Genomic DNA, 55,827 nt, shown 5'->3' on the forward strand with positions numbered 1-55,827 from the left:
TGCACGGGCGCCCCGTCTCCGGCGGTGACCACCGTGCCGGCCAACCCGCTGTTCGCGGACAGCAGGAGGTCGTGGGACAGCGGCTCCTCACCCACCACCACGGTGGACGCCTGCGGCTGGTGGCCCTCCGCCGCCGCGATCAGAACGTACGATCCCGCGCTCGGTGCGTCCAGACGGTAACGCCCGCCGGAATGCGCCACGGCCCGGCCCAGTTGGCGCCCGCCCAGTGAGATCAGCGTCAGCGTGGCTCCCTCGACGGCCTCCCCACCCGTCTCAAGGGTCCGGCCGTACAGGGCGGGACCCTGTCCACCGTCAGGGACGAACGTGTCGCCACCGGTTGCGGAGCCGACCGCGCCCGGTCGCTGTCCGGGCTCCTCCTCCGACCGCCCCCGGGCATGGGCACCGACCAGCACCGGTTCCGGCTCGAACGCGGCGGAGGGCTCGGCAGCCTCGGATGCCACCTGATCCGCGGAACCGGCGACAGTCGTCATCGTGCGCTGCGGAGTCCGCAGCAGTACCGCGCCGACGAGTGCGGCGAACAGGGCCAGACACGCGGCCACGATCAGACACAGGTAGAGGCCGTCGAGGAAGGCCTCGCCCAACGCGCCCATGGCCCGGCCGGTGTCCTGGCCGAGGTTGACCCGGGCCGCCGCTCCCAGGCCGCCGGCGTCCACGGCGTCGGTGATCCGGTCGGCCACGGGTCCGGTGAGGCCGACGTCACGCAGGTGGCCGGGCAGGGTGTCGTCGCTCTTCGTCGTCAGCAGGGTGCCCAGCACGGCCGGGCCGAGCACGGCGCCGACCTGCCGGAAGGCGTTGTTGCCCGCCGCCGCCATACCGGCCAAGTGGTGCGGCACCGCCGCGACCGCCGTGGCGGTCATCGGGGTGATCACCAGACCGAGGCCGAGGCCGAGCAGGCCCAGCCGCCAGGCCAGCGGACCGAATCCGGTCCCGGCGTCGATCGCGGTCAAGGACAACAGCGATCCCACGGTGACCAGCAGGCCGGTGGTGATCATGACCCGAGGCTGGATCCGGTGCATGAGGCGCCCTGCCAGCGCGCCAACCACCAGGGACACCACACTGACGACCAGCAGTCGATAACCCGCGTGCAGGGTGTCGAGACGCTGCACCATGCCGAAGTAGAGGCTCAGGACGAAGAAGAAACCGATCAGCCCCAGAAATGTGACCATGGCGATGAGGGCCGTCGCGCTGAAGGCCGCGCTGCGGAACAGCGACAGGTCCAGCATCGGGCTCGTGCTGCGCCACTCGACCAGGACGAAGGCGACGGCGCCGACCGCCGCCAGCGCAAGGGCCGCGATCACCCGGCCCTCGGTGAACGAGGCGGCACCGCCCTCGATGACGCCGTAGACCAGCGCGCTGATCGTCACCGCTGCCGTGATCTGACCGGGCCAGTCCAGCCGACGCTCACCGGGAGCGCGGGAGTCGGTCACCAGCGGTGCCGCGACCGCCAGGGTGATGACCGCAACCGGTATGACCGGAAGGAAGATCCACCGCCAGATGGTGTGGTCGAGGATCACACCGGCGATCAGCGGGCCGACGGCCAGGGCGGCCATCAGGGACGCCGCCCAGAGGCCGACGAACTTACCGCGCTTGCGGGGGTCGGGCACGGCATGGCTGATCAGGGCCAACGTCGACGGCAGCAACGCGGCCGCGCCCAACCCGGCGCACGCCTGACCGACCCACAGAACCTCGATCGACTGTGCCGACAGTGCGATGACGGCTCCCGCACCGGCCAGCGCGAGGCCTGCCAGATACACCTTCTTGCGGCCGTGTACGTCGCCGAAGACCCCGGCGGTCAGGATGAAAGCGGCCATGGGGAGCTGGAACGCGGACGAGACCCAGGTCAGTTGGGAGGTCGACGCGTGCAACGCGCTCTGAATGGCGGGCAGGCTCACCGAGACGGTGGTCACTGGCAGATAGGCGACGAACATCCCGAGACAGGCCATGACCAGCGTGGCCACCTGCCGTTCTCGCGGCTTGTTCACCGTTGGCGCGACGTTCAAGAAACTCTCCTCTGTAGCGCGGCGAGGCCGCACTCGGCTTACACGCCGATACCTTTCGGCCACTCCCGCCTCCCGAGCCAGCCACAGCTTCCAGAACCAGGAAAACCGACATCCTGAGCGGCCTTGCGAGGGATTTCCGACGGGCCAACGGCTTCCGACCGCAGTGCGGGCGAGCCTTCGGCCTGACTCGGGCCCGCCCCAGGAAGTGGCCGCCGGTCCGGAGAGACCTGCTTTACGGAAGCTTCATATGCCGAGTGGCAGATGCCTCATGAGGCACCTGTTGCCTGGCGGGCATGCAGGTCTTTCTCGTACCGCCGTCGTCGTCGGCCGCCGTTGATCACGGTGCTCTGCGGCACCTGACGACGGCCGCGCACACCACTCTGTCCGGTTCCGTGGCGTTCGGCGTGCTCCTTCATCTGGGGTGGGCCGGGCAGGTGGACCCGGTGGAGCAGACGCTCAGCGAGTACGCGCTGCATAGGGCAACCGCCGGCCTGTTCAAGGCATGTGTGGGTGCCGCGGCGGCGGGGTCGGTGGCGTTGCTCGCGGGTCTGCTCCGCCGGGTCACCTTCCACGGCCTCGTCAGCGACCAGGAAGTTCTGGACGCCTACGCCCGCTGCGACATCTTCCGCATGCCCGGCACCGCGGAACTGCAGAGCCGGTCACCATGGAGGCCATGGCCGCGGGCAAGCCCGTCGTCGCGGCCGACGCGATGGCCCTGCCGCACCTCGTCCACCCCGGCCCCAACGGCTACCACTTCCCGCCCAGTGATGTGCGCGCCCTGGCCGACCGCCTCATGGAGCTGCTCGACGACCCGGCTTCCCGGCGCCGGATGGGCGAGGCCGACGGGAAGATCGTCGCCGGCCACGGCATCCACCGTACGCTGACCACATTCGAGGCCCTCTCCCTCCACGCCGCCGGTCACCCCGCGGCCACGACGGCCCTCCCCCTCCCCGCCTCGACGATGGAAAGCGAGCACGATGAGTACGCAGCGCGTTCTGGTCGTCGATGACGAACCCAAGATCCGCATGACCGTCCGCGGCTACCTGGAGGCGGACGGGATCCACGTCATCGAAGCCGCGGACGGACCGTCCGCCCTGCAGGCCGTCACCCGCGACCGGCCGGACCTCGTGGTGCTCGATGTGATGCTCCCCGGGCTCGACGGATTCCAGGTCCTGCGCCGCATCCGGGAAGCGAGTCAGATCCCGGTGATCATGCTCACCGCCCGGGACGAGGAGGTCGACCGGCTGATCGGCTTCACCACCGGCAGCGACGACTACGTCACCAAGCCGTTCAGCCCCCGCGAACTGGCACTACGGGTGCGCGCCATCCTGCGGCGCACCGACAGCCGCCCCGAGACGGCCCACAAGGACGACGTGCTGCGCTTCGACGGACTGACTGTCGATCCCGAGACACGGACCGTCCTCGTCGACGCCGACCGGACGGTGGAGCTGTCCGCCCTCGACTTCGATCTGCTGTTCGTCATGGCCCGGGTCCCCGGGCGGGTCTTCACCCGGCGCGGACTGCTGACCCAGGTATGGGGCGAGGACTTCTTCGGCGACGAGCGCGTTGTGGACGTGCACATCCGTACCCTGCGGCGCGCGTTGAGCGACGACGCGAGCGCACCCCGGTTCGTGGGCACCGTCCGCACCATCGGCTACCGGTTCGTCGGGCGCCCCGCCTAGCGGCCAGGAAGGACACCCAGCCATGTCGCCCTCCGGCTTCCCGGCCTACCACAGGAGTCGAGCGCGACTGCGCCGAATCCAGGAGCGTCTGTCGCTGCGCAACCGGCTGGTGCTCTCACATGTCATGGTGCTCCTCCTGGCACTGCTGGCCATGGCGGCGATCAGCGCGCTGATCGAGGTGTGGCTGGGGCTGGACGACGTCGAAGGCGACGTGGTCCTGCAGGTCGGCCTTCTGTTCGGACTGGCCGCGGCTTTCCCGGCATCCTTCGCCCTGTCCCGGTTTCTGCTGCGTCCGCTCGACAGGGTGCGCGCCGCCACGGCGCGGCTCGCCGAGGGACACTACGACGACATCCTCGAACTCCCCAGCGAGCCGGGCCTGGCAGCGTTGGTCGAAGACGTCAACACGCTGGCGGCAGCCCTCGCCGACACCGAACGCCGCCGCGCCCGGCTGATCTCCGAGGTCGCCCACGAGATGCGAACCCCCATCACCATCCTGCGCGGCCAGATCGAGGGCATGGCCGACGGCATCTTCATCCCCGATGAGGCGATGTTCGCCTCCCTCGCCGACGACCTGGACCGACTGCAGCGCCTGACGGGCGACCTCTCCAGCCTGTCCCGGTCGGAGGAGGGCGCCTTCACTCTTCACCGGGAGCCCACCGACGTGGCCACACTGGCACGGGCCACGGCCGAGCGACTGCGCCCCCAGTACGACGACCAGCTGGTGACCCTCGCCGTGGACGCAGGCACCCCCGTCGGCGCTTTCTGCGACCCGGACCGGATCGCCCAGGTCCTGGTGAACCTGCTCGGCAACGCACTGACGGCATGCGATCGGCACGGGCATGTGGCGCTGTCCGTGCACACCGAACCGTCTACCGTGCACCACGTGGTCGTCCGCGTCATGGACGACGGCATCGGCATCGCCGAACACAACCACGAGCGCATCTTCCACCGCTTCGAACGCCTTGAGCATCCCGGCCGGCCCGCCGCTGCCGCCGGCGGCAGCGGCATCGGCCTGACCATCGCCCGGGGCATCGCCCAAGCCCACGGCGGAGACATCACCGCGGAATCCGCTGGGTTGGGCAAGGGAGCAACGTTCACCTTGCGCCTACCGCAGGAACCCGCCACAGGGGGCGGCATGCCTCCGGTTTCCCGCTGACTCCATCGATCCCGGAGGATCTGAGGAGTCCGGCTTCGGGCGCCGTTGCAGAAGTGGGTGCCGGCGTGGCGAACCCGGCTTCATGGAAGCTTCATACGCCGAGTGGTACGTGCCTCACGAGGCGGCTGTTGCCTGGCGGTCATGCAGGCACCCCTCGTCCCGCCATCGACCGCCGTCGATCACCATGCTTTGCGGCACCTGACAACCGCGGCTCGCACCGCGCTGTCCGGTTCCGTCGTGCTCGGTGTGCTCCTCCGTCCGGAGTCGAGCGGACACGTGGATCCGGTTGGGCACACGCTCAGCGAGTCCGTGCTGCATGAAGGAACCGCCGGCCTGTTCACGGGCCTGCGTGGGCGCCGCGGCGGCGGGGTCGGCAGCGTTGAGCGTCCGGTGCGCCGGACTCGTGCTCAGTCGTAGACCTGCTCGCGAACCCGGCGCGCCGTCGTCCGACCCGGACACGGCGGGACGGATCTTCGAGGTGACGCTCACCCGCCACGGGACCAAGTGGTCGATCGTCGGGCCGTTCAGTTCCTGATCCATTCCTCGTAAGCCGCCTGGCCGAGGTCCGCTCGCCCACGGTCTCACCGGAGCGGGCGAGGCGGAGGCGCAGGCGCAGGCGCAGGCGCAGGCGGCGCCATGAAGCCCCCGATGAACCGCGTAACGATCTGAAGGAACGTGAGAGTGGAACAGACCATGATGGCGGTCCGCCTGTTCGAACATGGCGGGCCCGAGGTGCTCAAGTACATAGAGGCGCCTATTCCCGAGGTCGGCCCCGACGACATCTTGATGCGCGTGCACGCCACGGCCGTCAACAGCTGGGATCTCCGGTACCGCTCGGGCAACCTGCCGCAGCCTCTCCCGGGACGGCCGTCGTGGCCGCTGCCGTTCCAGCTCGGCCGGGACGCGGCCGGTGAAATCGTCGCCATCGGCGAGAACGTCACCGGGTGGCGCCCCGGCGACAGGGCGGTGCAGCTTCCGCACCCGCCGTGCCGCGACTGCGCCCTGTGCGTACGCGGGCTCGAGAACCTGTGCATCGACACCGCCTACCCCGGACACCAGGTCTTCGGCGGATACGCCCAGTACGTCGTGCGTCGCCAGGACGCGATCCTGCCCATCCCCGACGGCGTCGACTTCGAGACAGCCGCAGCCACCATGTGGACCTACACCACCCCGCTCAACTGTGCGCGGCAGGCACCTGTCGGTCCCGGCGACACGCTGGTCATCACCGGCGCCAGCGGCGGGATGGCGATCGCCTGCGCACAACTGGCGAAGTTGAGCGGAGCCACCGTCATCGGCACCACCACCAAGCCGGACCGCGACGAAGCGCTCAGGAAGCTCGGCTACGACCACATCCTGCACTCCACCGATCCCCGACTGCCGGCACAGGTCAGGGAACTCACGCGCGGTCTGGGCGCCGACGCCGTCTGGGACTGTGTCGGCGGCAACGACTTCTTCCAGCTCTCCCTTTCCTGCATACGGCTCGGCGGCGCGGTCATCGTCCTGGGCACACCGGCCAACCAGGGCTCCCGGCTTGAGCTGGACGCACTCGCGCTCATCGGCGGGCAGGTGAGGATCGCCAGTGTGCGCGGCGCGACCCTGCGGGACCAGCAGTTGTGCCTGGAACTGCTGGCGGCCGGAAAGATCAACCCGATCATCGACCGGGCCTTCCCCCTGGCAGAGGCGGCCGAGGCCCACGCATACCTGGAAAGCCAACGACAGACCGGCAAAGTCCTCCTCCTGCCCTGACACCCGGATCGATTACTGAAGGGGTGAAGGCGGGAGAGCCCCACTGACGATCCAGGCGGCTAGGTGTGGGCCAGGTGCGCTGTTCGGAGAGGTCGGCGTCGCGGCTGACGGGCCGACCGCTCACCGGAGCCCTTCTTCCTCCGGTGGGCGGCTTGGTCTTTCTACTCCTCCTGCTCGGGATCCATCCCGGTGTCCCGCCCGTTCTGCTCTTCGGGGCTGCCCCTCTACCGGCACTGGCCCACCCGGGCCGCCCTGCTCTTCGACCTCGTCCTCGAAGGCCCCGACCTCGGCACCTACCCCGAACCGGGCAGCGCCGTGGGCGCCGTGGCCACCGCCTGGCTGAAGAGCCTGCGCGCCGGCGTCAGCGTGCCGGCCGTGCGCACCGCGGCTCTGGCCGTCACCGCCCAGGCCGACCACGACCCCGACAGCGCCCGGGCACTCGTCCGCATCGGCGAAGACCGCTACGCCGGCTTCAACAGGCTGCTGGAGCCTTCGGGCGTCCAGATCAGCGACGACGAGTTCACCCTCCTGTACGGGCCCGTCCTCGCCCGGCTCTTCCTCGACCGCGGCCAGGTCACCGACGCCTTCATCGATGCCGTCGTGGCCCAGTCGAAGAGCCAGGAGACCGCTGCGGGAAGCGGGCGCCAGTGCGGCGATTGGCCTCATGGAAGCTTCATGTGCTGGGTGGCACGTGCTTTATGAGGCGGCTGTTGTCTGGCGGTCATGCACGTACTCCTCGTCCCGCCGGTGGAAAGCAATGATCACCCTGCTGTGCGGCACCTGACTCCGGCGGTTGACTCCGCACTGTCCGGGTCCGTTGTGATCGGCGCGTTCCTTCGTCCGGGGTCGGCCAGGCGCGTGGACCCGGTTGGGCAGGCGGTCGGCGATGACGCACCGCATGGATGAAGCGCTGCATGAAGGAACCGCCAGCCTGTTCACCTCTGTGGGGGCAGCGCCGGCGGGGTCGGCGGCGTTGCTCGCGGGTCGGCTCCACAGCTGACTGCCGGCCGACGCGGCTACGTCGACGCCATCGGGTTCCCACACATGAGCGCCGGATCGACCTGTTAGAGGGGACTGGCCCGGCCGAAAAGCGACTTACCCGCTTGCGCTCACCGATCGGCCTGCACCGCGCGCCCACCCGCGCGTGGAGGCAGCGGTTGCCATTACTGCGGGGACCATCGCCGTCCTGCGCAGGCCCTGCCCGGCCTGGTGACAGCGCCGTGTCACACGCGCATACGACCTGACTCGCACAGCTCGCACACAGAAAGAAGAGGAGAACTGGAAATGAACCTGCGACGGAACATCTCGCGTCGAAGGATGATCGAAGGGGCATCGGCCGCGGCGCTCGTCACGGCGGCGGCAGCCACAGTGCCGGCGGCCATGGCCAGTCCGGAGGCAGCATCGTCCGGCCCGGGCCTGCCGAAGGGCAACTGGCGTATCGATACCCACGCGCACTACTCCCCCGACGTGTACAACGACTACCTGAAGCGCTACGGCCTGCTCGGCGCCATCACCGGGGCGTACGGTCCGTGGTCGGTCGATCGGCACGTGGCCTTCATGGACCAGTACCGGATCCAGGCCAGCGTCCTGTCGTTCGGCGACCTCCAGGTCACCGTCGGCCCGGTCGACGACCGGCGCGCCACCGCCCGCGCGGTCAACAACTACGCCCGCGACCTCGTGGACACCCGTGGTGACCGGTTCGGGATCTTCGCGGTCACTCCGATGCCCGACATCGAGGGCTCGGTGGCCGAGGTGGACCGCGCGCTCGGCGAACTGGATCTCGACGGCATCTGCCTGCTCACCAACTACAAGGGCACCTACCTGGGGGACCCTTCCTTCAAGCCTCTGTACGAGATCCTCAATGACCGCGGCGCCTACGTCTACGTCCACCCGACGGGTCCGGAGAACAACCCGGCTCCCAAGCTCTGCTTCGGCCCCGACATCCCGGCCGGAAACAACGTCTTCGAGTACACGTTCGACGCGACCCGTGCGATGACGAGCCTGATCTACAACGGTGTCCTGCGGGACTACCCGAACATCCGCTGGCACTTCACGCACTGCGGCGGGGCCCTGCCGTTCCTGGCCTACCGGCTCGCGACACGGCACTCGGCCTTCCCGCCGTTCAACGAGGTGCTGCCGGAAGGCCCCCTCAAGTACATCAAGCAGATGTACTTCGACGACGCACAGGCGTTCACCGCCGCGCAGTTGCAGCCGCTGTCGTCCCTTGTGCCCGACAGCCACATCATGTTCGGCAGCGACTGGCCGGCGACCCGCCACCTCTACGCGGCCGACAACGTCGAGACGATGCCCTTCCTCAAGGGCAGCCTGCCGCTTCTCAAGGCAGGTGACCCCGAACCGACCGTCGACGAGATCTACAGCCGGCGCGAGCGGATCGCTCTTGAGCGGACCAACGCCCTCGACCAGTTCCCGAAGCTGCGGGCGCGTATACGCCGCGCCGGCTAGCGCGGAGCCGCGACCGCACGCCAAGCCCGCCGCCCGCGCCCCGCTGACGGGGCGCGGGCGGCGCTCTGTGGAAAGCTCAGCGCCGGCCGACGGATCCGCAGGTCACGACCATCTCGAGTCGACGGTCAACCTCGTTCGACCACAGTGAGCGGCGACGAGCGTCACCCCACGGTCGCTGCCGCCGACAGCGGCGTACCACGGTCGTGGTACAGGCAGTGACCGCCGTAGGGCAATGCAAAAGCCGACCCCCTTGCAAGAACCTTGAGGCCTAAAACAACCCGGAGGTGGCTGGTGATCGAGGTGAACAACCTCAGCAAGAGGTACGGCGACAAGCTCGCGGTCGACGCGCTGAGCTTCACCGTGCGTCCTGGCGTGGTGACGGGCTTTCTCGGGCCCAACGGGGCGGGCAAGTCGACGACGATGCGGATGGTCATGGGTCTTGACCGCCCGTCGTCCGGAACCGTCCGCGTCAACGGCCGTCCCTACGAGGAGCACAAGGCCCCGCTGGAGGAGATCGGGGCGTTGCTGGAGGCGAAGTCGATCCACCCTGGACGCTCGGCGTATCACCACCTGCTCGCGCTGGCGGCGAGCAGCGGCATCGGCAAGCGGCGGGTGCTGGAGGTGATCGACATGGTCGGCCTGGCGGAGGTGGCCCGCAAGCGGGCGGGCGGTTTCTCGCTGGGCATGGGGCAGCGGCTGGGCATCGCCTCGGCACTGCTCGGCGACCCGCGGATCGTCATGCTGGACGAGCCGGTCAACGGCCTCGACCCCGAAGGCGTGCTGTGGATCCGCAACCTCCTCAAGGACCTCGCGGACCAGGGGCGGACCGTCTTCGTCTCCTCCCACCTGATGACCGAGATGGCGTTGATCGCAGAGGATCTCATCGTGATCGGGCGCGGCCGGCTGCTGTCCGCGGGCCCGCTCGCCGACTTCATCGCCCAGTCCGCCGGCCGGAGCGTACGGGTACAGTCGCCGCAGGCCGCGTCCCTGCGTGACCTGCTGGTGGGTGACGGTGTCTCGGTCAGCAGCAGCCGGCCGGGCGTGCTGGACGTCCAGGGGCTGGAGGCCGCCGAGATCGGCGAACGCGCCGCGGCCGCCGGGCTGGTACTGCACGAGTTGTTCGTCCAGGAGGCGTCACTGGAGGAGGCGTTCATGGAGCTGACCCGCGACTCCGTCGAATACCACGCCACCACCACCGAGTTCGCCACCGCCGGAAGGACGAACCGATGAGCACCACCGCCCTCGACACACAGGACACGGGCGACACACAGAAAACGACCGGGACCGCCGGTCGGCATGCGGGCGGTCAGCAGGTCACCTTTCCGCGGGTCGTCCACATGGAATGGATCAAGCTGCGGTCGCTGCGCTCGACGCTCTACACGCTGGCGATCACCGTGGCACTGGTCATCGGCTTCGGACTGCTGTTCAGCAGTGTGGTCGGCTCCGGAGATGGTCCGGGAGAGGATGATTTCGGGGACCCGACCTCGATCAGCCTGGGCGGGGTGATGCTCGCCTCGCTGGCCGTCGCGGTGCTCGGGGTCCTGATGAGTGCCGGTGAATACGCCACCGGGTCCATCCGCGCCACGCTGGCCGCGGTCCCGTCACGGCTGCCGGTGCTGTGGGCCAAGGTGGTCGTCTTCGCCGTGGTGAGCTTCGTGCTCATGTTCATCGCGGTCCTGGGAGCCTTCCTGGCCGGTCAGTCGGTCCTGTCCTCCCGCGGTCTGGACACCACCGCGCTGTCCGATCCAGGGGTGTTCCGGGCACTTGCCGGCGCGGCGGTCTACCTGACCGGTGCCGGACTGATCGGCCTGGCGGTCGGCGTCCTGCTGCGCAACACCGCCGGAGCGATCACCCTCGTGGTGGGCGCGCTGTTCGTGGTGCCCGGCCTCATCCAGCTACTGCCCAGCAACTGGAACGACGCCATCGGCCCGTACCTGCCGTCGAACGCGGCGAACGCGGTCATGACCGTACAGACGGCCAGTGACTCGCTGTCACCCGGCTCCGGGCTCGCGGTGTTCGCCGGTTACATCGTCGTGCTCCTGGCCGGCGCGGCCGTCCTGCTCAAGCGACGCGACGCGTGACCCCGGTTACGGATCTGTACTGAGGAACGGTGAAGCCGTGATCGGACCGGCGCCGCTGCGACGGATGACCGGCGCTCACCCGCGCCTGCTGGATGCCGCCCTCGCCACCCTTGTGGGCGGTGTCGGCATGCTGCCCTTGTTGGTCGGGCGGTGGCCCGACGGCGTACGACCGTCGGGCGCCGACGCCATCGCCGCGGTGGCCGCGTTCCTGCTTCTGCTGGCCCGCCGCCGGGCACCGCTGCCCGTCCTGGCGCTGGCGGTGCTCGGGGAGGTGGCCTTCACCGTCCTCGCGTCGTATCCGTCGCGGGTGCTGAAGGTCGCCGCGTTGATCGCGGTCTACACCGTGGCCCGAACGGTCCGTCGGCGGATCGCGTTGATCGCCACCGCAAGCACGGCCCTCACCCTGTACGCCGTCATCACCTGGGCGATGGATTCGGCCTCCAGCCCGGAGGGTGGCGCCGCGTTCGCCTGGACCGGGATGTTCGCCGCCGTCGGCGTCACCGTACGCACCTGGCACGACTACGTCGCCGCGATGGAGGAGCGAGCGCTGCGGGCGGAGGCGAGCAAGGAAGAAGAGGCCCGCCGCCGGGTCGCCGAAGAGCGGCTGCGCATCGCCCGGGAACTCCACGACGTGATCGCCCACAACATCGCCCTGATCACGCTTCAGTCGGGCGTCGCGGGGCATCTCCTGCGCAGTCGGCCGGATCAGGCCGAGGTAGCGCTCGGCCACATCCGTGACGCCGGCCGCACCGTCCTGGACGAACTGGGATCGCTGCTGTACGTGCTGCGACAGTCCGGCGACGAGACGGACGATGTGCAGCCGACCGAACCCTTGCCCGGCCTGTCCCGCCTCGGAGGGCTCCTCGAATCGCTGACCGCCGCCGGACTGAGCGTCCGCCACCGGCAGGCCGGCCACCCGCGCCCCCTGCCGACCGCCATCGACCTGACCGCCTACCGTGTCATCCAGGAAGGGCTGACCAATGCCCACAAACACGGTGCCACCGCCGAGGCGGACCTGCGCGTCGACTACGAGAGCGACGAACTGCGCATCCGGATCGCCAACCGCATACACATCGGCCCGTCCCCCTCGCCGGCCGGGATCGGCACCGGACACGGGCTGACGGGCATGCGCGAGCGTGCCCACGCGGTCGGCGGCACCTACCAGGCCGGAGCAGACGCCGACGGTCGTTTTCACCTCGATGTGCGTCTGCCATTGCCCGAAGCCGGGCCACCGACCGACACCCGCACGTCGGATCGGTCCGGCACGGTCCTGCGCTCGACCGCCACTCAGGGGAGGCAGGGATGACCATCCACGTCCTGCTCGCCGACGACCAGGCCCTCGTCCGCACCAGCTTCCGCATGCTCATCGAGTCGGAGCCGGGCCTGGAGGTGGTCGGAGAGGCGGCGACGGGCGAAGAGGCGGTCAGACTGGCCCGCAGCACCCGTGCCGACGTCGTCCTGATGGACATCCGGATGCCCGACATGGACGGCCTCGCCGCCACACGTGCCATCTCGGCGGACGAAGACCTCGCGGGCGTACGGGTGCTGATCCTGACGACCTTCGAAGCCGACGAATACGTCTTCCAGGCGCTGCGTGCCGGGGCCAGTGGGTTCCTCGGAAAGGGCGTGGAGCTCTCCGACCTCCTCGACGCCATCCGGCTGGTCGCCCGCGGAGACACGCTGCTGTCACCCAAGGCGACCAAGGCGCTCATCGCCCAGTACCTTGCCACGCCCGACAGGACGAGCAGTCCGGCCCCGGAGCTGACGAGCCTGACCGAACGCGAGCGCCAGGTGCTCGTCCTCGTGGCCGCCGGTCTCTCCAACGACGCCATCGCCGAACAGCTCCACGTCTCGCCCTGGACCGCCAAGACCCACGTGAACCGCATCATGACCAAGCTCGGCGTCCGCGACCGCGCCCAACTGGTCGTGATCGCCTACCAGACCGGCCACGCCCACCCCGGCGCATGACCGACCGCACGGCATCTGTGCATGCGTTACGGCACCGTCGCCAGGCCGGACAGAGGTTGCGTGGGATGGTGGATGGGGCCGGTGCCCTGTGACAGGGACCGGCCCGTGCCGCGGCCGGCGTGGGCGATGATCTCCGCCGTGATGGAGATCGCTGTCTCCTCGGGCGTACGGGCGCCGATGTCCAGGCCGATCGGTGAGTGCAGACGGGCCAATTGGTCCTGGGAGACGCCGGCTTCCCGGAGGAGGTCGATGCGGTGCTCGTGGGTGCGGCGTGAGCCCATCGCGCCGACGTAGCCCACGGGGAGGGTCAGTGCCAGGCACAGCAGGGGGATGTCGAACTTGGCGTCGTGGGTGAGGACGCAGACGGCGGTGCGGGCGTCGGTCTCGGTGGCCGCGAGATAGCGGTGGGGCCAGTCGGTGACGACCTCGTCGGCGTACGGGAAGCGGGCGGCGGTGGTGAAGACGGGGCGGGCGTCGCAGACGGTGACGTGGTAGCCGAGGAAGCGTCCGGCCTGGCTGAGGGCGGCGGCGAAGTCGACGGCGCCGAAGATCAGCATGCGGGGGCGGGGTGCGCGGGTGTGGACGAGGACAGTCAGCTTCCGGGGACAGGTGCCGCCGTCGCCACCCACTTCGATGCGGGCTGTGCGGCCCACCCGCAGGAGCGCGCGGGCGTGCGCCACGACCTGCCGGTCCTCACTCCCGGAACCGAGCGTGCCGTCGTGGGACCCCTCGCCAGGGACGTGGAGCGTACGGCCGACGAGTTCGTCGGGGCCGTCGACGATGTGGGCGACGGCTGTGCGGCGCCCCGCGAGCACGGCTTCGAGGGCGGTGACGAGGTGGGGCTCGGCGACGGGTTCCACGCGCTGTACCAGGACCGAGATCTCGCCGCCGCAGGTCAGGCCGACGGCGAAGACGTCGTCGTCGGAGTAGCCGAAACCGGCGCGGGCGGGCGGCCCGCCGTGTGCAAGGACGTGTTGGCACAGCTCGTAGACCGCCGCTTCGACACAGCCGCCGGAGATGCTGCCGACCGCGGTGCCGTCCGTGTCGACGGCGAGGGCGGTGCCGACGGGCAGGGGTGCACTGCCCGTGACGTGGACGACGGTGGCGAGGGCGAAGGGGCGGGCCTCGCGGCACCACTGGTGCAACGTGTCCGCGATGTTCAGCATGGCGGGCTTTCCGTGAGGTGGGTGACTTGAGGGACCGCCGCCGCGCACTGGGGGAGAGGCCGCGGCGGCGGCCCCGGTGCCCGGCGGTGTGGCTTGGGCCGCCGGACGCTGGTGGGAGCGCCCGGGTGGCCGGTGGGCGGACCGGCCGGCCGGGCATTCGTTCAGAGCAGGGCTTCGGCGGTGATGGGCAGTTCGCGGATCCGGCGGCCGGTGGCGTTGAAGACCGCGTTGGCGATGGCGGGCGCCACTCCGACGATGACGATCTCGCCGAGTCCCTTGACGCCGATGGGGTCGGCTTCGTAGTCCTCGCCCTCGATGTAGATCGCCTTCATGTCAGGCATGTCGGCGTGGGTCGGCACGAGGTAGTCGGCGAGGTTGGCGTTGACGATCCGGCCGTCGCGGTGGTCGGTGACCGTGTGCTCCATCAGGGCATGACCGATACCGCCGACCATGGCCCCGATGGCCTGGCTGTCGGCGAGTCTCGGGTTGATGATGCGGGCGGCGTCGTACACGCCGACCATGCGCCGCACCCGTACCAGGCCGAGGCGGGCGTCGACGGCCACTTCGGCGAACGTCGCGGCGTAGGCGTAGAAGGAGAACTTCTCCGATTCCGACGCCCCGGCGTACGAGCCCATCGCTTCGAGGTGGGTGCGGTTGTTGCGGGCCAGCAGCCGCCGGTACGTCTCCCCGCGGGTGGGTTCGTCCTTCACATACAGCCGACCGCCTCGTACGACGATGTCTGCGGCGTCGGCTCCGTGCAGCGGTGAGCCCTCGTCGTTGACCGCGAGCGTGATCGCCTGCTTGCGCAGCTTGTCGCAGCCGTCCTGAACAGCGGATCCGACACTGGCCATGGTCTGTGAGCCGGCGTGGACGGGGGCCGGGGGCATGAGGGAGTCACCGAGCCGGAAAGTCACCTGGCGCATGGTCAGGCCGAGGGCGTCGGCGGCGACCTGGGTCATGGAGGTCGCCGTGCCGGGGCCCATGTCGCTGGTCGCGGACTGCACCAGGGCGGTGCCGTCGGCATCGAGCCGGACCGAGGCCTGGGCCTCGCTGCGCTGGGTGTCGTAGACACCGGCGGCCATACCCATACCGATGAGCCAGTCACCGTCACGCGTCGAGCGGGGCTTGGGGTTGCGCCGGTGCCAGCCGAACTCGCGGGCGCCCACGCGGTAGCAGTCGCGCATGCGGCGGGTGGAGAACGGCAGATTGGTGGACTCGTCGGCGGCAGGTTCGTTGCGCAGCCGCAACTCGATCGGGTCCAGGCCCAGTTCGTGGGCGAGTTCGTCCATCGCCGTCTCGACGGGGAAGGCACCGCTGGCGTAGCCGGGGCCGCGCATGAACCACGGGGTGCTCACGTCCAGCGGGACGTGACGGTACGCCTGACGCACGTTGGGCGTGCTGTAGAGCATCCGGCCGGGTTCCAGGACGTGTTCGCTGTGCCGTTCGTAGCGGGAGCTCTCGGTGCGGATGTCGTGCGCCGACGCGGTCAGGCGGCCCTGCCGGTTGCCGCCGAGGCTCAGTTCGTACTCGTATGCGGGCCGGAATCCCACGCCGAAGTACAACTGCCTGCGCGTGAGTACGAGTTTCACGGGGCGTTTCACTTCGCGGGCGGCCAGGGCCGCGATGACGGATTGCACCCAGGTACGGGCAGCGCTGCCGAAGGCCCCGCCGACGAACGGCGAGATGACACGGATGCTGTCCGGCGGGATCCCGAACTCGGCGGACAGGGTGAACACGGTGCCCTGCACATACTGGGTCTTCTCCCAGACGGTCAGCCGGTCACCGTCCCAGCGGGCGACGGTGCCGGCCGGTTCCATCGGGTTGTGGTGGTTGCGGGCCATCCGGTACGTCAGGTCCAGCCGGATCGGGGCGGAGTCCAGGGCCGCGTCGGCGTCGCCGCGTGCATAGGTCTCCGGATCGTCGGCGGGTTCGGCGACGCTGATGTCGGTCGAAGAAGGCTCGGCGTCGTAGGAGACCTCCACCAGGCTCGCGGCGTGCTGGGCGGTCTCCAGCGTGGTGGCCACCACGACCGCGACGGGCTGTCCGAAGAACCTGACCCGGTCGTCCTGGAGGGGTCGCAGCGGCTCACCCGGCGGGAATCGCCCTTCACGGGGCGGCAGCTTGGGCGCGTTGAGATGGCTGATCACCTTCAGGACGCCGGTCTGGGCTTCGGCGGCCCGGGTGTCGATGCCGGTGACACGACCACGGCCGACGCTGCTGTCGACGATGACCGCGTGCACGACCCCGTCGGGGCTGTTGTCGGCGGCGTACTTCGCTTGCCCGGTCACCCTCAGCCGTGCGTCGACCCGGGGCGCCGCCGCACCGACCGCTGCCTGCGGCTGGTTCATTTGGTGCCTCCTACGGTGCTCAGCTGGCGTTCGACGGTGCGTTTGAGGAGCTCGGTCTTGAAGCCGTTGTGGGTAAGGGGGCGGGTCCCGACGGCGGCTTGCTCCGCGGCGGCCGCCCACAACGACTTCGAGGGACGCTCACCGACGAGATGCAGCTCGACGGCGGGGAGCTTCCACGGCACCGTGCCCACTCCCCCGGCGGCCACCTTCGCCTCCTGGATCACTCCACCGCGCACGTGCAGTGCGACGGCGGCCGACGTGAGCGCGAACTCGTACGACTGCCGGTCGCGCACCTTCAGATAGCCGGACTTCAGCGGGCGCGGAAGCGCCGGGATCTCGACTGCTGTGATCAACTCGCCCTGCCTTAGGGCCTGTTCACGCTGAGGGGTGCTGCCCGGCCGCAGCAGGAAGTCGACGAAGGGGACTCGACGCTCCCCGTCCGGGCCCAACAGGTGGACAGTCGCCTCCAGGGCCGCGAAGGCCACGGCGACGTCGGAAGGGTGGGTGGCCACGCAGGAGTCGGACGTGCCGAGGATCGCGTGGGTGCGGTTGAAGCCTTCGAGCGCCGCGCAACCGGAGCCGGGCTTGCGCTTGTTGCAGGCGGCTGTCACATCGCGGAAGTACGTGCACCGGGTGCGCTGCATGATGTTGCCGCCGATGGTGGCCATGTTCCGCAGCTGGGCGGACGCGCTCAGCTCCAGCGCCTCGGAGATGACGGGATACAGGGCGCGCACCTTGGGGTGGGCGGCGGCCTCGGCCATCCGCACCAGGGCACCGATGCGCAGGCCGCCGCGCTCGGTGACGGTGACCTCGCGCAGCGGCAGGCGGCTGATGTCGACCAGCGAGCCGGGGCGCTCGACGGTCTCCCGCATCAGGTCGACGAGCGTGGTACCGCCGGCGATGTAACGACCGCCTGCGCGACCGGCGTTGAGGGCCTCACGCGTGTCCGCGGCCTTGGTGTAGGTGAAGGGATACATGGGGATCGGTCCTCACTTCCGGCCGGCGGCCTGCTCGACGGCGCGCTCGATCTTCACGTAACAGCCGCAGCGGCAGAGGTTGCCGCTCATCCACTCCCGGATCTCCTCCGTGGAGCCGGTGTGGCCCTCCTGGATGCACCCGACGCCGGACACGATCTGGCCCGGCGTGCAGAAGCCGCACTGGAAGGCGTCCTGGTCGATGAACGCCTGCTGGAGCGGGTGGAGCCGGTCGCCCTTTGCCAAACCCTCGATGGTGGTGACCTCGGCGCCCTCCAGCCGCACAGCCAGCGTCAGGCAGGAATTGACCCGGCGTCCGTCGACCAGGACCGTGCAGGCACCGCAGGCACCGGCGTTGCAGCCCTTCTTCGAACCGGTCAGGTCCAGGTGCTCGCGCAGCAGGTCAAGGAGCGAGGTGCGGTTGTCGACCGTTACGGTGCGCCGGACGCCGTTGACCGTCAGGGAAACGCGACTGCCGGGCGGTGCCTCGGCGGCGGCCGCTTCCTCGGCGGCGAGCGCGGGCGGCCCCTCGGCCAGGCCACCGACCACGGCGGCTCCTCCGACAGCGGTGGTCGTGGCGATGAAGGTACGTCGACTGGGTGGTGTCGGGGACTCGGCGGGAGAAGTCGCAGCTTGAAAGGGACGTTCGGTGGACATGTCCACTCTCCCTCATTGGTGGCACGGGTAGTTGTCAGGTGTGTGCCGATGACTTGCCGCTTCCGCGAAGGCGCGCCGCTCGCGTTGCCCGGGCAGGCATCTGCTCGCGCGGCGCACTGGTCCTTCGGCCCGGGAGAAACAACGACTCCACCGGCGCAGCCCGGCGAAACCGGCGTGAAGCCGCCGATTCCAACGCAACGTTCCAGCACCCGGACGTCACCGGAGGTCACCCGGTCCACCCACCGGGCCACCGGGACGAAGTCGTAGCCGGCGAACAGGGGCGAGGCACAGGCGGCACCGTTGGCCAAGCAGCCCTCGGGGATCGAGGCCGGGATTCGGAACACCTGCCAAGCATTAACCCCCTGATGACTATCAAGCAAGCGTTATTGCATCAAGCATCCTTATACTCACGCTTATTTAATTTCGACACCCCATCCGCCGGGAATCCGTCCAGGAGGACACCCCGTCGTTCGCCATGCCGCTGCCGCGTCACCGTTCAGGACGACGTCACGTTCAGCCACGCCGAGGCCGGCGACGCCAGCGCGTTCCCCACGGCCGCCCGCCTGGCCTGCCATGCGGGCGGCGGCGGGTGACGCGGACCGAACGGCCCGCCGGTTCTTCCGGCGGGCCGTCACGGTTTGCGGGTGATCGTGGGCACGATGCGGGGCCTCAAGGGACGTCCATCATGGTCGTCCCGGAGATCACAGGCCGCGTGCGGTAAGCCAGTTGAGAAACTCCTGGATGCCGTAAGCGGTGTGCGCGCCTGAGTTCGTACCGGCCGCAGCACCGTAATGTGCCGTCCCCACCCGCGAAGGAGCATGACTAACCTCGGGCGGTGAACGCGGTGGCCGCCTCCTCGAAGGACGCGGGTTCGCGGCCGAGCAGCATCCGCAGGACGTTGCTGTTGCCGCGCAGGCCGTGGCGGTCGTAGTCCTGCCACATGGCACGCATGTCGGGGCCCCTGGACGGATCGTCCGCCACTCCTGGCGGGAGCGGCGCTTTCGCCCAGTCGACCGTCCTCGCCTCGAGCTCCACGCCTCGTGCACGTCCCGCGATGCGCAGGGCCTCGGCCGGCGTAGTGGTGGGTCCCGCCAGCTCGTAGGTCGCCGAGTCGTGGCCCCGCTCGGACAGCACCTTGACGCCGACTTCCCCGAGCTCACGCAGGTCGATGAAGGAGAACCGGTGATTGACGTCGAACGGCACGTCGACCTGCCCGGCGGGAGCCCTCCCCCACGTCGACAGGACGATCTGGGCGAACATCGAGGGCTGGAGGATCGTCCAGTCCAGGTCCGAACCCCGCACGGCGGCCTCGGCGTTCGCCTTGCGCAGGTGATGGCGCAGGCCGGGGGTGTGCGGGTGGAGGACGGACAGGTAAACGAACCGGCGCGCGCCCGCATGTTCGGCCGCCTCCAGCGCCCTCATCGCGAAGACGTCCTCCTCCGGGTGGAACGCCGGCGGAATCATGAACACGAGGTCGGCGTTCTTCACCGCCTGGCGGACCGTGTCGGGCTCCGCGAGATCGGCTTCGACGATCTCGTCGGCGCCCAGGGCGGCTCCCCGTTCACGGCCCGCCGGCCCGTGCACCACCGCGCGGACCCTGAACGGAGCCCGCCGCGCCGCCTCCAATAGGTAGCTACCACAGAGCCCGCCCGCCCCGATCACCGCGAGCAAGGGCGGCTCTTCGCTGCGTACGGCTTCCGTTTCGGACACTTTCCGGCTTCCTCTCGCTGGATCCTCGATGGCTCGGCGGCTCCGCGGCTCCGCGGAGCACGATGACGGACTCGTGCCCGGGATCAGGGGTTGATCACGGGCATCCACATGGGTTCGTCGCGGCGTTGGACGGCCTCGACGGCCCCCATCGCGTCGCTGAGCGGGAACCGATGGGTGATGAGCTCGTCAGCAGCGAGGGCGCCGGTCTCCAGCAGGCGCAGGACTTCCAGCGCGTCATTGCGGGTACAGGCGCGGGTACCGACGAACCGCCACATGTTCAGCATCATTGCCATCGGTGACTGCTGCAGCGGCGTCATATTGCCTCCCATGTGCACCAGTGCGCCGCCGGCCGCGAGCCCGGCCATGGCCTGACCGGTGACCGGCCCGTCGGGAACGTAGTCGAGGACCGCATGTGCTCCGCCGGGTGCCAGTTCGCGCAGCCGGCCGGCGAGGGCGCCGGTGGCCGCCCAGTCGTCGGGGAGTTCGTCCAGGGCGACGACGCTGGTCGGGATGCCACCGGACAACGCGGCGACAGCCTTGAGCCTGTCTTCGTGGCGGCCGACGAGGACGAGGTCGGCGATACCGAAGTGCTTCGCCAGCTTGACCGTCGCGCTGCCCATGGCACCGGTCGCGGCAGTGACGACGACCGTGGATCCCATCGGCAGCTCGGCCCACTTGAGTGCGCGTACCGCGTTGGCCATGGTGAGAACCTTGGCGGCGACGTCGAAGCTGACGGATTCCGGCAGCGGGTCGACCAGCCAGTACGGCAGACGTACGTATTCCGCGAGCACGCCGTTGTGGTACTCGTCGTAGAGGGGCATCGCAACGTCGTTGAAGGCGGCGTAGCCCATCATGGACTGCTGCGGGCACATCATGTCGCGGTCGGTACGGCAGTAGATGCAGGTGCGGCAGTTCAGGAAGGTGTGCACCCTGACCCGGTCACCGATGCGGACGCCGGTGGCGTCGCTGCCGACGGCGGCGATGGTGCCGGCGGCCTCGAAGCCGAGGGTGGTGGGCAGATGCTTGAACGCGCCCATTTTGAGCAAACGCATGATCCCCGGGGCCAGGCCTGCGGAGGCGACCCGCACGACGACATCCATCGGACCGGGCTCGGGGACGGGGATGTCCTCCAGGACAAGGGTGCTGGCGTCACGACGGGCGCGCAGGGCAAGCATCGTGGTCATGAGTGGACCTCCACGTCGAGGGCCGCGAGCCGTTCGGGCGAGTAGTGGTCGGCGGTACGGGAGGTCTTGGCGACCTGCGGAACCTCGCTGCGCGAGAGCAGGCTGACATGGTCACCCGCCTCGGTCGCGACACTGGCGTACGAGATCCCGAGCGGGATGCGCACGAAATCGCCGGGCTCGAGGTCGACGAGGCCGTGCTGGGTGATCAGGGTGCGGTGGCCGTTGGCCTGGTACTGGATCTCGTCGGCGTCGAGGGTGCGGCGGTAGCGGCGTTCACCGCCGGGCACGGTGGTGACGAGGCCGATACGGACGCGGTCCGTGCCGTACAGCCAGGTGGTGTCCTGGGCACGGTCGGGGCGCAGTACCTGTATCCGGCGGTCGTCTCTGTGAACATGTTCGAGCAGCTGCTGTTCATCGACCCCGAAGAGGGTGATGTCGCGACCGGGGGTGCCCAGGTTCCAGCTGACGGCTTCGTTGGCCGGGGCGGACTGCCAGCCGGGAAACGGAGGGAACACCGCCTGGGACTCGCGCTGAGCCGGTACGAGCTCGGCGACCGGAGCGGGGATGTAGAACAGCAAGTGGCTTGCGGCGCGGCTGTAGTTGTCGTGGGCCACGCCCCGGGGGATGCGGGAGAACTCGCCCGCCCGGTGCTCGACCACACCGAGTTCGGTCATCAGGGTGCGCTCACCGGCGATCTGGTAGCAGAGCTCGTCCACGTCGCAGTTGCGGTGGTAGAACGGCTGCCGACCGTCGAGCTTCTGCCACTCGACGCGGATCTCGTCGTTCTCGTACACACCGCGCGGCGGGGCGTACGCCTCTTCCTGATACTCCTGCGGGTAGTGCACCACGGCCAGTGGCGGCTGCTCGTCCCACAGCTTCATGGGCACCTTGGACGGATGCGGCGGCGCCAGCAACAGGTGCTCGTCGCGGACGACGCTCTGCAGCGGCTGGTCCGATGCCATGACCATGAGGTCCTCGTTGACACTCACGGCAACCTCCTCATTCGGGGTGGCGTCGCGTAATGCGGCTCAGGTTGTCAGCCGATCCCGCTGCCCGGAACTCGGCAGGATCGGGGTCTTTTCAGAACGATTTCGGTGCTGCCGGCGCTGTTACTTCTTTCGTCCCCAGAACATCTCGATTCCGCGCCATTCCAGCAGCTGCGGGCTGTCGACGGTGTCCCCGAATGCTTCGCGGACCTCCTCGCCGGACCAGTAGGGAATGTCTTCCACGGAGACCTGCTGAAACAGCTTGTCGAACCATTGCCGGAGATGGACGTCGGAGTTGATGCGCGCGGTGAACGTCGGCCCCTTCAGGACCGACTCGGCCAGCACGATGCGGCGGCCCGGCTTCATCACGCGCAGCAGGTCCCTGGCCGTCTCTTCCCAGTCGTCGCAGTGCTGGGTCGCCTGGAGCACCGCGACGCAGTCGTACTGCTCGTCGGCCTTCGAGTCGGCGTAGTCCCAGCGCCAGCAGCCGGTCTGGCCGTTCCGTCCGGGGAGCCGGCCCAGGACCGCCTTCCGCCCCTCATGGATGATCTCCACCTCATCCACGGCGCCGTCCGGTCCCACGATCTCCCGCATGTCTTCCACCCACCCCGCGGGGGCGATGCCCTCGCCGATGAGCAGGACCTTGTCTCCGGCGCGGAGTTCGAGGAGACCATAGACGATTTCGGAGATCGGCCGGGCCAGCTCCCGCCAGATGTAGGGCAGCCCGCCGGCGATCGACACGGCGGTCCCCCACTTTTGCTGCAGGGTGCTGTCGTGGACTTCCTTCCCGAAAATCTCCTCGTCCCACGGCTGGACGTGGTCCCACGGGTTTCCGCCGCCGAAACTGCTCTTGGAGTCGCTGCTCACCTGATTGCCTCCTACGACTGGACCCTCGCATATGCGATGGCCGCCAGAATTGACTTTTCCCGACTTCCAGGACGCCACGGCTCCGGCATCCTCAGGATGGCCTCCGCGCGTCAGGCGCAGGTGTTCGCGAGGGTGCCGATGCCCTCGATCTCGATCCGGACCTCGTCCCCGGTCCGCAGGAACAGGCCTTGTTTGTGCCCCACCCCGGCCGGGGTGCCGGTGGCGATCACGTCGCCGGGTTCGAGGGTCGTCTGCCGCGACAGGTAGGAGACCAGCGCGGGAACCGGGTGGATGAGCTGGGAGGTGCGCGCGTCCTGGCGGAGCTCGCCTGCGACCCAGGTGCGCAGGTGCAGGTCATCAGGATCGGCGAACTCGTCGAGCGTGGCCAGGGCGGGGCCCATGGGGGTGAAGGTGTCGAAGCTCTTGGCCGCGGTGACGTTGGCGGCCCGGCCGGGAACGCGTCCCTTCTGGACATCGCGCGCGCTGACGTCGTTGCAGATCGTGAAGCCGGCGACGTACGAGTACGCGTCCGCCTCCGGCACGTCGGTGGCGCGCCTGCCGATGACGACCGCGAGTTCGCCTTCGTAGTCGACCTCGTCCGGAGCCGCCTTCGGGAAACGGATCTGCTCTCCCGTGCCGATCACCGAGGACGGAGCCTTCAGGAAGATGACGGGATCCTCCGCCGTGCCGGCATACCCCACCTCCGTGCGGTGACCGGCGTAGGCGTAACCCACCGCCCATACCTTGGAGGGCCTGGGGACGGGGGCCACGAGCTGGGCCTGAGCCATGGGTACGCGGTCGCGGACCGTGGCCGTGGCGATGGACGCGATGTCGAGGCCGGACTGCAGGGCGGCACCGAGGTCCGCCGCGCCGACGTCGAGAAGGGCGACGGTCTCGCCGTCGTCCGCCAGTCTGCCGATCCCCTTGACCGTGCTGACGAGCCTCGTCACAGGGCCACCGCCTGGTTGTCCAGGCGCAGCAGCTCGTCCTTGGGGTCACCGGCACGGTAGCGGGCGACGAAGCGCTCGGGGTTGAGCTCCAGGCCGGAGGGGTTCGCCGCGAAGACGGGCCCGGACATGAAGGCCACCTCCTCCTCGGTGGTGGCGAAGTTGGCGCAGGAGAACTCGACGATGTTCCCGTCCGGGTCGCGGAAGTAGAAGCTGGTGGCCTGGCCGTGGTTGGCGGCACGGTGCGGGCGCGCACCCACGGACGCCATGTGCTCGTACTGGGTGACCAGTTCACCCAGCGAGCCGACACCGAACTGGAAGTGATGCAGGCCCGGCCCTGAGGCGTCCGTCCCGATCAGGCTGTCGATGCCGAACAGCGCGAGGACCTGACTGCCCTGCGGGGCGTCATGCACACGGAAGAAGCCCAGCCGGACATCGACCGCCCGCTCGGGCATCCCCGCGGGACGCGGCGGGGCGTCGGGGTCCGGGGTCCGCTCGTAGAACGGGCCGTGTCCCAGTACGTGTGTGTAGAAGGCGGCCATGTCGTCGTAGCGGCCGGTCTTGAGCACGACTTCGGCTATCTGCAGCGCGACGGCTTGTGTCTCGGTGGCCGCGGGGGCGGCCGTGCTCTGGGGGGTGGTCGTCATCGTGAGGGACTCCTTGCCCGTCAGACGGTGGGGTGCAGCGGCCTCGAGGTGCGGTGCGTGATCCGCCACTCCCCGCCGGAGTGGCGGAACCGATGAACGGTGTTGAGGACGCGGTCCAAGACATAGGCGCCGTCGGGTTGCCGGACGTGCAGCAGAACCATGGCCTGCAACTCGACCCGCTTGTGGCCACTTCCGTCGCCCTCGTCGTCCTGACCGGTGACGACCTCGTTGGCGAGCACATGGACGGTCTGCCGTCCGGTATCGGCCTCTCGCGCCTTGAGAAAGCCGAGTATCTCGTCCCGGCCGCGGAAGACCCGGCCGTGCGCCTCGAACTCGGCGTCGTCGGCGAACGCGCCGATCCCGGCGGTGGCCCGGCCACGGTCGATGTCGTGGTGGTAGCTGACGACCAGGGCCCGGCAGCGGCCCACAGCATCGCTTCGATCGGCCGGAGACACCACAACGTTCCCCTATCTCTTGAACTCGGGTCAAGGGTAGCACCGCACCCATCTTGTCGATAGGTGCCAGATCTTCATGCTCTTCCACAGAACGGCCCGGGCATGCGAGTCTGACTCAGGTTCAAGAGTTTGGGTCGCGACTGATCCAACCCGTGTTCAGGAAGGCAGGTCCCCTGTGTCTGACCGCAACGAAAGAGCCGGATCTCGGCGTGTCCTGGTTGTCGGGGCGGGCCCCGTGGGCCTCTCGCTCGCGATCGAGCTGGGGTGGCGCGGTGTGCCGGTGACGGTGATCGACCAAGGTGATGGCCGCGTGCCCTTCCCGGCGGGCGAGGCGATCTTCTCCCGCACCATGGAACACCTTCGGCGCTGGGGCTGTGCGGAAGAGGCGCGCGCGGAGTCGGCACCGCCCACCGACTATCCGCACCGGACGGTGTTCGCCACGTCAGTGACGGGGCACGTACTCGCCGAATTCGACTACGGGGTCACGAACCGGTCTCCCGGCGCGTACGGCCCGCTGACGCCGGAGGGCCCCGCGTTCCTGTCCAAGTTCTCGTTCCTGCCGCTGCTCGAACGGACGGCGCGCGGCCTGCCCTCGGTCGAGATCAGGTTCGCCACGCGCCTGGAGACGTTCGAGCAGGACTCCGACGGTGTCCTCGCCGTGGTGCGTGACCTGGAGAGCGGCGCCTCCGAGACGCTGGCCGGCGACTACCTCGTGGCCTGTGACGGTGGCCGCAGCAGCGTCCGGCGCGCGCTGGGCGTCGAGTTCGAGGGCAGGTTCGCGCAGGGCCAGAACTTCGCGGTGCATTTCCGTGCGCCGCGGCTGCTGGACCTGCTCCGGGAGCGGTTGGGCGGCCCGGCGGTACAGATCCACACGCTGTCGTCGCCGCGCAGGCCGTACGTCACGGTGGTCAACGGCGTGGACGAGTGGCGGCTCTCGGTCTACCTGGAGCACGAGCCGGAGCCCGGGGACGCGGTCGCCTGGGTGCAGGAAGCCGTCGGTGCGCCCATCGACGTGGAGATACTCGCCGCCCAGCCCTGGAGCGGGCACTGCGTCGTGGCCCGCAGCTACCGCGCGGGGCGGGTGTTCCTCGCGGGTGACTCGTCGCATCTGCTGTGGCCCAAGGGGGGCTTCGGCGCCAACACCGGGATCGGCGACGCCGTCGACCTCGGCTGGAAGCTCGCCGCGGTCCTCCAGGGCTGGGCGGGCCCGGCATTGCTCGACAGCTACGAACTGGAGCGGCGGCCGATCGCCGTCCGCAATGTCACGGAGGCCTCGAGCAACTGGCGGTCCGACTCCCAGCTCGCACCCGACGCCGCACTCGGCCGCGCGGACGCGGAGGGCGAACGGGCCCGCGGTGAGATGGGCGAGATGATCCGCCGGTCGAGGGGCAAGGAGTTCCGCTGCACGGGCGTCCAGCTCGGCTACCGCTACAGCGGCTCCCCGATCTGCGTGCCGGACGGCACCCCCGAGCCGCCCGACGAGCCGGACGACTACGTCCCGTCCACCTGGCCCGGTTGCCGCGCGCCGCACATCTGGCTGCCCGATGGCAGCTCAGTGCTCGACCACTTCGGCCGCGGGTTCGTGCTCGTGGTCTCGGGGTCGGCAGACCCGTCCGCGCTGGTGAAGGCCGCGCACCGGCGTGGCGTGCCGTTGACGGTGCTGCGCCTCGCCGATCAGGCCGCGGCGAGGCTCTACGAGAGGCCGCTGGTGCTGGTTCGCCCCGACGGGCATGTCGGGTGGCGCGGCGAGCAGGCTCCGGCCGACCCCGTCGCGGTGCTCGACCGGCTGCGCGGGGCGGAGGCCGAGAATCCGGCCGCGGGTTCGGTCACGGTGACGCGGGCGGTGTCGGCGAGAGTCGCCACTCGCCAACTCTGACCGTCCCAACCCGACCCGCCGTGATCAGCGGTCACACCCTCTTGATCGGTGAACGCCCCGCCAGGACGGACTCCATCAGGAGACGGATCATCTCGTGTGCCGGTCTGTTCCGGTCGTTGGGCACGTTCGCGCCTTCGAACACGGCGACCACGGTATCGCGGAGGAGCGCGGCATCGATGTCGGGGTCGCCGTCGAGGCCGCGCTCGGCCATGACCTCGTCGACCAGTCCGACGATCCAGCCCAGGAAGGTGTTGTGGGCGGCCCGAACCGCCTCGGAATGCGGAAGCCGGTCGTGCATGGCCTGGTGCAGCGGCCGGGAATAGCGCATGTCGGACAGCCCCCGCACCAGCCGGTTCAGTGGGTCGGCGCCCGCCTGCTCCGCGCTGAGGGTACGGATCTCGCGGCTGAGCATCCGGTCCATCACCGCGGCGAAGATGTCGTCCTTCGAGTCGAAGTACCAGTAGACGTTGCCCCTGGCCACTCCGGCGGCGGCACTGATGTCCGCCATCGTGGTCTTGTCGTACCCCTTGGCGAGAAAAAGCTCGGTGGCCGCGGCCAGCAGATCACCTGTCCGCTCTTCACGGGGGATCTGTTGGCGGTTACGCGGCATCCCGGGCTCCTCTGATGTGTTCAGCTCGTCTCAACTGAGTGTAGACAGCGAGCTGAACCGGCCTGACGGCAAGGAAGGGTTCTTGCCGAGAGAACGGCGGCACGACGGTGCCGGGCATCCCGGAAGCCTGCGAGATGGCTGTATGGCGTAGACATGGCCGTGTCCCCCTGCCTGTGGCAGGGGGACACAGCCGCCTCGGTCTGCTGACCGGAGCTTCGGCGTCCGTGAGGTCGCCGGCCGAAAGCACGGTCGGGTCGGGTCAGGGCACCAGGACGATTTTCCCGCTGGTGCGACCGGTCATGACCTGGCGATGGGCGGCAGCGGCTTCGTGAAGAGGGTAGCTTCCGGCGATCAGGACGTTCAGCCGCCCTGCCTCCGCGGCCTCGGTGAGCCGCAGTCGGGCGGCGTCCCGGACGTCCGTGCCCGGATCCGCGCCGGGCCCGCCGCCGAGGAGCTTGATGCCGGCCTGGGCCCCGCGCGCGAACCCCGCGATGGTGGCGATGCGGGAACGGTCCGCCACGAGTTCCACGGATACATCCACCGCCTCGTCGGTGCCCACCAGGTCGGCCGCCGCGTGGACGCCATCCGGCGCTGCCGCGCGTACCCGGTCGGCCAGACCGGGCCCGTACGCGATCGGAATCGCCCCCAGCTCGCGCAGCATGTCGTGCTTGCCGGGACTTGCCGTTCCCACGACAGTGGCGCCGCCCGCCACCGCCAACTGCACGGCGATCAGGCCGACTCCGCCGGCGGCACCATGGATCAGCACCGACTCGTCCTTGCGCAGACCGATCGCATCGAGAACGTGTGCGGCGGTGACGCCGACGACCATCAGGCCGCCGGCCTGCTCCCAGGACAGCGCGGCGGGCTTCGGCACCACCGACGAGGCCGGGACGACGAGTTCGGCGGCGTACGCGCCGGGCGCACGATAGGCGATCACCTCGTCGCCGACCTCGACCGGACCTGCGGGGCCGGTCGCGTGGGCGCCCACCGCGGTCACCACACCCGCCGCCTCGGCGCCGAGCCGCATCGGCAGCTTCGCCGGATCGGTCCCGAAGGTGCCGTCGTACATCTTGTGGTCGAAGGGGTTCACCCCGGCGGCGCGGACCGCGATGCGCACCTGGCCCGGCCCGGGGTCCGGGACGGCGACATCGATCACCGAAAGCACCTCGGGATTTCCGTACGCACTCGCCACTACTACTTCACTCATGTCACCAACTCGGTTCCGAGGGACTCATTCCTGCACGGTTGCAGGGGTTTGCGTCGTTCGGCTCTGCGCTGAGCAGCCATGCCCGCCGCAAACAGTGGACTGTCATGCAGGGATGTCGATGCTCCAAGACGTGACCCAGTTGGGTATCACCTCGACCCAGTTCGGACCGAAACCCGGCCCCAGCACCTCGCCACCTTCCGTGTGCAGGACCGCCTCTCCCTTGATGAGGACCCCGCGCGGCTGCCAGGTCTGCCCGTCCGCCACGTCGTCGACCACCAATGCCGCCTGCGGGTTGACCTTGAGGTGACGGATGTAGAGCCGCTCCCGTCCACGCCCTTCCAGGACGCGCCCCCCGATCTTGATGACCTCGCGCTCCGGATCGAAGTGGTACCGGATGGGCACCACGTGCGGTTTGCCGGACGTACCCGTCGTGGCGAGCCGCCCAAGGATGTGTTCGCTCAGGTAAGCGACTTCCTGCGCGTTGAACCTACCCATGTCGATCTCCGTTTCGTTGGTTGGCTCCGACGTCCACGGAACGTCGGCTCACCGCGGCAGCGGCTGCCGGTAGCGGGAGGCGAGGCCCGAACGGCGGCCGCCGGACAGTACGGCGCCCTCGGCGGCGAGCAGCGCGTCGAGTGCCGCGGACTGGTCCTCCAGGCCCGGGACGCAGATCGTCTCGCCCAGGCGGAGCCCGGCGAGACTGGCTCGCGCGACGTCCTCGGCGGTCATGGCGACCGGGACGGTCTGCCCGATGCCCTGGTGGAACTCGGTGGCCACCGGGCCGGGACAGACCACCTGGGTACGGATCCCGGTGTCGGCGAGTTCGTGACCCAGGGTGCGGGTGAAGGCCACGGTGGCGGCCTTGGCCGCGGTGTACAGGGTGCGGCGGGGCGGGCGTGGGCCGGTCCGTCCGGCGCTGAAGGCGAGCAGTGAGGCGACGGTGACGATCGCCCCCTCGTCGGCGGCGAGCATGCCGGGCAGTGCGGCGCGGACGAGCTGGACGTGCGCCTCGGCGTTGAGGGTGAGCAGATCGTCGATCCTGGCCGGATCGACCTCGATGAGCGGGGCGTAGCCGCCGACACCGGCGTTGCTGATCAGGACGCGGACGTCCCCGACACCCAGGCGGTCCCCCACCTTGGCGATGCCCTCGCGGGTGGCGAGGTCGGCAGGCAGGACCTCCACCGCGGCACCGACCTTACGCAGCTCCTCCGCCAAATCCTGCAGCCGGTCGGCGCGACGGGCCACCAGGACGAAGTCCGAGTCCGCGGCGAGGAGACGGGCGTAGGCGGCACCAACCCCGGAGGAAGCACCTGTTATCAGAGCAAGGGGCCTAGTCATGACGACATGGTAATTCAGTAGATTGCTAACTGCCAAATGCTTGATACTCATCAGGGTGCCTTAGTCTTTCCCGTGCCTGAAACGGCGAACCGGAGGGGCGGATGAGCTGCGGCGGGCGATCGAAGCATGGGCCGAGGGGCCACACCGCTGTTCGCCGCGTGACCCTGCCCGTGGCGTGCCGTCAGGTGTGTGTTTTCAGGCGTGGTGTTTGGCGAGGAAGTCGGTGATGAGGTGCAGCCATTCGTCGGTGCGCTCGAGCATGGGGAGGTGGCCGGTGGCGATTTCCGCGAGGTGGGCGTCGGGGATGGTCTCGGCGAGGTGGCGGTGCAGGGCGGGTGAGGTGAGTCGGTCGTCGGTGGTGGAGATGACCAGGGTGGGGACGGTGATGCCGGTGAGGTCGTCTCGGACGTCGAGCTGGCCGACGAGGTCGGTCTGTTCGGAGCTGCCGTCGGCTGCGCCGGCGGCGACGTAGCCGAGGGTCTGGCGCAGTTGTTCGGCGGGCATGGACTCCAGTGCCTGGGTGCCGAGGGCCATCATGAGCTGGAATTCGGCGAGCAGTTCGCGGTCGCCGGTTGCGGCGATCTTGCTCCAGACCGATGAGGCGAGGGCGAGGCGGTTGTCGCGGTGGGGGAAGGCGGCGGTCAGGACGAGTGCGGTGACGCGTTCGGGGTGGCGGGTGGCGGCGCGGATGGCGACCGGGCCGCCGAGGGAGTAGCCGGACACGGCGAAGCGGTCGAGGCCTTCTGTGTCGGCGGCGGCGATGAGTTGGTCGGCGAGGTCGTCGACGGACAGTGGGGTGGTGGAGCGGGGGGTGTCGCCGCTGCCGGGGTAGTCGATGCCGACGACGGTGTGGTGGGCGGCGAGTGCGTCCAGGACGGGGCCGTAGGTGCCGGCCAGGCTGCTGCCGGCGCCGTGGGCGAGGAGCAGGCCGGGGCCGGAGCCGAGGCGGGTGCGGGCGAAGGTGGGCTCGGGCAGGGTGCGAGGTGACATGGTCATCCGCCTTTCGAATGGGTGGGGTGGGGGCCGTCACGCATGGAAATCATCCAGTGCGTGTGATTGCCCTCCTGTTCTATCACACACCCTGGATGATTCAGGTCGGGTTGTGACCTCAATCACACGAACCGTATGATTTGTGGGTAGGGTGGTGGCATGACGCAGCCCGCCCACCGCCGCCGGCCGGCCCTGAGCAACCCGCGCGTGCAGCGCACCCGCAACCACGTGCTGGCCACCGCGCGCGACCTGCTGCTCCAGGTCGGACCCGCAGCACTGACCTATGCCCTGCTGGCCGAGCGGGCGGACGTCACCCGCCAGACCCTCTACCGGCACTGGCCCACCCGGGCCGCCCTGCTCTTCGACCTCGTCCTCGAAGGTCCCGACCTCGGCACCTATCCGGAACCGGGCAGCGACGTGCGTGCCGTGGCCACCGCCTGGCTCAAGAGCATGCGCGCCGGCGTCAGCGTCCCGGCCGTACGCAGCGCGGTACTGGCCATCGCCGCCCAGGCCGACCACGACCCCGACAGCGCCCAGGCACTCGTCCGTATCAGCGAGGACCGCCACGCGGACCTGAACAAGCTGCTGGAGCCTTCCGGCATCCGTCCCAGCGACGACGAGTTCGCCCTGCTGTACGGGCCCGTCCTCGCCCGGCTCTTCCTGGACCGCGGCGAGGTCACCGACGCCTTCATCGACGCCGTCGTCACTCAGTGGCTCACCACCCTGCAGCGCGCCGACGCACCGCGGGAGTGATCACCTCAAGTCGGCCGAGTTCGGGTTCGGCGCGGTGAGCGAGCCAAGGGGCGAGGCGGTGCCGTCAGGAGAAGCCCCTCACTTGCCGAACCCGGCGGTGAGTCCGCTGATGAGCTGGCGGCGGCCGAGGATGTAGAGGGCGAGGATCGGCAGCGTGGGGAGGACGACCGCGGCCAGGATCGCAGAGCCCCGACAAGCGCGTCCTGCCGTTGTTCGTGTGGAGCTTCCAGGGCGAGTTCACCATCAACATCCCGAGGATCAGCGGGAAGAGGAAGCCCGTTCCAGCGTTCCCAGACGTTCAGGATCTCGTAGAAGCGCCGATGGCCCGTGGCACCCGGTGGCCGATGATTGAGCCCCTCGGCAATTCTCTACGGGAGGCCCCCGCCTCCTCAGGGGCGAACCACTTACCCCGAGACCGACATCCAGGGGAAAGTTTCTTCCCCCTCACCATGAGTAGACATCGTCTCGGCTTCGGCGAATTATGGCGGAAGGACGGCCCGGTGGCGGACCAAGGCCGAGAAAAGGGCAGGAACCATGGTCAAAACTGTTTCCTTCAGGAACAAGGCAGTAGAAATCTCGGGACACCTTCACCTGCCGGACAACTTCAGGGAAGACGAGAAATTTCCGGCTCTCGTCGGCGTTCATCCGGCTGGAGGAGTAAAGGAACAGGCCATCGGAGCCTACGCCAAGAGGCTCGCTGCGCAGGGATTTGTTACCGTGGTATATGACTCCTCATACCAGGGAGAGAGCGGCGGCGAACCCCGCCTCTTGGAAGACCCGACGACCAGGGTGGAAGACGCCCGCTGCGCAGCCGACTTTCTTACCACTCTTCCGTTCGTCGACTCCGAACGAATGGGAGTTTTTGGCATTTGCGCCGGGGGCGGCTACGCAATCAGCGCGGCACAGACCGAACGTCGCTTCAAGGCAGTAGCCACCGTCAGCGCAGCTCCCATGGGTGAAGGTTCCAGAGGCTTTCTGGGGCATATGTCCCCGGTGGCCGAGCAGATCGGTACGCTGGAAATGGTTGCCAAGCAGCGCACGGCGGAAGCGCGAGGAGACGCACCTCTCTACGCCCCGTTTGTCCCAGAAACGCTGGAGGAGATCGACGAAAACACACCGGACCTCCTGCGTGAAGGATACGACTACTACAGGACGCCCCGAGGTCAGCATCCCAACTCCAAGGGCCGCTTCCTGCTGACCAGCATGGACAAGATGTTCGCCTTCTCGGCATTCGACCAAATTCCAGAACTGCTGACCCAACCGATGCTCCTCATCGCAGGGAGCAAGGCGGACACAAAGGTGTTCAGCGACCAGGCTTACGAGCTTTCCAAAGGGCCGAAGGAGTTGTTCGTCGTCGAAGGTGCGACTCATATCGCGTTGTACGACGTGCCCGAATACGTGGATCAAGCGATCACCAAGATGGTGGAGTTCTTTGCCGTCCTCTAGTATCGCCGAGACCTGGGACCACGACCACTGAGCCGGGCACTTGCTTCGGCACCGTTCGAGGCCGGCCAAGCCGACCTCGGCCAGGGTGTTCTCAACATGGCCGCCGGCCCGGAGAACGGTAGGCAGGGGAAATTTTCTTCCCCCTCACAGCGCGCTCTTCCGGTGCAAGGCTTGGTCACGAACTGAGCGAATACATTCGAGGAGCCCGATCACCATGTCTCATTCCAGCCGCCCCACAATCGCCATTGCCTTCCATTCGGGCTACGGCCACACTGCCGTCGTCGCCGAAGCCGTGGCGCGTGGCGCAGCGGGAGCCGGCGCCGAGGTGGTCTCGATCTCCGTCGACACCATCACCGACGAGCAGTGGGCGCAGCTGGACGCCGCCGACGCGATCATCTTCGGTGCCGCCACGTACATGGGTACCGCCTCCGCGGCCTTCCACGCGTTCGCCGAGGCCAGCAGCAGGCGCTGGTTCTCCCATGTCTGGGTGGACAAGCTCGCCGCGGGCTTCACCAACTCCGGTGCCAAGAGCGGCGACAAGTCATCCACCCTGGGCTACTTCGCCACCTTGGCCGCCCAGCACGGCATGCACTGGATCAGCCTGGGTCTGCTGCCTGGCTGGGATTCCACCACGGGCAGCGAGGACGACATCAACCGGCTGGGCTTCTTCATGGGCGCCGGCGCCCAGAGCCCGACCGATGCCGGTCCGGAAGCGGTCCACAAGTCGGACGTCGCCACCGCGGAGCACCTGGGTGCGCGCGTCGCGCGCCAGGCCGCGATCTTCCGAGCCGGGCGAGCCGCCCTCCCTGCCTGATCACAAGGCCTTCCTTTCCGTATTCGATTCCCCCACCCCCGCAAGGAGCGCACCATGTCCGACTCCCCCGGCCTCGCCCTCATCCGCCGGGTCTACGAATCCCGAATGGCGCCCGAGGTCACCAAGGAGGTCATGGCCCCGGACTTCGTCTGGGACATCACCCCGGGCTTTCCGAACAGCGGCGTCTACCACGGCTGGGACAGCGTGGCGAAGGACTTCTTCGGCACGCCGATGCCGAACATCGTGTCCTTCGGCGCGGGTCCCGAGGAGTTCTACGCGGACGACGAAGGCCACGTCTTCGTGTTCGGGCACTACCACGCCGAGACCAAGACCGGGGACAAGGCCGACGTCCGGTTCATCCACCTGTGGACCGTCCGTGACGGCAAGGCCGTCAGCATGCGGCAGGCCGCCGACAGCCACGTCCTCCAAGAAGCCCTCAAGGGCTGAGACCCCCGACCAGGAGACCCCCCATGGCGAAGATCCTCTTCGTGATCACCGCGTCCGACCACTGGACGCTGGCCGACGGAACCCGGCAGCCGGCCGGCTTCTGGGCCGAGGAAGCCATCGGCCCGTACCAGGTCTTCAAGGAGGCCGGATACGAGATCGCGGCGGCGACACCCGGCGGTGTACCGCCCACAGCGGACGCGCTCAGCCTCACCGCGGAGTTCAACGGCGGCGAGGAAGGCGCGCAGCGCATGCGCACCGCCCTGCGCGAGGCGACCGAGCTGGCGCACCCGATGCCCATCGAGGACGTGGACGTCGACGACTACGTAGCTGTCTTCTACCCCGGCGGCTGGGGCCCGATGGAGGACCTGCCCGACGACGCCGAGTCCGGCAAGCTGCTCACCGAGTGGCTCGCCTCGGGCAAGCCGGTGTCACTGGTGTGCCACGGCCCCGCGGCGCTGCTTGCCACCATCGGTCCCGACGGGACGTCCCCGTTCGCCGGCTACCGCCTGACCGGCCTCTCCAACGCCGAGGAGAAGCAGAACGGCCTCGCGGACCGCGCGAAGTGGCTGCTGCAGGACCGCCTCGTCAACGAACTCGGCGCGGACTACCGCGAGACCGAGCCGTTCGCCCCGCACGTCGAGACCGACCGCAACCTGTACACCGGCCAGAACCCGGGCTCGGCGGTCCCGCTGGCCCAGGAGCTCGTCAAGGCCCTGAGCTGACGAGGTACTGGGCTGACGCCACAGTTGTGCGACCTCTCGGCGGCCCGGTACGTACTCCGGGCCGCCGAGTCCTCTTCCGCTTCCGCCTGCTGCCATACAGGCTGAAGCCGATGCAGTTTTCGTACATGAGCCAAGCGGCCATAGGCAGGATTCCTCCCCCTCACAACCGCCGAGCTTTTGTGCGAGGCTGCAAGTCATGAATCGCAACCCTCATCTGAACGAGCTGGGTGAGTTCCTCAAGGCCCGCCGTGCCGAGGTCAGTCCTTCCGAGGTCGGACTGCGCGAAGGGCAACGTCGGCGTGTGAGCGGACTGCGCCGTGAGGAGGTGGCCCTTCTCGCGTCGATCAGCACCGAGTACTACACGCGGATCGAGCAGGGCCGTCTCCAGGCCTCGGCTCCCCTCCTGAACGAAATCGCCCAGTCGCTCCGCCTGAACGACGACCAGCGCACCTACCTCTTCGACCTCGCGGCGAAGGAGCCAGTGCGCCCGCCTGCGTCAGGTGACCGCCAGCAGGTGGACACGCAATCGCAGCGCATGCTGGACGATCTCACCGCCTCCCCGGCCTTCGTCATCGGCCGGCGCACCGACATCCTGGGCTGGAACCAGCTTGCCGCCGCCCTCTGGGCCGATTTCGGGCGCTACCCGGAGCAGGAGCGCGTGTTCGTCCGGCTGCTGTTCACCGAACCCTGGATGCGCGAGCTGTACGCCGACTGGGAGGAGGTCACCCGGCTGGCCATCGCCCAGCTGCGCATGGAGAGCGCGCGCTACCCCGGCGACCAGCGCCTCACCGCTCTGGTCGAGGAGCTCTCCGCCCGTGACGCGCAGTTCCGGGAGTGGTGGACGGCGCACGACGTCGCGATGCGAGGCAAGGGCGTCAAGAAGCTCCGTCACCCGGTGGTGGGCGAGCTGACCCTCGACTGGAACACGCTCACGTGTGGCACGGACCCCGACCAGCACATCATCGTGTGGAACGCCGAACCCGGTTCCCCGTCCCACGACGGGCTGCGCCTCCTGGCCTCCTGGGCCGCGGACCAAAAGCGGACGGCGTCCGACACCGTCGCGTAGGCCTCCCTGGCATCTGATCCACGGCGTTCGGTGGTGCGGCGCGGCGTTCGGTGGCGCAGGGCGCGCATCTGCCCGGCGGTGACGTCCCGTCATGTCACACGCTGTCCAGCTCGGTATCACGCTTGGCCGACACGGGCGGGGTCGGCAGCCAGGCCTCACCCGGCTCGACGACGAAGGTGAACTCGAGGCTGTACCAGGGCTCGGTCACGTCCGGGTCCGGCGCCGGCTCGTGCTCGTGCTCGTGGCGCACGTACGTGCCGACGAGGCTCCGCACGACGCCGAACTGCGCGTCGGTCTCCAGGATGGGATCGTCGTGGCTGTAGAGCTGGGACGCGATCGTCTTGTAGCCAGGTTTGTGGATCAGCGCGTGGACATGGGCCGGCCGGAAGGGATGGCGTTGGAGCGCGGTCAGGAGCTCGCCCACGGGCCCGCCCATCGGTATCGGGTAACCGGAGGGCTTGATACTGCGGAAGGCGAACACTCCTTCCTCGTCGCTGAAGAACTTGCCACGGAGATTCCACTCGGCCTGCTCGGGGTCCTGGTTCTCATAGAGGCCGGCCGGCGAAGCGTGCCAGACGTCGACTTCCGCGCCGGAGACCGCGTTTCCGTCGGTGTCGACGATCAGGCCGGTGAAGAACAGCGGCGGTCCCTCGGTCGGGGAGCGGACGATCGACTCGCCGTTGTTCATCGTCGGGCTTCCCTGGCGCCAGAACGGTCCGAGCAGGTTCGCCGAGGTCGGCCTGTCTTCGGTGCCGTTGTTCATCAGGGCAACCAGCGTGGACAGCCCCAGTGAACCCGCCATCAGCCTGACCTCGTGGTGGCTGGGCGTGGTGAGCCGGCCGAGCCTGGTCACGATGTCGAGGGCGGTGTCGAACTCCCTCTCGGTCAGCCGCACTTCGCGGGCGAAATCGTGCAGGTGCCGCACCAGCGCCTGGATGATCTCCTTGACGCGCGGGTCGCCGGCCCGCTCCGTCTCGGCGAGGACCGCCACGGTGAGCTGGTGTTCGTCTTGGATGATCACGTCGGCGTCTCCTCGCGACAGTCGGCTGCCGGCCCGCGGCTCGCACTGCCAGGCGAGTATCCGAAGGCCGTCAGGCCCGCACAACGCCGCTGTCCATCCAATGAACAACGAGCAAGTGATCAGCTGTTGCGGACCTTGACGCCAGGGCGCCAGCCGAGGAGGCGGGAGATGCCGAGACCACTCGCGATCACCGACGGAAGCACCGCCTGGTGCTTCACCGAGTCGGTGCGCACGACCACGGACAGCGCCGCTACGACCCGGCCTTCGGCGTTCACGATGCGCGTGGCCACCGAATCGGTACCGGGGGTCAGTTCTCCTCGCACCGTGGCCGTCCCGGTGCGACGGCAGTCGCCGATCTCCTTGCGCAGCACCTCCGGTGCCACGATGCTTCGCGACGAGTATTCCCGGAGCTCGCCGGACAGCACGGTCTCGATCAGCTCCGTACCGCCGTGGCTGAGCAGCACCTTGCCCACCCCCGTGCAGTGCAGTGGAAGCCGCCCACCCACCTGGGAGACGAGTTCGGGTGCCTCCGGCGCGGACAGTCTCTCGATGATCACCGCTTCCCGGCCTTCCAGGACCGCCAGTTGCACGTGCTGGTGAAGTGCGGTGTAGAGATCCTCGAGGAACGGCTGGGCCAGCGTGCGCAGTGATTCGGTGAGCGGAGCCAGGGTCCCGAGCTGCCACAGACGCAGTCCCACCGTGAACCTGCCGTCCGGCCGACGATCCAGCGCGCCGAAGCCGGCGAGTTCCACGGCCAGTCTCCGCACGGTGGCATGCGGCATGCCCGTCCTGCGCACCAGGTCGGCGAGGCTGAGCGCACTGTGCCCCGGCTGGAACGCGAACAGTACTTCCAGCAGGCGGGAGCTCACCGTCCTGCCGGGCTCGCTGGTCCGGGGCATACGTACCGGCTCCTCGCTGTGCGATACCGCTCGTCCTGCCGCCGCAGCTTAGCCGCGACTTCGAAAGCGGTGTCCATTCAATGAACACAGCCGTTCCGGCGGCACGGGGAGCCGGTCAGGATCTGCGGTGGCCAGTTCGATTGCCCTCGACCGCCCTCGACGAGCCACGAGCCAGAGGAGTCCAACAGTGCCTGCCACCATGCCGGGTCCGCGCATTGCCATCGTCGGGGGTGGCATCGGTGGTCTGGCCGCCGGTGCCTTCCTGCGCCGCGCGGGACTGACGGTCACCGTCCACGAGCAGGCGCCCGCACTCACCGAGGTCGGCGCCGGGCTCGTGATGGCTCCCAACGCCGTACGGCTGCTGCGGCGCCTCGGCGTCATGGACCGGTTCCTCCACCGGGCCGTACCGCTGGACTGGGGTTGGGAGTTCCGCCGCTGGACGGACGGGAGAGTGCTTTCGGTCGAGAAGCTGAGCGGTGTCTGCGAGCGGCTCTACGGAGAGCGCACCTATGTCGTGCACCGGGCCGATCTGCTGGACTCCCTCAGAGCGGCTGTGCCCGGTGAGTGGGTTCGCCTGGGCGCGCGCTGCACGGCGGTCGAGGCACGCAAGGACGTCGTACTGCTGCGCTTCGCCGATGGCGGCCATGTCGAGGCGGACATCGTCATCGGCGCCGACGGGGTGCACTCCGTCGTCCGCGACGCGGTGACCGAGCCCTCACCGCCGGCGTATTCCGGTATCTGCGCCTTCCGCACGATCGTGCCGGCCCGAGCCGCACCCGACTTCGCCCTGCGCCGCGCCCAGACCCTCTGGCCCGGGCCCGGACGGCACTTCGTGCACTATCCGGTCGCCGGTGGGCAGGCCGTCAATGTCGTCGCCTTCGCCCCTGCCGGGGATCACACCGACGAGTCCTGGAGTACGACCGCCACGATCGAGGAGTTCCATGCCGAGTTCGCCGACTGGGACCCGCGGGTGACCGACCTGATCACCGCCGGCGGTGTACCCGGGCGCTGGGCGATGCTGGACCGGGCACCCCTACGGCGTTGGAGCCGGGGCAGGATCACCTTGCTCGGAGACGCCGCGCATCCCATGTTCCCCTTCTTCGCCCAGGGCGCGGCCCAGTCCGTCGAGGACGCAGCGGTTCTGGCCCGCTGCCTGGCCGCGTACCCGAACGACCCCGAGCAGGCGCTGAAGCAGTACGAGGCGGCGCGGATCGAACGCACCACACGCCTGCAGGAGATCAGTCACGCCCGCAGGGAGATCAACCACCTCCCCGACGGGCCCGAGCAGCGGGCTCGCGACGCCGCGCTCGCCGAATCCGATCCGCTGGTGCGCAACGGCTGGATCTACGGCTACGACGCCGAGGAGGCACCCACCTCGTGAACGACAACGCCGACGACAGGGGGAACGCCACCATGGCCACCACTCCCGCGGTACCGAACCGGCAACGTCAGGTTGAGGAGGAGCTGGTCCGGGCCGTCCTCGCGTCGTTCCAGGACACCCCGGATCCGCGGCTCAAGGAACTGATGCAGACCCTCGTGCGGCACCTGCACGCCTTCATCCGTGAGGCCCGACCGACCGAAGCGGAATGGCAGCACGCCATCGACTTCCTCACCGCGGCAGGCCACATCACCACCGACCGCCGACAGGAGTTCGTGCTGCTGTCCGACGTCCTGGGCGCGTCCATGCAGACCATCAACGTCAACCAAGGGGCCGACGCGAGCGCCACCGAAGCCACCGTCGTCGGCCCGTTCTTCGTCGAGGGCTCCCCCGAGATCCCCATCGGGGGTGACATGGCCGCCGGCGCCCCGGGACAACCCTGCTGGGTCGAGGGCACCGTCACCGACACCGACGGCAACCCGGTCCCGGGGGCGCGACTCGAGGTGTGGGAGGCCGACGAGGACGGCCTCTACGACGTGCAGTACGACAATGACCACCTGGCCGGCCGGGCACACCTGTTCACCGACGACCAAGGTGACTACGCCTTCTGGGGTCTGACTCCCACGCCGTACCCCATCCCCCACGACGGGCCGGTCGGGGCTCTCCTGGAGGCGACCGGACGCTCGCCGATGCGCGCGTCCCACCTGCACTTCATGGCCGCCGCACCCGGTCTGCGCACGCTCGTCACCCACATCTTCGTCGAGGGCGACGACCTCCTCACCTCAGACGCGGTGTTCGGGGTCAGGGAATCCCTCGTCAATCGGTTCGAACGGCACCCCGTCGGCACACCGGCTCCCGATGGGCGCGACCTGTCCGGGCGCAGCTGGTCAAGCGTGCGGTTCGACATCGTGCTCTCTCCACAGCCCAGGTGACAGTGTCAGTCAGGTGTCAGGCATCCGCGAACGACGAGGAGTGAGTGGTGCGTTTCGAGCATGAAACTCTGGCCCAGCGTGTGTGCTTCGCGCCCGGTGAGGCGTCGGCGACGGTGTGCGCCGAGGTGGAGCGGCTGGGCGGCGCGCGGGTGATGGTGATCGCGGCGGCATCCGAGGCCGACCTGGCCGAGCGGGTCACCGCCCGCGTGCCGGTCGTACTCCGCTACGACGAGGTGGCGATGCACGTACCGGTCGAATCGGCCGAGCGGGCGCGCGCCGCCGCAGCCGCGCATGAGGTGGACCTCGTGGTCAGCGTCGGCGGGGGCTCAACGACCGGCCTGGCCAAGGCGATCGCGCTGACGAGCGGAATCCCGATCGTGGCCGTGCCCACGACGTACGCGGGGTCGGAGGCCACCAGCGTCTGGGGGCTGACCGAGGGGGCACGCAAGACCACAGGAGTGGACGCGCGGGTGCTACCGCGCTCGGTCGTGTACGACGCGACGCTGACCCTGTCGTTGCCGGTGGCGATGAGCGTCGCTTCGGGACTGAACGCGCTCGCGCACTGTGTGGACTCGATGTGGGCTCCGCGAACGGATCCGGTGGACCAAGCGCTGGCGGGAGAGGGCATTCGCGCGCTGGCGGCCGGACTGCCGGCCGTGGTGGCCGACCCGGCCGGCCTCGAGGGCCGCGAGCGGATGCTGTACGGCGCCTACCTGTCGGCTGTGGCTTTCTCGTCGGCGGGTTCGGGGCTGCACCACAAGATCTGTCACGTGCTGGGCGGCGCGTACGACCTGCCGCACGCCCAGACACACGCGGTCGTGCTGCCGTACGTGCTGGCGTTCAACGCACCCGCCGCGCCGGAGGCCGAACGCCGGATCGCGGAAGCCTTCGGCGCTGCTTCGGCCATCGAAGGCCTGCAGCGGCTGCGCGTTGCGGTGGACGCCCCGAAAGCGCTGCGTGACCACGGATTCGACGAGGCCGACATCGATGACGCGGTGCGCGCGATCCTGGGGGTGGTCCCGGCGGACAACCCACGCCCCGTGACCGCCCACAGTGTGCGACGGCTGTTGCGAGCGGCGTGGGAAGGCGCGGATCCGACGGCCTGACCGGGACGTCCAGTACGCGGACGACGGGACACGATGACGCGAGCCGCCTGCCTGCCTTGTCCCGGTCAGGCTGTCGCATCCCGCGCCCGCTGGTACGGGGCGACAGTCCACGACGCCAGGAAGCGCAGTCCGTCATGGGACGGGGTCCCGGGCTCAGCCGTCATGATCACCAGCTGCTGTGCGGGGTCGGCTGTGCAGGTCAGGCTGTCCCAGTCGAGCGTGAGGTCACCGACGACCGGGTGGCGCAGCCTCTTCGTGCCGACCCGCAGGCCTGGCACCTGGCGGCCTGCCCACCACTGCCGGAAGTCGGCGTCGGCCACCGACAGCTCGCCGACGAGTGCGGTCAACTCGGGGTAGCCAGGGCACTTGGCGGCCTCCATGCGTAGTTGGGCGACGCAACTCCGGGCGACCGTCCTCCAGTCGAGGCAGAGCTCCCGGAAGCCGGGGTCGGTGAAGAGCAGCCGGGCGTAGTTGCGCTTCTTCTCCGGAACCCGTTCGAAGTCGGTGAGCAGAGCGGCTGCCAGTGCGTTCCAGGCCAGGATGTCCATGTGACGACCCAGGACGAGCCCGGGGGTCCCGGTCAGTTCGTCCAGGAGACGTCTGAGTTGCGGCTGGACCTTCTGCGCCGGTCTGCGGCGCGGCGCGCACTCATCTCTCGCGGCCAGGGTGAACAGGTGGTCACGCTGGTCGTCGTCGAGATGCAGGACACGGACGAGGGTGGCGAGCACCGACGTCGCCACGGGGGAACGCCCCTGCTCGAACCGCGTGTAGCAGTCGGTGCTGATCCCCGCGAGCTGCGCGACCTCCTCCCGGCGCAGCCCCGGCACCCGCCGGGGCGCCCCGGACTCGGGCAGACCCACGGTACGCGGACTGAGTTGCGCCCGGCACACCTTGAGAAATTCTCCCAGTTCGGGCAAACGCGCTTTGCTGCACATGGCAGCTAGTGTCGCACCGCTGAACTGAAAAGTGAGGGGGAGAGTTTCCTCCCAGGCTCGGGACAATAGCCTTGCTTTTCCCTGAGCGAGGCCATGAATGCCAGATGGTCAGGCGACCCGACCGGCTGCGGACCCGCCGAGCCGACGGGCGGCCGACGAGGCGAGGGTGCGCAGTCCGTGGTACGACGGCGTGCCGGGGTCCGCCGTCCAGACGACGAGTTCCTGATGCGGATCCGTGCCGCAGGTCAGGGTGTCCCAGTCGAGGGTGAGTTCGCCGGCGACGGGGTGGTGGAACCTCTTCGTGCCCATGGTGCGGGACGCCACGTGGTGGCCTCCCCACCACTGCCCGAAGTCCTTGTCCCGCACGGAGAGTTCTCCCACCAGGCTGGTCAGCCGCGGGTCGTCCGGGTACTTGGCGGCCAGCATGCGCAGATGGGACACGCACGCACGGGCGACGGTCCGCCAATCCGCGTACAAGGTCCTCATGGAGGGGTCGGTGAAGAGGATGCGGACGTAGTTCCGCCTCTTCTCCGGCACCGTCGCGAAATCGGTGAGCAGGGCGGCGGCGAGCGGATTCCACGCCAGGATGTCCATACGGCGGCCGATCACCACGCCGGGGGTCCCAATGAGGTCGTCGAGCAGGCGGCGCAACTGTGGCTGCACCCTCTGCGCGGCCTGGCGGCCGGGTCGTGCCGGCTGTCGGCCCGCCAGCTCGAACAGGTGGTCGCGCTGGTCGTTGCCCAGATGCAGGATCTGCGCGAGAGCCGCCAGCACCGGGGCGGTCGGCTGTATGCGGCCCTGCTCCAGCCGTGTGTAGTAGTCAGTGCTGATGGCGGCGAGCAGGGCGACCTCCTCCGGCGCAGGCCGGGCACCCGCCGAGGGCCACCGGTGTCGGGCAGGCCGACGGTGCGCGGGCTCAGTTCGGCCCTCCGCGCTTTGAGGAATTCTCCCAGCTCATTCAGATGCGCGTCGCTGGTCATGACGGCCAGTCTCGCACCGCTCAGTCTGCACGAGGGGGGTAAGGATTCCTCCCCTGGTTAAGTCATTCCCAGAATGGAATTCTCCCCTTTGCGGGTTCGCGCGATGGCGGCAGGGTGATGACACGGTCGGCGACCAGGACAGGCCGGTATTCGGTATTCCCATGCGGCAGGCGGAGGAGGCGGGAAAGGAAAGTGCGGACGAATGTGCCGACGAATGTCAGGTTCCTCGGCAATGGCCTGACACCTGCCTGTCGTCTCCCCGCTCCCGGCACCCGCGCCCGGCGACTGGCCGAGCACGGCTTCGACACCGTCCACCAGGGCGAGAGTGAGGGCGACATCGTGCTGCGCGACGGGGTCGGCGGCGCACGGGTGTCGCGCGGTGTCGACGAGATCGCCCCGTACGGCTCCTTCGCCAAGCTCACCTCGCTCTTCGGTGCGTACCTGAACGAGCCCCCGGCCGAGGACCGGGCGGCCTGAATCCCTGAACACATGCTAGGAGCACCACCCGTGCCCGAACGGAAGAAGTTCGCGCCGCCGGCGATCCAGGAGTTCGCCCCCAAGCTCGCGGAGGTGACCGACACGGTCCTGTTCGGCGACATCTGGGAGCGGCCGGGTCTGTCCCCGCGCGACCGCAGCCTGGTCACCGTCACCGCTCTCGCCTCTCTGTACCGCAACGACCAGCTCAGCTTTCACCTCGGCAAGGCGCTGGAGAACGGCGTGACCGAGGACGAGCTGATCGAGGCCATCACGCATCTGGCCTTCTACGCCGGATGGCCCAACGCCATGACCGCGATGAGCCAGCTCAAGGAGATCGTGGACAAGGCCGGCCCAGTCCGGCGACACACCATGGAACTGCTGAAGCAGCCCTCGACCAGTTCATGACCCATCTCGCTCTGCGGGAGACGGACGACGCCACCTGGCTCGACCACGTCTCGGACGACGAGTACCACGGCCCGCGCATCAGCACCCGTAGGCGTCCCTGACGCCCCGACAGATCCGACAAGAGCTGGGAAGGCATCATGCGAGCAACCATCATTCACGCGCCCGGTGACATCCGGGTGGAGAACACCCCGGAACCGAAGATCACGGCACCGACGGACGCGGTCATCCGCACCGTCGCCGCCTGCGTGTGCGGCTCCGATCTGTGGAGCTACCGGGGTGTCCTGCCGGTCACCGGGCCGCAGCCGATCGGCCACGAGTACGTCGGCATCGTCGAGGAGGTCGGCAGCGACGTGTCGGGCGTCCAGCCGGGCCAGTTCGTCATCGGCTCCTTCGTCGCCTCCGACAACACCTGCCCGATCTGCCAGGCCGGCTACCACACCTCCTGCCAGCACGCGCAGTGGGTCAACGGCTGCCAGGCCGAGTACGTCCGCGTCCCCCTCGCCGACGGCACCCTGGTCGCCACCCCAGAGCAGCCGGCCGGGGAGCTGATCCCGGACCTGCTGGCCCTGTCCGACGTCATGGGCACCGGCTGGTACGCCGCCAAGGCCGCCGAGGTCAAGCCCGGTTCGACGGTCGTGGTCGTCGGTGACGGCGCGGTGGGCCTGTCCGGCGTCATCGCCGCGAAGGAACTGGGCGCCGAACGCATCATCGCCATGAGCCGGCACGAGTCCCGGCAGAAGCTGGCCCTGGAGTTCGGCGCCACCGACATCGTCACCGAGCGCGGCGAGGAAGGCGTCGCCCGCGTCAAGGAACTGACGAACGGCCTCGGCGCCGACTCCGTCCTCGAGTGCGTCGGCACCCAGCAGTCGATGCAGCAGGCCCTGCAGTCCACCCGCCCCGGCGGCAACGTCGGCTTCGTCGGAATGCCGCACGACGTGCGGATCGACGGCCTGCAACTCTTCTTCTCCCACGTCGGCCTGCGCGGTGGCCCCGCCCCCGTGCGCGCCTACCTTCCCGACCTGATCGAGCGCGTCTTCAGCGGCCGTATCAACCCGGGCAAGGTCTTCGACCTCACCCTGTCCCTGGACGAAGTCGCGGAAGGTTACAAGGCAATGGACGAGCGTCGCGCCATCAAGGCGCTGCTGCGTCCATGACATGAGCCCCGGCGGTGGTGGGCACCGATCGGCGGCGCCCATCACCGCCGGCACCAACCAGCGGCGACCGCGCCCCGCCATCGCGGCCGAGCAGAGCGACCCGGCACTGACGCCCTGGGCCGGGTGCCGCACCGGGCCAGAGGAGATCCGTCAGTCCCTCACCGCGTTCTTCGCCCGCTTCACCGTCGCCGACAGACTGATCACCACTGTCACCTGACCACAGGTCCGCGCTGCCAACCATTCCTCACCGCATCCCGGAGATCGGAGAAACGCCGATGCCGACATGGACGAGCGACGAGCTCAACCGCATCGCCAAGGCCGACGAGTTGGAAATGGTGTCGCTCCGGCGTGACGGCACCCTGCGGGGGCCGGTGCCGATCTGGGTCGTCCGCGACGGTGACGACCTGTACGTCCGCTCCTTCCGCGGTACGGACGGCGGCTGGTGGCGCGCGGCCCGCGCTAGCCACGAGGGGCACATCCGCTCCGGCGGCGTCTACAAGAACGTCACCCTCGTCGAGGTGGCGGACTCCGAGACCAACGACCGCCTCGACACCGCGTATCGCACCAAGTACGGCCGCTTTGGCGGCGCGTACGTCAACCCGATGGTGGCGGCACGCTCGACGACACTGCGGCTGGTACCCAGATGATCAAGACCTTCCCGGTGGGGGCCACTGAACTCCCGCCAGTAGTCCGCCCAACACAGGAGTAAGCGCCATGCTCGGTCTCGAACTCATCGTGCTGTTGGGCGTGGCGGTGCTGGTCGGCCAGGTCGTCGCACAGCGCTTCGGCGTCGCACCGCCCGTCGTGCTGCTTGTCGTGGGCGCTCTTCTGGGACTGGTCCCAGCCGTGCGCCAGACTCAACTACCGCCGGAAGTGGTCCTGCTGCTCTTCCTGCCGGTGTTGCTGTACTGGGAGAGCCTCACCACGTCCATGCGGGAGATACGTTCGAACCTGCGGGGCATCGTCCTGCTCAGCACGGTGCTGGTGATCCTCACCGCGGGGGCCGTGGCGGTCGCCGGGCACGCGCTCGGACTGCCGTGGGGACCGGCGTGGGCGCTGGGCGCGGCGGTGGCTCCGACCGACGCGACAGCGGTCGGCGTCCTGGCCCGCTCTCTGCCGCGCCGTCAGATCACCGTGCTGCGTGCCGAAAGCCTCGTCAACGACGGCACCGCGTTGGTCATCTTCGGCCTGGCGGTCGGTCTCACCGTCGGCGAGGAACACCTCACCCTTCCGCACGTAGGCGCGCTGTTCCTCCTGGCCTACGGCGGCGGGGCCGCCGTAGGCGTGGTGGTCGCCTGGGTCAACATGAATCTGCGACGCCGCCTGGACGATCCCCTGCTGGGCAATCTCGTGATGATCCTGGCGCCGTTCACTGCGTTTCTGCTCGCCGAGCTGATCCACGCCTCGGGTGTCCTCGCGGTCGTCGTGAGTGGGCTGATCATGGCCCAGGTGGCTCCAAGCCTCATCCGCGCCGAGCATCGTCGCCAGGCAATGGCCTTCTGGCCGCTGGCCACGTTCATCATCAACGGCGCGCTCTTCGTCCTGGTCGGAGTGGAACTCCAATACGCGCTGCGCCACTTGAGCCGGTCCGACCGCCAAGACGCCCTGATCGCGATCGGAGTGGTCAGCGTGGTGCTGGTCATGGTTCGGTTCGCGTTCCTGTTCTCCTCCGCCTACCTGATCCGCGTGATCGACCGGCGTCCTGAGCAACGACTGCGCCGAATCACTCACCGGGCACGCGCCGTGAGTGGGTTCGCGGGCTTCCGGGGCGCGGTGTCGCTCGCCGTGGCGCTCTCGGTGCCGGAGACCCTCGACTCGGGTGAGCCCTTCCCCGACCGTGCCTTCATCGTCTTCGTCACCTCCGGTGTCATCGTGGTGACACTCGTGGTGCAGGGACTGCTGCTGCCGGGCGTGGTGCGGTGGGCCCGGCTGCCGCGCGACACGTCCGTCGACGACGAGCAGGTCCTCGCCGAGACCAAGGCGACCGAGGAAGCCATCAAGGCACTGCCCCGACTCGCTGCCGAACTGGGCACCACCCCGAAGGTCATGGAGTGGCTGCGCCAGGAGTACGAGGCCCACCTGGCCACCGTACGGGCCAGGGGCGCGGGCACCGACGACGATCCCGCCCTGCTCCACAACCGCCACTACACCGACCTCCGCCTCGCCCTCATCGCCCACAGACGCGCAACCGTCGTACGTCTGCGCGACGAGCGAGAGATCGACGACACCGTGCTGCGTCAGCTCCAGGCCGCCCTGGACAGCGAAGAGGTGCGGCTGGCCGGACGCGAGCAGGTGGAGTGAGCCGAGTCCGACATCCGACCTCGACACAAGACCCAGCGAGACCCAGCAGAAGAGGATCCCTTTCATGTCCTCCGGCCTTATCGACGTCCACGCCCACCTCCTGCCCGACTTCTACGTCCAGCAGGCGACAGCGGCGGGCCACACCCACCCCGACGGCATGGGCGGCTGGCCGTCGTGGTCCGTGGAAGCGCACCTGGACCTGATGGACCGCAACGGCATCGACACCGCCATGCTGTCCATGTCCTCCCCCGGCGTGCACTTCGGCGACGACAAGGCGGCCCGCCTCCTCGCCCGGCGCGTCAACGAGTACACCGCCGAGCTGACCCGAGACCACCCGGGCCGCTTCGGCAACTTCGTGTCGCTTCCCCTGCCGGACGTGGACGGCTCGTTGGAGGAGATCGCATTCGCCTTCGACGAACTCGACGCCGACGGCGTGGCCTTGCTGACCCACACGCACGGTGTGTACCTGGGTGACCAGCGCCTCGACCCGGTCTTCGCGGAACTCGACCGCCGGCGGGCCGTGGTCTTCCTGCACCCCACCTCACCGGTGTGCTGGGAACAGTCAGCGCTCGGCAGGCCGCGGCCGATGGTCGAGTACATCTTCGACACGGCCCGTACGGTCACGGACTTGGTGTTGGCGGGCGTCCTGACGCGCCATCCGCACATGCAGGTGATCGTTCCGCACTGCGGTGGCGCGGTTCCCGTCCTGGCCGACCGCATCAACGAGTTCATGAGGATGTTCCTGCCTTCGGAGAATTCACCCTCCTTGGATGCCGTGCAGCAACTACGGGGCCTGTACTACGACTTGGCGGGCCCAGCCTTCCCACGCCAGGTCCCCGCACTGCTGCAGCTGGTCGATCCCGACCGCGTGCTGTTCGGCAGCGACTACTGCTGGACGCCTCCCCCGCCGGCCGACGCCCACATCGCGGCGATCGACGCGGCGGAGTCACCGGTGGAGGGGACCACGTGGCGTTCCCTGACGACGGCCAACGCCAAACGCCTGTTCCCGGGGACAGCGCGGTGAACGCGTCAGGCCGCGGCGTGATCGGCCTCACCGGCAGCGCGGCCCTCGAACACGCGCCGCACGGCATCCGTATCAACGCGGTCTGCCCGGCACGCTCGACCACAGTACGGCTGGAGCGCAGCCACCGGTGTTGACAGCAGCAAGGAGGAAAAATGCACACCCGAACACTCGGGCAAGACCTGCGGGTCTCCGCCATCGGTCTCGGCGCAATGGGAATGTCCCAGAGTTACGGCCCGAACCCGGGCGATCGAAGCGACATGATCGCCGTGCTCCGTGGGGCCGTGGACCGCGGGGTCACGTTTTTCGACACCGCGGAGGTGTACGGCCCGTACGTCAACGAGGAGCTCGTCGGGGAGGCCCTCGCTCCGGTACGTGACCAAGTGGTGCTCGCCACGAAGTTCGGATTCCGCATCGAGAACGGTGCGTCGGTCGGACTCAACAGCCGGCCCGAGCAGATCCGTGCCGTCGCCACAGCCTCCCTCGAACGGCTCGGGGTCGAGACGATCGACCTGTTCTACCAGCACCGCGTTGATCCACAGGTGCCGATCGAAGACGTCGCCGGTACGGTGGCCGAGCTCGTGCAGGAAGGCAAGGTCCGCTGCTTCGGGCTCTCGGAGGCCAGTGCGGAGACCATCCGCCGTGCTCACTCGGTCCACCCGGTCACGGCGGTGCAGAGCGAGTACTCGCTGTGGACCCGAGATCCCGAGTCACAGGTCCTGCCGACGTGCGCGGCACTCGGAATCGGGTTCGTGCCCTTCAGCCCGCTCGGCAAGGGGTTCCTGACCGGGGCGGTGGACGCTTCGACGTCGTTCGCGGACGGCGATGTCCGGACAACCATTCCACGGTTCACGGCCGAGAATCGAGCGGCCAACCAGGCTCTCGTCCAGCACATTGCAACGCTCGCGCAGACCAAGGACGCCACACCGGGGCAGGTCGCGCTCGCCTGGCTGCTCGCACAACATCCGTGGATCGTTCCGATTCCCGGAACACGACGCATCGCGCGCGTCGAGGAGAACATCGGCGCCACCCAACTGCCGCTCTCCGCCGACGAACTGTCGGACCTCAACGAACTCGCCGGCCGGGTCGGCGTACAGGGAGACCGCTACAACGAGCACCACATGTCGCTGGTCAACAAGTAGCCAGACGAACGGCAGCAAGCTGCGGGCGGGCACACCGGTTTCGATGGCAGCACCCGCTCGCAGCCATTCCGCTGCCGACGCCGACTCGACACTCCCCGGGCTCGCTCGGCCAAGCCATTCCCCTGCGGTTCATCAGATCAATGATCTGCGGTCGTTGCACCGGCCGGTCAGGAGAGCCCCCGCCTCCCGGTCGGGCGGGAGGCCGACGGTCTGGGCGTGGACGGCGAACTGGCGCGTCTGCTGCACGGCGCCGCCTGAGGAACCACGCCTTCGCCCGAGCCGCCGGAAACCCGGGTTCGGGTGGAGCCCGGGCACGGGCTCAGGACGGGTCCTCGTCCAGCTTCGCCACCACACGACTGGAGATCTCGCCCAGCATCCGCAGCTCAGCCGGCGTGACATGGTCCAGGAACAACTCCCGCACCGCCTCCACATGGCGCGGAGCCGCCGCCTCGATCGCTGCCCGCCCCACCGGGGTGATCACCACGAACGCCCCTCGCGCGTCATCAGGGGCTTCCTCCCGCACCACCAGCCCTCGGCCGGCCATCCGCGCGATGTGATGGGACATCCGGCTCTTCTCCCACTCCAGAGCACGGCACAGGTCCTGATAACGCTGTCGCCCCTCCGGCACATCCGTCAGATGGACCAGGACCGCGAAGTCCGGGCCCGACACCTTCGACTCGGCCTGCAACGTACGCGCCAACCGGCCCAAGAGCCGCTCATGCAACCGCACAAAGCTCCGCCACGCGTGCTGCTCCTCCGGGGTCAGCCACCGCACCGTCTCCTTCATGTAGACGAGTGTAAGTGAGCGTTGACGGGTCACCTGCCAGGATGATAGGTGACCCGTCAACGCCCAGTGCGCGCGTGGCAGCGGTGGCTGCCGTTGGCGCCGCCGGCGTCAACCGCGGCGGCGGCAGGGGCAGCGCGAACCGACACCGCGGGGACTTCCCACGACCTGATTCGCGGTGAGTCCTCGCGGTGTCACCAGCGTCGGCGCCGGCTCAGAGCAGTTTGTCCTTCGCCTTGTAGTAGGCGCCGCCGAACGGGAGGAACCAGGGGGTGCCGTTGTAAAAGGGGACGGGCACCTTCGGGAAGCCGAAGCCGCGCAAGGGGTTGGCCTCCGGCTTGCCGTCCATCATCTCGGCGACGGCGCGGCCCATGTAGGTGGCCATCTGGACGCCGTGACCGCAGTAACCCATGGAGTAGTACAGGCCGTTGACGTCACCCGCGTGCGGGATACGGTCCCAGGAGAAGCCGACCATGCCGCCCCAGACGTAGTCGATCCGCGTCCCGGCCAACTGCGGGAAGATCTCCGTCATCTCCCGCTTGAGGATGTCGCCGCTCTTGATGTCGGAGGCCGGATTGGAGGGGGCGAAGCGGGCCCGGCCGCCGAAGGCGAGGCGGTTGTCGGGGGTGAGGCGGACGTAGTGGCCGACGTTCTTGTGGGCGACCAGCAGGCGACCGTTCGGGATGAGCTCCTTGGCGCGCTGCTCCCCCAGCGGCTCGGTGACGATGATGAAGCTGCCGACGTTGATCAGCCGCTTGCGGAACCACGGCATCGACTTGTCGGTGTAGGCGTCCGTCGCCGCCATGACCTGCTTGGCACGGATGGTGCCGTTCATGGTCTCCACCAGGAAGCCGCCGCCGGGGCGGCGGGTGAGGCCGGTGGCGGCGTTGCGCTCGTGGATCTCGGCGCCGACACGCTCGGCGGCATCTGCCAGGCCACCGACGAACTTGCCCACGTGCAGGCCCGCGCTGAGCGGGTCGAGCAGGGCACCGTGGTAGTAGTCCGTGCCGAGCTCGGCCCGCAGTTCGCTCTTGCTCAGGACGATCGTCTCGTGGCCGAAGTTGTCGGCCAGATCGCGCTGCTTGGCCCGCAGGCCATCGAAGTGCCCGGGCTTGCAGACCGCGCCGAGGCGCCCGGAGCGGTTGAAGTCGCAGTCGATGTTCTCGGTGCGGGTGAGCTCCTCGACGACATCGACCGCCTCGCGGAAGGAGTCGTACAGCTCACGGGCCCGCTCCTGCCCGAAACGCTTACGGGCCTCTGCGGGGCTGATGGTGATGCCCTGGGTGCACATGCTGCCGTTGCGCCCGGAGGCGCCCGAACCGACCTTGTCCTTCTCGACCAGGACGACCCGGGCACCCTTGCGGGCGGCGTGGTAGGCGGTGGACAGGCCGGTGAGGCCGCCGCCGATCACCACCACGTCCGCCTCGTCGGGCAGGTCCTTTCCGGAACGGTCGGGCAGGGCGGGGGCTGTGTCCAGCCAGTAGGGGATCTGCTTCATGGCGTGCGTCCTCTGTGTTCTCGGTCCTGTGTCGCCGTGTCGCTGTGTCGCCGTGCTGTCAGCAGCCGAGCAGCTTCGGCAGGCCCGACAGGTCGGGCAGCTCGTCGTACGGCTGGTAGTCGGCGCTGCCGAGGCGGCCGTAACGGTTGATCCACACCCGGCGCTTCAGGCCCAGGTCACGGGTCGGGATGTGGTCGTACTCCCAGCCCTGGGCGGTGTGGATGACCTGGGACGGCTCGACGCCCATGGCCTTGAAGGCGTGCTCGAAGGTCTGGCGGTCCGGCTTGTAGGCGCCGGCCTGCTGAGCGGTGATGACGTGGTCGAACTCGACGCCGATGTTCTCGACGTTCCGCGCGATCATGTTGTCGTCGGTGTTGGAGATGATGGCGATCTCGTACTTGGTCTTCAGGGCGCGCAGCGCGTCCGGGACCTCCGGGAAGGGACCGAAGGTGGGGACCGCCTCGACGAGGGCGTCGCCGTCGGACTCGCGGTACTCCAGGCCGTGCAGGCGCGTGGCGTTGCGCAGGCTGGAGTGCAGGACCTCGTGGTACGGGCGGTAGGCCTCCAGGACGGCCTGGAAGCGCATGACGCGGAAGTCGTCGAGGAACTCGTCGACGTCCAGGTTGTCCAGGTCCAGCCGATCCTCGAGAACCTTCAGGGTCGTGGGGCCGAGCTCGAAGTTGATCAGGGTCGCATAGGCGTCGAAGGTGACGATCTCTCGCATGGTTTTCTGCCTCGGTCTCGCGGGGTTTCCGGATTTTCCAGGGGTGTGGGCCGGGGGGCTTCAGACGACGCGTTCGCCGGGGGCGACGATCGCGTCGAGTGCGGCCAGGTCGGCCGGGTCGGGGATCCAGTCGGCCGCCGCCGCGTTGGCGGTGACCTGTTCGGGGGTCATGGCGCCGCAGATGACGGAGCCGACGGCGGGCAGGGCGGCCAGTGCGCCCACGGCGACCTGGAGGAGGGTGAGTCCTCGTTCGGTGCCGTACGCGGTGAGCGCCTCGACCCGGTCGAGGGCCGCGTCGGTGAGCCAGCCCTGCCGCCAGGACAGGCGGCTGCCGGGCGGGGGCTGCTCGCCGCGCCGGTACTTGCCGCTGAGCAGGCCGTTGGCCAGCGGGTAGTACGGCAGCAGGCCGACGCCGTGGCGCAGGCAGGCCGGGATCAGGTCCCGCTCCACGTCGCGGTCGAGCAGGTGGTAGCGGGCCTGGGTGGAGACCAAGGCGTCGGTGAGCTGCTCGGCCGGAAGGTTGGAGCAGCCGATGTGGCCGATCTTGCCCTCGTCCACCAGTTCCCGGAGCGCGGCCACCGTCTCGTCGAGCGGGGTGACGCCGTCCGGCTCGTGGTACTGGTACAGGTCGATCCGGTCGGTGCCCAGGCGGCGCAGGGACGCCTCGACGGCGTACCGGATGTAGGAGCGGGCGCCCCGCCGTCCGTACAGGTCGGCCTCGGACCCCATCTCCATACCGAACTTGGTCGCCAGCACGACCTCGTCCCGGCGCCCCTTGAGGGCGGCGCCGAGAAGGCGCTCGCCGTCGCCGCGCGAGCCGCCCCGTTCGCCGAAGCCGCCGTACGTGTCGGCCGTGTCGAACAGCGTGATCCCGGCGTCGAGGGCCGCGTGGACGACGGCCTTGGTGCCCTCCTCGTCCAGTCGAGCGCCGAAGTTGTTGCCGCCGACACCGACCACCGAGACAGCCGGCCCGCGCTCTCCGAGCGTGCGGTACCTCATGGCCGGCTTCCGAATCCGATGCAGACGTTCTTGGTCTGCGTGTAGCTGGCCAGCGCCTCCAGGCCTTTCTCCCGGCCCCAGCCGCTGTGCTTGTAGCCGCCGAAGGGGAGCTCGACGCCGGTGCCGACGCCGGTGGCGTTGACGTAGACCTGCCCGGCACGAATGCCCTCGGCCAGACGCATCGCCTTGTCGATGTCACGGGTCCAGACATAGGAGGCCAGGCCGTACTGGCTGTCGTTGGCGATGTCCAGGACCTCGTCGGCGTCGTCGAAGTCGATGACGGTGATGACGGGCCCGAAGATCTCCTCGCGGGCGCACCGGGCGTCGTTGGTCAGGCCGGTGAGGACGGTCGGCTCGATGTAGTAGCCGTCGGCCAGGGCCGGATCGGACGGCGCACCGCCGCCGGCCCGCGCCACCGCGCCCTCCTGCCGGGCCACTTCGAGGTAGCCCAGCACCCGGTCGCGCTGCCGGGCGGCGACCAGCGGACCGACGTCCGGGTTCGCGAGCCCAGGGCCCAGGCGGAGCGAGGCCGCGTGGGCGACGAGCTTGTCCAGGAACTGCTCGGCACCTCGCTGGAGCAGCAGCCGGGTACCGGCCGAGCAGGTCTGCCCGGCGTTCCCGAACGCCGAGGCGGCGACGGCGCCGAGCGCCAGGTCGAAGTCGGCGTCCGCGAAGACGACGACCGGGGACTTGCCGCCCAACTCGGTCACGGACGGCACCACGTTGGCCGCGGCGGCCTGGGCGACCTTGATGCCGGTCGGCACCGAGCCGGTGAAGGTGACCTGGTTGATGTCCGGGTGCCCGGCGAGGGCCGCGCCGGTCTCGCCGTCACCGGGGACGACGTTGAGAACGCCCGGTGGAAGCCCGCACTCCAGGGCGATCCTGCCGATCTCCAGCGGCGTGAGCGGCGCCTCCGGCGATGGCTTGAGCACCACCGTGCAGCCTGCCGCCAGCGCCGGGGCGGAGCCCCTCGCGGTGTTCTGCAGCGGGTAGTTGAACGGGATGATCTGGCCCGAGACACCGATCGGCTCGCGCACGGTGTAGTCGATCAGGCCGGGGCCGAGGGGGATCGTCGTCCCGCCGAGCTTGTCGGCGACGCCCGCGTAGAACTCGAAGTAGCGGGCCGCCGCCTCGACATCGGCCTTGGCCTGGCTGAGCGGCTTGCCGACGTCCTGGCTCTCCAGCCGGGCCAGCCGTTCACCCTGGTACCGGATGGCCTCGGCGATCCGGTACAGGACCCGGCCCCGGTCGGCGGCCCGCATACGGGCCCATTCGGGCGAGGTGAAGGCCGAGCGGGCCGCCGCCACCGCCTGGTCCACGTCCGCCTTGCCGGCCAGTGCGACCTGGGCGAGGACCGTACCGTCGGACGGGTCGAGGACCGTGAAGGAGCGTCCGTCGGCGGCGGGCACCTGCTTGCCGTCGATCAGCAGCTCGGTCAGCCGCAGTTCGCGGGTCATGGCCGGATCTCCCCGTGCACCTCGCCGAAGATGACGACCTCGTCGCCCGGACGGACCGTGCGGATCCGGCGCACCCAGAGGACGATGCCCTCCTGCGGGGCGAGGACCTCCTCCAGCGTGTTGCCGTAGTGGTCGACGATGGTGGCGATCAGGTCGCCTTCCTTGCACGTCTCCCCCGGCTCCGCGCGAGCGACGAAGAAGCCGCCGGAGGCGGAGCGGGCGAAGGTGCCGGAGACGGTGGTGTAGAAGTCCCGCAGCTCCGCCTCGCCGTCGATCATGCCGAGGCG

Annotated in this window: 55 protein-coding genes and 3 pseudogenes (2 of these 58 running past the window's edge); 29 read left to right on the forward strand and 29 right to left on the reverse strand. The window is 69.2% G+C overall.

Annotated features, from left to right (window positions below):
- A protein-coding gene (locus ACTWQR_RS05620) for an MFS transporter (RefSeq protein WP_443225767.1) crosses the window boundary here: on the reverse strand, window positions 1-2,021 show its 5' portion. The gene continues 460 nt to the left of window position 1, outside the view; only the first 2,021 of its 2,481 coding nucleotides appear in the window; it begins with the start codon at window positions 2,019-2,021; its stop codon lies off the left edge, out of view.
- A 502-nt stretch (window positions 2,022-2,523) separates the two neighbouring features.
- On the opposite strand from ACTWQR_RS05620, the gene ACTWQR_RS05625 reads away from it, so the two are divergent.
- From ACTWQR_RS05625 to ACTWQR_RS05635, 3 genes are read left to right on the forward strand one after another with little or no spacing between them, the layout of a single operon-like run.
- Window positions 2,524-3,030: a glycosyltransferase gene (locus tag ACTWQR_RS05625; RefSeq protein WP_443225768.1), complete on the forward strand. Its 507-nt coding sequence runs from the start codon at window positions 2,524-2,526 to the stop codon at window positions 3,028-3,030.
- A complete protein-coding gene (locus ACTWQR_RS05630) occupies window positions 2,999-3,703 on the forward strand; it encodes a response regulator transcription factor (RefSeq protein ID WP_443225769.1) in 705 nt (234 codons plus the stop codon). Before ACTWQR_RS05625 ends, ACTWQR_RS05630 begins: the two co-directional genes overlap by 32 nt.
- A gap of 22 nt (window positions 3,704-3,725) precedes the next feature.
- Window positions 3,726-4,859, forward strand: coding sequence for a sensor histidine kinase (locus ACTWQR_RS05635; protein ID WP_443225770.1), 1,134 nt, complete (start codon window positions 3,726-3,728; stop codon window positions 4,857-4,859).
- Window positions 4,860-4,973: 114 nt separating this feature from the next.
- On the opposite strand, the gene ACTWQR_RS05640 is transcribed toward ACTWQR_RS05635, so the two are convergent.
- Window positions 4,974-5,399 (reverse strand): hypothetical protein, encoded by a 426-nt coding sequence (locus tag ACTWQR_RS05640; RefSeq protein ID WP_443225771.1) that lies wholly within the window; start codon window positions 5,397-5,399, stop codon window positions 4,974-4,976.
- A gap of 141 nt (window positions 5,400-5,540) precedes the next feature.
- On the opposite strand from ACTWQR_RS05640, the gene ACTWQR_RS05645 reads away from it, so the two are divergent.
- The 7 genes from ACTWQR_RS05645 (at window position 5,541) to ACTWQR_RS05675 (ending at window position 13,117) form a co-directional block, all read left to right on the forward strand.
- Window positions 5,541-6,605 carry a quinone oxidoreductase family protein gene (locus ACTWQR_RS05645; RefSeq protein WP_443225772.1) on the forward strand — a complete coding sequence of 355 codons (1,065 nt, stop codon included), beginning with the start codon at window positions 5,541-5,543 and terminating at the stop codon, window positions 6,603-6,605.
- A gap of 189 nt (window positions 6,606-6,794) precedes the next feature.
- Window positions 6,795-7,307, forward strand: a complete 513-nt coding sequence (locus tag ACTWQR_RS05650) for a TetR-like C-terminal domain-containing protein (protein ID WP_443225773.1) — start codon at window positions 6,795-6,797, stop codon at window positions 7,305-7,307.
- 582 nt (window positions 7,308-7,889) lie between these two features.
- A complete protein-coding gene (locus ACTWQR_RS05655; RefSeq protein ID WP_443225774.1) occupies window positions 7,890-9,068 on the forward strand; it encodes an amidohydrolase family protein in 1,179 nt (392 codons plus the stop codon).
- A gap of 291 nt (window positions 9,069-9,359) precedes the next feature.
- The gene (locus ACTWQR_RS05660; protein ID WP_443225775.1) at window positions 9,360-10,298 is read left to right on the forward strand and encodes an ABC transporter ATP-binding protein; all 939 of its coding nucleotides are present in this window, start codon (window positions 9,360-9,362) and stop codon (window positions 10,296-10,298) included.
- The gene (locus tag ACTWQR_RS05665; protein WP_443225776.1) at window positions 10,295-11,149 is read left to right on the forward strand and encodes an ABC transporter permease subunit; all 855 of its coding nucleotides are present in this window, start codon (window positions 10,295-10,297) and stop codon (window positions 11,147-11,149) included. Before ACTWQR_RS05660 ends, ACTWQR_RS05665 begins: the two co-directional genes overlap by 4 nt.
- A gap of 37 nt (window positions 11,150-11,186) precedes the next feature.
- Window positions 11,187-12,455, forward strand: coding sequence for a sensor histidine kinase (locus tag ACTWQR_RS05670; protein ID WP_443225777.1), 1,269 nt, complete (start codon window positions 11,187-11,189; stop codon window positions 12,453-12,455).
- Window positions 12,452-13,117 (forward strand): response regulator, encoded by a 666-nt coding sequence (locus ACTWQR_RS05675; protein WP_443225778.1) that lies wholly within the window; start codon window positions 12,452-12,454, stop codon window positions 13,115-13,117. Before ACTWQR_RS05670 ends, ACTWQR_RS05675 begins: the two co-directional genes overlap by 4 nt.
- A 26-nt stretch (window positions 13,118-13,143) precedes the next feature.
- Here the strand turns inward: ACTWQR_RS05675 and ACTWQR_RS05680 are convergent, their stop codons facing one another.
- The 11 genes from ACTWQR_RS05680 to ACTWQR_RS05730 all read right to left on the reverse strand — a co-directional run bounded on the left by ACTWQR_RS05680 (window position 13,144) and on the right by ACTWQR_RS05730 (window position 25,058).
- Entirely contained in the window at window positions 13,144-14,283 is a 1,140-nt protein-coding gene (locus ACTWQR_RS05680; protein ID WP_443225779.1) for an XdhC family protein, read from the reverse strand.
- A gap of 161 nt (window positions 14,284-14,444) precedes the next feature.
- Window positions 14,445-16,631 carry a xanthine dehydrogenase family protein molybdopterin-binding subunit gene (locus tag ACTWQR_RS05685; RefSeq protein WP_443225780.1) on the reverse strand — a complete coding sequence of 729 codons (2,187 nt, stop codon included), beginning with the start codon at window positions 16,629-16,631 and terminating at the stop codon, window positions 14,445-14,447.
- Window positions 16,628-17,608 carry an FAD binding domain-containing protein gene (locus ACTWQR_RS05690; RefSeq protein ID WP_443225781.1) on the reverse strand — a complete coding sequence of 327 codons (981 nt, stop codon included), beginning with the start codon at window positions 17,606-17,608 and terminating at the stop codon, window positions 16,628-16,630. The genes ACTWQR_RS05685 and ACTWQR_RS05690 overlap by 4 nt, the downstream gene beginning before the upstream one ends.
- A 12-nt stretch (window positions 17,609-17,620) precedes the next feature.
- The gene (locus tag ACTWQR_RS05695) at window positions 17,621-18,262 is read right to left on the reverse strand and encodes a (2Fe-2S)-binding protein (protein ID WP_443225782.1); all 642 of its coding nucleotides are present in this window, start codon (window positions 18,260-18,262) and stop codon (window positions 17,621-17,623) included.
- 822 nt (window positions 18,263-19,084) lie between these two features.
- Complete coding sequence (locus ACTWQR_RS05700; RefSeq protein ID WP_443225783.1) at window positions 19,085-19,972, reverse strand: SDR family oxidoreductase; 888 nt, start codon at window positions 19,970-19,972, stop codon at window positions 19,085-19,087.
- Window positions 19,973-20,055: 83 nt separating this feature from the next.
- Window positions 20,056-21,156, reverse strand: coding sequence for a zinc-dependent alcohol dehydrogenase (locus ACTWQR_RS05705; RefSeq protein ID WP_443225784.1), 1,101 nt, complete (start codon window positions 21,154-21,156; stop codon window positions 20,056-20,058).
- Window positions 21,153-22,145, reverse strand: a complete 993-nt coding sequence (locus ACTWQR_RS05710; protein ID WP_443225785.1) for a hypothetical protein — start codon at window positions 22,143-22,145, stop codon at window positions 21,153-21,155. Before ACTWQR_RS05710 ends, ACTWQR_RS05705 begins: the two co-directional genes overlap by 4 nt.
- Window positions 22,146-22,265: 120 nt before the next feature.
- A complete protein-coding gene (locus tag ACTWQR_RS05715) occupies window positions 22,266-23,009 on the reverse strand; it encodes a methyltransferase domain-containing protein (protein ID WP_443225786.1) in 744 nt (247 codons plus the stop codon).
- A 110-nt stretch (window positions 23,010-23,119) separates the two neighbouring features.
- Window positions 23,120-23,959, reverse strand: a complete 840-nt coding sequence (locus tag ACTWQR_RS05720) for a fumarylacetoacetate hydrolase family protein (protein ID WP_443225787.1) — start codon at window positions 23,957-23,959, stop codon at window positions 23,120-23,122.
- Window positions 23,956-24,603, reverse strand: a complete 648-nt coding sequence (locus ACTWQR_RS05725; protein ID WP_443225788.1) for a VOC family protein — start codon at window positions 24,601-24,603, stop codon at window positions 23,956-23,958. Before ACTWQR_RS05725 ends, ACTWQR_RS05720 begins: the two co-directional genes overlap by 4 nt.
- 20 nt (window positions 24,604-24,623) lie before the next feature.
- Entirely contained in the window at window positions 24,624-25,058 is a 435-nt protein-coding gene (locus ACTWQR_RS05730) for a nuclear transport factor 2 family protein (RefSeq protein WP_443225789.1), read from the reverse strand.
- 76 nt (window positions 25,059-25,134) lie between these two features.
- Between ACTWQR_RS05730 and ACTWQR_RS05735 the strand changes: the two genes are divergently transcribed.
- Complete coding sequence (locus ACTWQR_RS05735) at window positions 25,135-26,934, forward strand: FAD-dependent monooxygenase (protein WP_443225790.1); 1,800 nt, start codon at window positions 25,135-25,137, stop codon at window positions 26,932-26,934.
- Window positions 26,935-26,965: 31 nt separating this feature from the next.
- On the opposite strand, the gene ACTWQR_RS05740 is transcribed toward ACTWQR_RS05735, so the two are convergent.
- The 5 genes from ACTWQR_RS05740 to ACTWQR_RS05760 all read right to left on the reverse strand — a co-directional run bounded on the left by ACTWQR_RS05740 (window position 26,966) and on the right by ACTWQR_RS05760 (window position 31,079).
- The gene (locus ACTWQR_RS05740; protein WP_443225791.1) at window positions 26,966-27,544 is read right to left on the reverse strand and encodes a TetR/AcrR family transcriptional regulator; all 579 of its coding nucleotides are present in this window, start codon (window positions 27,542-27,544) and stop codon (window positions 26,966-26,968) included.
- A 259-nt stretch (window positions 27,545-27,803) separates the two neighbouring features.
- Complete coding sequence (locus ACTWQR_RS05745; protein WP_443225861.1) at window positions 27,804-28,736, reverse strand: quinone oxidoreductase family protein; 933 nt, start codon at window positions 28,734-28,736, stop codon at window positions 27,804-27,806.
- A gap of 117 nt (window positions 28,737-28,853) precedes the next feature.
- On the reverse strand, window positions 28,854-29,246 hold the full coding sequence (locus ACTWQR_RS05750; protein ID WP_443225792.1) for a pyridoxamine 5'-phosphate oxidase family protein: 393 nt from the start codon (window positions 29,244-29,246) through the stop codon (window positions 28,854-28,856).
- Between the two features lie 48 nt (window positions 29,247-29,294).
- The gene (locus ACTWQR_RS05755; RefSeq protein ID WP_443225793.1) at window positions 29,295-30,089 is read right to left on the reverse strand and encodes an SDR family NAD(P)-dependent oxidoreductase; all 795 of its coding nucleotides are present in this window, start codon (window positions 30,087-30,089) and stop codon (window positions 29,295-29,297) included.
- 195 nt (window positions 30,090-30,284) lie between these two features.
- The gene (locus ACTWQR_RS05760; RefSeq protein WP_443225794.1) at window positions 30,285-31,079 is read right to left on the reverse strand and encodes an alpha/beta fold hydrolase; all 795 of its coding nucleotides are present in this window, start codon (window positions 31,077-31,079) and stop codon (window positions 30,285-30,287) included.
- Window positions 31,080-31,238: 159 nt separating this feature from the next.
- On the opposite strand from ACTWQR_RS05760, the gene ACTWQR_RS05765 reads away from it, so the two are divergent.
- A complete protein-coding gene (locus ACTWQR_RS05765) occupies window positions 31,239-31,832 on the forward strand; it encodes a TetR/AcrR family transcriptional regulator (RefSeq protein ID WP_443225795.1) in 594 nt (197 codons plus the stop codon).
- A 78-nt stretch (window positions 31,833-31,910) separates the two neighbouring features.
- Here ACTWQR_RS05765 and ACTWQR_RS05770 read toward each other — a convergent pair.
- Window positions 31,911-32,015: pseudogene (locus ACTWQR_RS05770) on the reverse strand (carbohydrate ABC transporter permease); the annotation flags it as partial.
- A gap of 351 nt (window positions 32,016-32,366) precedes the next feature.
- Between ACTWQR_RS05770 and ACTWQR_RS05775 the strand changes: the two are divergent.
- The 5 genes from ACTWQR_RS05775 to ACTWQR_RS05795 all read left to right on the forward strand — a co-directional run bounded on the left by ACTWQR_RS05775 (window position 32,367) and on the right by ACTWQR_RS05795 (window position 36,327).
- Entirely contained in the window at window positions 32,367-33,278 is a 912-nt protein-coding gene (locus ACTWQR_RS05775; protein WP_443225796.1) for an alpha/beta hydrolase, read from the forward strand.
- A 214-nt stretch (window positions 33,279-33,492) separates the two neighbouring features.
- On the forward strand, window positions 33,493-34,092 hold the full coding sequence (locus ACTWQR_RS05780; protein ID WP_443225797.1) for a flavodoxin family protein: 600 nt from the start codon (window positions 33,493-33,495) through the stop codon (window positions 34,090-34,092).
- 54 nt (window positions 34,093-34,146) lie between these two features.
- Complete coding sequence (locus ACTWQR_RS05785) at window positions 34,147-34,539, forward strand: nuclear transport factor 2 family protein (protein WP_443225798.1); 393 nt, start codon at window positions 34,147-34,149, stop codon at window positions 34,537-34,539.
- 23 nt (window positions 34,540-34,562) lie between these two features.
- Window positions 34,563-35,261: a type 1 glutamine amidotransferase domain-containing protein gene (locus ACTWQR_RS05790; RefSeq protein ID WP_443225799.1), complete on the forward strand. Its 699-nt coding sequence runs from the start codon at window positions 34,563-34,565 to the stop codon at window positions 35,259-35,261.
- A 196-nt stretch (window positions 35,262-35,457) separates the two neighbouring features.
- The gene (locus ACTWQR_RS05795) at window positions 35,458-36,327 is read left to right on the forward strand and encodes a helix-turn-helix domain-containing protein (RefSeq protein WP_443225800.1); all 870 of its coding nucleotides are present in this window, start codon (window positions 35,458-35,460) and stop codon (window positions 36,325-36,327) included.
- 94 nt (window positions 36,328-36,421) lie between these two features.
- On the opposite strand, the gene ACTWQR_RS05800 is transcribed toward ACTWQR_RS05795, so the two are convergent.
- The gene (locus ACTWQR_RS05800; protein WP_443225801.1) at window positions 36,422-37,348 is read right to left on the reverse strand and encodes a dioxygenase family protein; all 927 of its coding nucleotides are present in this window, start codon (window positions 37,346-37,348) and stop codon (window positions 36,422-36,424) included.
- Between the two features lie 119 nt (window positions 37,349-37,467).
- Window positions 37,468-38,247, reverse strand: a complete 780-nt coding sequence (locus ACTWQR_RS05805; protein ID WP_443225802.1) for an IclR family transcriptional regulator — start codon at window positions 38,245-38,247, stop codon at window positions 37,468-37,470.
- A 187-nt stretch (window positions 38,248-38,434) separates the two neighbouring features.
- Between ACTWQR_RS05805 and ACTWQR_RS05810 the strand changes: the two genes are divergently transcribed.
- The 3 genes from ACTWQR_RS05810 to ACTWQR_RS05820 are packed head-to-tail and all read left to right on the forward strand — an operon-like array spanning window position 38,435 to window position 41,663.
- Complete coding sequence (locus tag ACTWQR_RS05810) at window positions 38,435-39,628, forward strand: FAD-dependent monooxygenase (RefSeq protein WP_443225803.1); 1,194 nt, start codon at window positions 38,435-38,437, stop codon at window positions 39,626-39,628.
- 32 nt (window positions 39,629-39,660) lie between these two features.
- On the forward strand, window positions 39,661-40,557 hold the full coding sequence (locus ACTWQR_RS05815; protein WP_443225862.1) for a dioxygenase family protein: 897 nt from the start codon (window positions 39,661-39,663) through the stop codon (window positions 40,555-40,557).
- A 47-nt stretch (window positions 40,558-40,604) separates the two neighbouring features.
- Complete coding sequence (locus tag ACTWQR_RS05820) at window positions 40,605-41,663, forward strand: maleylacetate reductase (protein WP_443225804.1); 1,059 nt, start codon at window positions 40,605-40,607, stop codon at window positions 41,661-41,663.
- Window positions 41,664-41,728: 65 nt separating this feature from the next.
- On the opposite strand, the gene ACTWQR_RS05825 is transcribed toward ACTWQR_RS05820, so the two are convergent.
- Window positions 41,729-42,598 (reverse strand): helix-turn-helix transcriptional regulator, encoded by an 870-nt coding sequence (locus tag ACTWQR_RS05825; RefSeq protein WP_443225805.1) that lies wholly within the window; start codon window positions 42,596-42,598, stop codon window positions 41,729-41,731.
- 108 nt (window positions 42,599-42,706) lie between these two features.
- Window positions 42,707-43,578 (reverse strand): annotated as a pseudogene (locus tag ACTWQR_RS05830) (helix-turn-helix domain-containing protein).
- Between the two features lie 204 nt (window positions 43,579-43,782).
- Between ACTWQR_RS05830 and ACTWQR_RS05835 the strand changes: the two are divergent.
- The 9 genes and pseudogenes from ACTWQR_RS05835 (at window position 43,783) to ACTWQR_RS05875 (ending at window position 50,078) form a co-directional block, all read left to right on the forward strand.
- On the forward strand, window positions 43,783-44,055 hold the full coding sequence (locus ACTWQR_RS05835; RefSeq protein WP_443225806.1) for a hypothetical protein: 273 nt from the start codon (window positions 43,783-43,785) through the stop codon (window positions 44,053-44,055).
- A 30-nt stretch (window positions 44,056-44,085) separates the two neighbouring features.
- The gene (locus ACTWQR_RS05840) at window positions 44,086-44,460 is read left to right on the forward strand and encodes a carboxymuconolactone decarboxylase family protein (protein WP_443225807.1); all 375 of its coding nucleotides are present in this window, start codon (window positions 44,086-44,088) and stop codon (window positions 44,458-44,460) included.
- Between the two features lie 137 nt (window positions 44,461-44,597).
- A complete protein-coding gene (locus ACTWQR_RS05845; RefSeq protein ID WP_443225808.1) occupies window positions 44,598-45,614 on the forward strand; it encodes a zinc-dependent alcohol dehydrogenase family protein in 1,017 nt (338 codons plus the stop codon).
- Window position 45,615: 1 nt separating this feature from the next.
- Window positions 45,616-45,831: a hypothetical protein gene (locus ACTWQR_RS05850; protein WP_443225809.1), complete on the forward strand. Its 216-nt coding sequence runs from the start codon at window positions 45,616-45,618 to the stop codon at window positions 45,829-45,831.
- Between the two features lie 58 nt (window positions 45,832-45,889).
- Window positions 45,890-46,261, forward strand: coding sequence for a DUF2255 family protein (locus ACTWQR_RS05855; protein ID WP_443225810.1), 372 nt, complete (start codon window positions 45,890-45,892; stop codon window positions 46,259-46,261).
- A gap of 67 nt (window positions 46,262-46,328) precedes the next feature.
- Window positions 46,329-47,915, forward strand: a complete 1,587-nt coding sequence (locus ACTWQR_RS05860; protein WP_443225811.1) for a Na+/H+ antiporter — start codon at window positions 46,329-46,331, stop codon at window positions 47,913-47,915.
- 64 nt (window positions 47,916-47,979) lie between these two features.
- Window positions 47,980-48,939 (forward strand): amidohydrolase family protein, encoded by a 960-nt coding sequence (locus tag ACTWQR_RS05865; RefSeq protein ID WP_443225812.1) that lies wholly within the window; start codon window positions 47,980-47,982, stop codon window positions 48,937-48,939.
- Window positions 48,921-49,043 (forward strand): annotated as a pseudogene (locus tag ACTWQR_RS05870) (SDR family NAD(P)-dependent oxidoreductase); the annotation flags it as partial. The gene ACTWQR_RS05865 and the pseudogene ACTWQR_RS05870, both read left to right, overlap by 19 nt.
- A 48-nt stretch (window positions 49,044-49,091) precedes the next feature.
- The gene (locus tag ACTWQR_RS05875) at window positions 49,092-50,078 is read left to right on the forward strand and encodes an aldo/keto reductase (RefSeq protein ID WP_443225813.1); all 987 of its coding nucleotides are present in this window, start codon (window positions 49,092-49,094) and stop codon (window positions 50,076-50,078) included.
- Window positions 50,079-50,397: 319 nt separating this feature from the next.
- Here the strand turns inward: ACTWQR_RS05875 and ACTWQR_RS05880 are convergent, their stop codons facing one another.
- The 6 genes from ACTWQR_RS05880 to ACTWQR_RS05905 all read right to left on the reverse strand — a co-directional run.
- A complete protein-coding gene (locus ACTWQR_RS05880; RefSeq protein WP_443225814.1) occupies window positions 50,398-50,865 on the reverse strand; it encodes a MarR family winged helix-turn-helix transcriptional regulator in 468 nt (155 codons plus the stop codon).
- Window positions 50,866-51,076: 211 nt separating this feature from the next.
- Window positions 51,077-52,360 (reverse strand): NAD(P)/FAD-dependent oxidoreductase, encoded by a 1,284-nt coding sequence (locus ACTWQR_RS05885; protein WP_443225815.1) that lies wholly within the window; start codon window positions 52,358-52,360, stop codon window positions 51,077-51,079.
- Between the two features lie 58 nt (window positions 52,361-52,418).
- Complete coding sequence (locus tag ACTWQR_RS05890; protein ID WP_443225816.1) at window positions 52,419-53,084, reverse strand: haloacid dehalogenase type II; 666 nt, start codon at window positions 53,082-53,084, stop codon at window positions 52,419-52,421.
- 60 nt (window positions 53,085-53,144) lie between these two features.
- Window positions 53,145-54,083 carry an aldo/keto reductase gene (locus tag ACTWQR_RS05895; protein WP_443225817.1) on the reverse strand — a complete coding sequence of 313 codons (939 nt, stop codon included), beginning with the start codon at window positions 54,081-54,083 and terminating at the stop codon, window positions 53,145-53,147.
- Window positions 54,080-55,540, reverse strand: coding sequence for an aldehyde dehydrogenase family protein (locus ACTWQR_RS05900; RefSeq protein WP_443225818.1), 1,461 nt, complete (start codon window positions 55,538-55,540; stop codon window positions 54,080-54,082). The genes ACTWQR_RS05895 and ACTWQR_RS05900 overlap by 4 nt, the downstream gene beginning before the upstream one ends.
- Window positions 55,537-55,827, reverse strand: partial view of a succinylglutamate desuccinylase/aspartoacylase family protein gene (locus ACTWQR_RS05905; protein ID WP_443225819.1) — the 3' end only. It continues 663 nt past the right edge of the window; the window shows 291 of its 954 coding nt (coding positions 664-954); its start codon lies beyond the right edge, outside the window; its stop codon occupies window positions 55,537-55,539. Before ACTWQR_RS05905 ends, ACTWQR_RS05900 begins: the two co-directional genes overlap by 4 nt.

It is taken from the genome of Streptomyces sp. 2A115, from assembly GCF_052245575.1.
Taxonomy (GTDB): Bacteria; Actinomycetota; Actinomycetes; order Streptomycetales; family Streptomycetaceae; genus Streptomyces.

Excerpts from the sequence above, each read along its gene's own strand:
- ACTWQR_RS05725 (WP_443225788.1), bottom strand. The coding sequence starts at position 24,603 with ATGACGACCACCCCCCAGAGCACGGCCGCCCCCGCGGCCACCGAGACA.
- ACTWQR_RS05760 (WP_443225794.1), bottom strand. The coding sequence starts at position 31,079 with ATGTCACCTCGCACCCTGCCCGAGCCCACCTTCGCCCGCACCCGCCTC.
- ACTWQR_RS05890 (WP_443225816.1), bottom strand. The coding sequence starts at position 53,084 with ATGCGAGAGATCGTCACCTTCGACGCCTATGCGACCCTGATCAACTTC.
- ACTWQR_RS05735 (WP_443225790.1), top strand. The coding sequence starts at position 25,135 with ATGCTCTTCCACAGAACGGCCCGGGCATGCGAGTCTGACTCAGGTTCA.
- ACTWQR_RS05865 (WP_443225812.1), top strand. The coding sequence starts at position 47,980 with ATGTCCTCCGGCCTTATCGACGTCCACGCCCACCTCCTGCCCGACTTC.
- ACTWQR_RS05860 (WP_443225811.1), top strand. The coding sequence starts at position 46,329 with ATGCTCGGTCTCGAACTCATCGTGCTGTTGGGCGTGGCGGTGCTGGTC.
- ACTWQR_RS05665 (WP_443225776.1), top strand. The coding sequence starts at position 10,295 with ATGAGCACCACCGCCCTCGACACACAGGACACGGGCGACACACAGAAA.
- ACTWQR_RS05685 (WP_443225780.1), bottom strand. The coding sequence starts at position 16,631 with ATGAACCAGCCGCAGGCAGCGGTCGGTGCGGCGGCGCCCCGGGTCGAC.
- ACTWQR_RS05885 (WP_443225815.1), bottom strand. The coding sequence starts at position 52,360 with ATGAAGCAGATCCCCTACTGGCTGGACACAGCCCCCGCCCTGCCCGAC.
- ACTWQR_RS05655 (WP_443225774.1), top strand. The coding sequence starts at position 7,890 with ATGAACCTGCGACGGAACATCTCGCGTCGAAGGATGATCGAAGGGGCA.
- ACTWQR_RS05740 (WP_443225791.1), bottom strand. The coding sequence starts at position 27,544 with ATGCCGCGTAACCGCCAACAGATCCCCCGTGAAGAGCGGACAGGTGAT.
- ACTWQR_RS05705 (WP_443225784.1), bottom strand. The coding sequence starts at position 21,156 with ATGACCACGATGCTTGCCCTGCGCGCCCGTCGTGACGCCAGCACCCTT.
- ACTWQR_RS05640 (WP_443225771.1), bottom strand. The coding sequence starts at position 5,399 with ATGGATCAGGAACTGAACGGCCCGACGATCGACCACTTGGTCCCGTGG.
- ACTWQR_RS05855 (WP_443225810.1), top strand. The coding sequence starts at position 45,890 with ATGCCGACATGGACGAGCGACGAGCTCAACCGCATCGCCAAGGCCGAC.
- ACTWQR_RS05695 (WP_443225782.1), bottom strand. The coding sequence starts at position 18,262 with ATGTCCACCGAACGTCCCTTTCAAGCTGCGACTTCTCCCGCCGAGTCC.
- ACTWQR_RS05805 (WP_443225802.1), bottom strand. The coding sequence starts at position 38,247 with ATGCCCCGGACCAGCGAGCCCGGCAGGACGGTGAGCTCCCGCCTGCTG.
- ACTWQR_RS05780 (WP_443225797.1), top strand. The coding sequence starts at position 33,493 with ATGTCTCATTCCAGCCGCCCCACAATCGCCATTGCCTTCCATTCGGGC.
- ACTWQR_RS05785 (WP_443225798.1), top strand. The coding sequence starts at position 34,147 with ATGTCCGACTCCCCCGGCCTCGCCCTCATCCGCCGGGTCTACGAATCC.
- ACTWQR_RS05850 (WP_443225809.1), top strand. The coding sequence starts at position 45,616 with ATGAGCCCCGGCGGTGGTGGGCACCGATCGGCGGCGCCCATCACCGCC.
- ACTWQR_RS05755 (WP_443225793.1), bottom strand. The coding sequence starts at position 30,089 with ATGACTAGGCCCCTTGCTCTGATAACAGGTGCTTCCTCCGGGGTTGGT.
- ACTWQR_RS05675 (WP_443225778.1), top strand. The coding sequence starts at position 12,452 with ATGACCATCCACGTCCTGCTCGCCGACGACCAGGCCCTCGTCCGCACC.
- ACTWQR_RS05845 (WP_443225808.1), top strand. The coding sequence starts at position 44,598 with ATGCGAGCAACCATCATTCACGCGCCCGGTGACATCCGGGTGGAGAAC.
- ACTWQR_RS05750 (WP_443225792.1), bottom strand. The coding sequence starts at position 29,246 with ATGGGTAGGTTCAACGCGCAGGAAGTCGCTTACCTGAGCGAACACATC.
- ACTWQR_RS05690 (WP_443225781.1), bottom strand. The coding sequence starts at position 17,608 with ATGTATCCCTTCACCTACACCAAGGCCGCGGACACGCGTGAGGCCCTC.
- ACTWQR_RS05790 (WP_443225799.1), top strand. The coding sequence starts at position 34,563 with ATGGCGAAGATCCTCTTCGTGATCACCGCGTCCGACCACTGGACGCTG.
- ACTWQR_RS05775 (WP_443225796.1), top strand. The coding sequence starts at position 32,367 with ATGGTCAAAACTGTTTCCTTCAGGAACAAGGCAGTAGAAATCTCGGGA.
- ACTWQR_RS05625 (WP_443225768.1), top strand. The coding sequence starts at position 2,524 with ATGTGTGGGTGCCGCGGCGGCGGGGTCGGTGGCGTTGCTCGCGGGTCT.
- ACTWQR_RS05875 (WP_443225813.1), top strand. The coding sequence starts at position 49,092 with ATGCACACCCGAACACTCGGGCAAGACCTGCGGGTCTCCGCCATCGGT.
- ACTWQR_RS05825 (WP_443225805.1), bottom strand. The coding sequence starts at position 42,598 with ATGTGCAGCAAAGCGCGTTTGCCCGAACTGGGAGAATTTCTCAAGGTG.
- ACTWQR_RS05880 (WP_443225814.1), bottom strand. The coding sequence starts at position 50,865 with ATGAAGGAGACGGTGCGGTGGCTGACCCCGGAGGAGCAGCACGCGTGG.
- ACTWQR_RS05900 (WP_443225818.1), bottom strand. The coding sequence starts at position 55,540 with ATGACCCGCGAACTGCGGCTGACCGAGCTGCTGATCGACGGCAAGCAG.
- ACTWQR_RS05635 (WP_443225770.1), top strand. The coding sequence starts at position 3,726 with ATGTCGCCCTCCGGCTTCCCGGCCTACCACAGGAGTCGAGCGCGACTG.
- ACTWQR_RS05680 (WP_443225779.1), bottom strand. The coding sequence starts at position 14,283 with ATGCTGAACATCGCGGACACGTTGCACCAGTGGTGCCGCGAGGCCCGC.
- ACTWQR_RS05895 (WP_443225817.1), bottom strand. The coding sequence starts at position 54,083 with ATGAGGTACCGCACGCTCGGAGAGCGCGGGCCGGCTGTCTCGGTGGTC.
- ACTWQR_RS05765 (WP_443225795.1), top strand. The coding sequence starts at position 31,239 with ATGACGCAGCCCGCCCACCGCCGCCGGCCGGCCCTGAGCAACCCGCGC.
- ACTWQR_RS05815 (WP_443225862.1), top strand. The coding sequence starts at position 39,661 with ATGGCCACCACTCCCGCGGTACCGAACCGGCAACGTCAGGTTGAGGAG.
- ACTWQR_RS05795 (WP_443225800.1), top strand. The coding sequence starts at position 35,458 with ATGAATCGCAACCCTCATCTGAACGAGCTGGGTGAGTTCCTCAAGGCC.
- ACTWQR_RS05630 (WP_443225769.1), top strand. The coding sequence starts at position 2,999 with ATGAGTACGCAGCGCGTTCTGGTCGTCGATGACGAACCCAAGATCCGC.